47 protein-coding genes and 3 pseudogenes (1 of these 50 running past the window's edge) are annotated in these 57671 nt (G+C 67.0%); 25 read left to right on the top strand and 25 right to left on the bottom strand.

The genetic code is table 11. The features are described from left to right. A protein-coding gene (locus tag AB0I34_RS23120) for a penicillin acylase family protein (protein ID WP_360448140.1) crosses the window boundary here: on the bottom strand, positions 1-138 show its start. The gene continues 2394 nt to the left of window position 1, outside the view; only the first 138 of its 2532 coding nucleotides appear in the window; the start codon lies at positions 136-138; its stop codon lies beyond the left edge, outside the window. 79 nt (positions 139-217) lie between these two features. Between AB0I34_RS23120 and AB0I34_RS23115 the strand changes: the two genes are divergently transcribed. From AB0I34_RS23115 to mscL, 4 genes and pseudogenes are all read left to right on the top strand, one after another. Beyond that, the gene (locus AB0I34_RS23115; protein ID WP_360448138.1) at positions 218-682 is read left to right on the top strand and encodes a DUF1203 domain-containing protein; all 465 of its coding nucleotides are present in this window, start codon (positions 218-220) and stop codon (positions 680-682) included. A gap of 77 nt (positions 683-759) precedes the next feature. Next, a pseudogene (locus AB0I34_RS23110) lies at positions 760-1035 on the top strand (FmdB family zinc ribbon protein); the annotation flags it as partial. Between the two features lie 163 nt (positions 1036-1198). Then, the gene (locus AB0I34_RS23105; RefSeq protein WP_360448136.1) at positions 1199-1816 is read left to right on the top strand and encodes a hypothetical protein; all 618 of its coding nucleotides are present in this window, start codon (positions 1199-1201) and stop codon (positions 1814-1816) included. A 118-nt stretch (positions 1817-1934) separates the two neighbouring features. After that, positions 1935-2324: a large conductance mechanosensitive channel protein MscL gene (gene mscL / locus AB0I34_RS23100; protein WP_360448133.1), complete on the top strand. Its 390-nt coding sequence runs from the start codon at positions 1935-1937 to the stop codon at positions 2322-2324. Positions 2325-2397: 73 nt separating this feature from the next. On the opposite strand, the gene AB0I34_RS23095 is transcribed toward mscL, so the two are convergent. Genes AB0I34_RS23095 through AB0I34_RS23085 form a run of 3 tightly spaced genes read right to left on the bottom strand, consistent with a single transcriptional unit; the run spans position 2398 to position 3663 of the window. Next, positions 2398-2880, bottom strand: coding sequence for a GNAT family N-acetyltransferase (locus AB0I34_RS23095; RefSeq protein WP_360448130.1), 483 nt, complete (start codon positions 2878-2880; stop codon positions 2398-2400). 10 nt (positions 2881-2890) lie between these two features. Further along, entirely contained in the window at positions 2891-3526 is a 636-nt protein-coding gene (locus tag AB0I34_RS23090) for a hypothetical protein (protein WP_360448127.1), read from the bottom strand. Further along, the gene (locus tag AB0I34_RS23085) at positions 3523-3663 is read right to left on the bottom strand and encodes a hypothetical protein (protein ID WP_165554438.1); all 141 of its coding nucleotides are present in this window, start codon (positions 3661-3663) and stop codon (positions 3523-3525) included. The genes AB0I34_RS23090 and AB0I34_RS23085 overlap by 4 nt, the downstream gene beginning before the upstream one ends. A gap of 246 nt (positions 3664-3909) precedes the next feature. Here AB0I34_RS23085 and AB0I34_RS23080 point away from each other — a divergent pair, with 246 nt between their 5' ends. From AB0I34_RS23080 to AB0I34_RS23060, 5 genes are all read left to right on the top strand, one after another. After that, positions 3910-4515, top strand: a complete 606-nt coding sequence (locus AB0I34_RS23080; RefSeq protein ID WP_360448124.1) for a hypothetical protein — start codon at positions 3910-3912, stop codon at positions 4513-4515. A 261-nt stretch (positions 4516-4776) separates the two neighbouring features. Beyond that, the gene (locus AB0I34_RS23075; protein WP_360448122.1) at positions 4777-5985 is read left to right on the top strand and encodes an alpha/beta hydrolase; all 1209 of its coding nucleotides are present in this window, start codon (positions 4777-4779) and stop codon (positions 5983-5985) included. 118 nt (positions 5986-6103) lie between these two features. Then, positions 6104-6598: a SigE family RNA polymerase sigma factor gene (locus tag AB0I34_RS23070; protein ID WP_360448119.1), complete on the top strand. Its 495-nt coding sequence runs from the start codon at positions 6104-6106 to the stop codon at positions 6596-6598. Continuing rightward, positions 6595-7194: an META domain-containing protein gene (locus tag AB0I34_RS23065; protein ID WP_360448116.1), complete on the top strand. Its 600-nt coding sequence runs from the start codon at positions 6595-6597 to the stop codon at positions 7192-7194. The genes AB0I34_RS23070 and AB0I34_RS23065 overlap by 4 nt, the downstream gene beginning before the upstream one ends. A 92-nt stretch (positions 7195-7286) precedes the next feature. Beyond that, the gene (locus AB0I34_RS23060; protein WP_360448113.1) at positions 7287-8579 is read left to right on the top strand and encodes a hypothetical protein; all 1293 of its coding nucleotides are present in this window, start codon (positions 7287-7289) and stop codon (positions 8577-8579) included. Here the strand turns inward: AB0I34_RS23060 and AB0I34_RS23055 are convergent. Next, positions 8553-9440 (bottom strand): hypothetical protein, encoded by an 888-nt coding sequence (locus tag AB0I34_RS23055; RefSeq protein ID WP_360448110.1) that lies wholly within the window; start codon positions 9438-9440, stop codon positions 8553-8555. The genes AB0I34_RS23060 and AB0I34_RS23055 overlap by 27 nt on opposite strands. 175 nt (positions 9441-9615) lie before the next feature. On the opposite strand from AB0I34_RS23055, the gene lysX reads away from it, so the two are divergent. The 11 genes from lysX (at position 9616) to AB0I34_RS23000 (ending at position 24512) form a co-directional block, all read left to right on the top strand. Beyond that, positions 9616-12981, top strand: a complete 3366-nt coding sequence (gene lysX / locus AB0I34_RS23050; RefSeq protein ID WP_360448108.1) for a bifunctional lysylphosphatidylglycerol synthetase/lysine--tRNA ligase LysX — start codon at positions 9616-9618, stop codon at positions 12979-12981. 14 nt (positions 12982-12995) lie between these two features. Further along, positions 12996-14438 carry a basic amino acid/polyamine antiporter gene (locus tag AB0I34_RS23045; protein WP_360448106.1) on the top strand — a complete coding sequence of 481 codons (1443 nt, stop codon included), beginning with the start codon at positions 12996-12998 and terminating at the stop codon, positions 14436-14438. A 12-nt stretch (positions 14439-14450) separates the two neighbouring features. Next, entirely contained in the window at positions 14451-15194 is a 744-nt protein-coding gene (locus tag AB0I34_RS23040; RefSeq protein ID WP_360448103.1) for a hypothetical protein, read from the top strand. Positions 15195-15298: 104 nt separating this feature from the next. Next, positions 15299-15472, top strand: a complete 174-nt coding sequence (locus tag AB0I34_RS23035) for a hypothetical protein (RefSeq protein ID WP_360448101.1) — start codon at positions 15299-15301, stop codon at positions 15470-15472. 156 nt (positions 15473-15628) lie between these two features. Next, the gene (locus AB0I34_RS23030) at positions 15629-16327 is read left to right on the top strand and encodes a class I SAM-dependent methyltransferase (protein WP_360448099.1); all 699 of its coding nucleotides are present in this window, start codon (positions 15629-15631) and stop codon (positions 16325-16327) included. Between the two features lie 935 nt (positions 16328-17262). After that, the gene (locus AB0I34_RS23025; RefSeq protein WP_360448097.1) at positions 17263-17526 is read left to right on the top strand and encodes a hypothetical protein; all 264 of its coding nucleotides are present in this window, start codon (positions 17263-17265) and stop codon (positions 17524-17526) included. Between the two features lie 251 nt (positions 17527-17777). Beyond that, positions 17778-18809, top strand: a complete 1032-nt coding sequence (locus tag AB0I34_RS23020; RefSeq protein WP_360448094.1) for a hypothetical protein — start codon at positions 17778-17780, stop codon at positions 18807-18809. A gap of 302 nt (positions 18810-19111) precedes the next feature. Beyond that, a complete protein-coding gene (locus AB0I34_RS23015; RefSeq protein WP_360448091.1) occupies positions 19112-19612 on the top strand; it encodes a sigma-70 family RNA polymerase sigma factor in 501 nt (166 codons plus the stop codon). Then, positions 19609-20670: a hypothetical protein gene (locus AB0I34_RS23010; RefSeq protein WP_360448088.1), complete on the top strand. Its 1062-nt coding sequence runs from the start codon at positions 19609-19611 to the stop codon at positions 20668-20670. The genes AB0I34_RS23015 and AB0I34_RS23010 overlap by 4 nt, the downstream gene beginning before the upstream one ends. Before the next feature lie 676 nt (positions 20671-21346). Then, the gene (locus tag AB0I34_RS23005; RefSeq protein ID WP_360448085.1) at positions 21347-23605 is read left to right on the top strand and encodes a choice-of-anchor D domain-containing protein; all 2259 of its coding nucleotides are present in this window, start codon (positions 21347-21349) and stop codon (positions 23603-23605) included. A 187-nt stretch (positions 23606-23792) separates the two neighbouring features. Continuing rightward, on the top strand, positions 23793-24512 hold the full coding sequence (locus tag AB0I34_RS23000; protein ID WP_360448083.1) for a class I SAM-dependent methyltransferase: 720 nt from the start codon (positions 23793-23795) through the stop codon (positions 24510-24512). Positions 24513-24879: 367 nt separating this feature from the next. On the opposite strand, the gene AB0I34_RS22995 is transcribed toward AB0I34_RS23000, so the two are convergent. After that, positions 24880-25557 (bottom strand): hypothetical protein, encoded by a 678-nt coding sequence (locus tag AB0I34_RS22995; protein ID WP_360448080.1) that lies wholly within the window; start codon positions 25555-25557, stop codon positions 24880-24882. Between the two features lie 961 nt (positions 25558-26518). Further along, positions 26519-26839 carry a hypothetical protein gene (locus AB0I34_RS22990; RefSeq protein ID WP_360448078.1) on the bottom strand — a complete coding sequence of 107 codons (321 nt, stop codon included), beginning with the start codon at positions 26837-26839 and terminating at the stop codon, positions 26519-26521. A gap of 1137 nt (positions 26840-27976) precedes the next feature. Here AB0I34_RS22990 and AB0I34_RS22985 point away from each other — a divergent pair. Next, the gene (locus AB0I34_RS22985; RefSeq protein ID WP_360448075.1) at positions 27977-28114 is read left to right on the top strand and encodes an isochorismatase family protein; all 138 of its coding nucleotides are present in this window, start codon (positions 27977-27979) and stop codon (positions 28112-28114) included. A 553-nt stretch (positions 28115-28667) separates the two neighbouring features. On the opposite strand, the gene AB0I34_RS22980 is transcribed toward AB0I34_RS22985, so the two are convergent. Then, a complete protein-coding gene (locus AB0I34_RS22980; protein WP_360448072.1) occupies positions 28668-29000 on the bottom strand; it encodes an Lsr2 family protein in 333 nt (110 codons plus the stop codon). 420 nt (positions 29001-29420) lie between these two features. Next, a complete protein-coding gene (locus AB0I34_RS22975) occupies positions 29421-31862 on the bottom strand; it encodes a CHAT domain-containing protein (RefSeq protein WP_360448069.1) in 2442 nt (813 codons plus the stop codon). A gap of 688 nt (positions 31863-32550) precedes the next feature. Between AB0I34_RS22975 and AB0I34_RS22970 the strand changes: the two genes are divergently transcribed. After that, entirely contained in the window at positions 32551-32874 is a 324-nt protein-coding gene (locus AB0I34_RS22970) for a CU044_2847 family protein (protein ID WP_360448067.1), read from the top strand. A gap of 272 nt (positions 32875-33146) precedes the next feature. On the opposite strand, the gene AB0I34_RS22965 is transcribed toward AB0I34_RS22970, so the two are convergent. The 6 genes from AB0I34_RS22965 to AB0I34_RS22940 all read right to left on the bottom strand — a co-directional run bounded on the left by AB0I34_RS22965 (position 33147) and on the right by AB0I34_RS22940 (position 40716). Further along, positions 33147-33614, bottom strand: coding sequence for a hypothetical protein (locus AB0I34_RS22965; RefSeq protein WP_360448065.1), 468 nt, complete (start codon positions 33612-33614; stop codon positions 33147-33149). A 1591-nt stretch (positions 33615-35205) separates the two neighbouring features. Continuing rightward, positions 35206-35970 (bottom strand): hypothetical protein, encoded by a 765-nt coding sequence (locus AB0I34_RS22960; RefSeq protein ID WP_360448063.1) that lies wholly within the window; start codon positions 35968-35970, stop codon positions 35206-35208. Positions 35971-36349: 379 nt separating this feature from the next. Next, positions 36350-36520: a zinc-ribbon domain-containing protein gene (locus AB0I34_RS22955; RefSeq protein ID WP_360448061.1), complete on the bottom strand. Its 171-nt coding sequence runs from the start codon at positions 36518-36520 to the stop codon at positions 36350-36352. Positions 36521-36767: 247 nt separating this feature from the next. Further along, the gene (locus AB0I34_RS22950) at positions 36768-38045 is read right to left on the bottom strand and encodes an adenylate/guanylate cyclase domain-containing protein (protein WP_360448059.1); all 1278 of its coding nucleotides are present in this window, start codon (positions 38043-38045) and stop codon (positions 36768-36770) included. A 605-nt stretch (positions 38046-38650) separates the two neighbouring features. After that, positions 38651-39016 carry a hypothetical protein gene (locus AB0I34_RS22945; RefSeq protein ID WP_360448057.1) on the bottom strand — a complete coding sequence of 122 codons (366 nt, stop codon included), beginning with the start codon at positions 39014-39016 and terminating at the stop codon, positions 38651-38653. An 869-nt stretch (positions 39017-39885) separates the two neighbouring features. Continuing rightward, positions 39886-40716 (bottom strand): alpha/beta hydrolase, encoded by an 831-nt coding sequence (locus AB0I34_RS22940; RefSeq protein WP_360448055.1) that lies wholly within the window; start codon positions 40714-40716, stop codon positions 39886-39888. Between the two features lie 264 nt (positions 40717-40980). Here AB0I34_RS22940 and AB0I34_RS22935 point away from each other — a divergent pair. Then, a pseudogene (locus AB0I34_RS22935) lies at positions 40981-41145 on the top strand (IS1634 family transposase); the annotation flags it as partial. A gap of 125 nt (positions 41146-41270) precedes the next feature. On the opposite strand, the gene AB0I34_RS22930 reads toward AB0I34_RS22935, so the two are convergent. The 10 genes and pseudogenes from AB0I34_RS22930 to AB0I34_RS22885 form a co-directional block, all read right to left on the bottom strand. After that, positions 41271-41417, bottom strand: a complete 147-nt coding sequence (locus tag AB0I34_RS22930) for a hypothetical protein (protein ID WP_360448238.1) — start codon at positions 41415-41417, stop codon at positions 41271-41273. 54 nt (positions 41418-41471) lie between these two features. Next, positions 41472-41804 (bottom strand): Lsr2 family protein, encoded by a 333-nt coding sequence (locus tag AB0I34_RS22925; RefSeq protein WP_360448053.1) that lies wholly within the window; start codon positions 41802-41804, stop codon positions 41472-41474. Positions 41805-42598: 794 nt separating this feature from the next. Then, positions 42599-45325 carry a PQQ-dependent sugar dehydrogenase gene (locus AB0I34_RS22920; RefSeq protein ID WP_360448050.1) on the bottom strand — a complete coding sequence of 909 codons (2727 nt, stop codon included), beginning with the start codon at positions 45323-45325 and terminating at the stop codon, positions 42599-42601. Between the two features lie 187 nt (positions 45326-45512). Next, on the bottom strand, positions 45513-45635 hold the full coding sequence (locus AB0I34_RS22915; protein WP_360448048.1) for a hypothetical protein: 123 nt from the start codon (positions 45633-45635) through the stop codon (positions 45513-45515). Between the two features lie 1291 nt (positions 45636-46926). Then, entirely contained in the window at positions 46927-48003 is a 1077-nt protein-coding gene (locus tag AB0I34_RS22910) for a hypothetical protein (protein ID WP_360448045.1), read from the bottom strand. Between the two features lie 774 nt (positions 48004-48777). Then, positions 48778-49452 carry a response regulator transcription factor gene (locus AB0I34_RS22905; protein ID WP_360448042.1) on the bottom strand — a complete coding sequence of 225 codons (675 nt, stop codon included), beginning with the start codon at positions 49450-49452 and terminating at the stop codon, positions 48778-48780. Further along, on the bottom strand, positions 49449-51515 hold the full coding sequence (locus AB0I34_RS22900) for a histidine kinase (RefSeq protein ID WP_360448039.1): 2067 nt from the start codon (positions 51513-51515) through the stop codon (positions 49449-49451). Before AB0I34_RS22900 ends, AB0I34_RS22905 begins: the two co-directional genes overlap by 4 nt. 10 nt (positions 51516-51525) lie before the next feature. Then, on the bottom strand, positions 51526-52230 hold the full coding sequence (locus AB0I34_RS22895) for a hypothetical protein (protein WP_360448036.1): 705 nt from the start codon (positions 52228-52230) through the stop codon (positions 51526-51528). A gap of 232 nt (positions 52231-52462) precedes the next feature. After that, positions 52463-52606 (bottom strand): annotated as a pseudogene (locus tag AB0I34_RS22890) (leucine zipper domain-containing protein); the annotation flags it as partial. Positions 52607-53008: 402 nt separating this feature from the next. Next, positions 53009-53431: a hypothetical protein gene (locus AB0I34_RS22885; protein ID WP_360448033.1), complete on the bottom strand. Its 423-nt coding sequence runs from the start codon at positions 53429-53431 to the stop codon at positions 53009-53011. A 290-nt stretch (positions 53432-53721) separates the two neighbouring features. Between AB0I34_RS22885 and AB0I34_RS22880 the strand changes: the two genes are divergently transcribed. Together AB0I34_RS22880 and AB0I34_RS22875 are read left to right on the top strand one after the other, a co-directional pair. Continuing rightward, positions 53722-56736 (top strand): AAA family ATPase, encoded by a 3015-nt coding sequence (locus tag AB0I34_RS22880; RefSeq protein WP_360448228.1) that lies wholly within the window; start codon positions 53722-53724, stop codon positions 56734-56736. Between the two features lie 438 nt (positions 56737-57174). Beyond that, positions 57175-57549 (top strand): hypothetical protein, encoded by a 375-nt coding sequence (locus AB0I34_RS22875; protein ID WP_360448030.1) that lies wholly within the window; start codon positions 57175-57177, stop codon positions 57547-57549. Positions 57550-57671 lie beyond the last annotated feature (122 nt).

The following is a 57671-nucleotide window of genomic DNA, read 5'->3' as shown; positions in this document are numbered from 1 at the left end:
GAGACCGTCCAGCTCGATCGTTCCGTCGTAGGTCGGGAAGGAATGGCGCACGACGAAGACGACGGTCCCGGCGATCACCAGGAGGACCGTGGCGAGGGCGATTCCGCTGATGACGAGGACTCGAAGCAGGCGACGCACGGACCCAACCGTAGAGAATGCCGCCGTCCACCCCAAATGGGGTCCCTCACAACTTTGCGTTGCTCTGCGTTCCATCGCCATGAACACAGAGTTGGAATACGTCGCCGTCCCGGCCGCCGACCTGGACCGGATCCGCTGCAACGACCACGACGACTTCGGCAATCCGATCGTTCCGCTGACCTCCGGCGGTGGCGAACCGCTGCGATGCTGCCTCACGATCGCTCCGGCCGGCGACCGGATCGCGCTGGTCTCGCACCGGCCGATGACGGCCGGCGGACCGTACGCCGAGGTCGGACCGGTCTTCGTCCACCTCTCCGACTGCGGGGGCCCCGCGTCCGACGGCTACCCGGCCGACTTCACCGACCGACGGTCGGTACTGCGCCCGTACGACGCCTCGGGGCGGATGCTCGACGGGGTGCTGGCCGCGGCGGGGACCGGTGAGGTCGAGCTCAAAAAGCTGTTCGACGACCCGGCGGTGGACACCGTTCAGGTGCGCAACGTGATCGCCGGCTGCTGGAACTTCACGGTCCGCCGACAGGCCTGAGTTGGAATACTTCGGGCCGCTGGCGCATTATTAGCAGTCGAGTAGTAGGAGTGCCAGCGGCCTGAAGGGAACCGAACGTGCCGACGTATCAGTACCAGTGCACCGACTGTGGTGAGGCGCTCGAGGTGCGACAGAGCTTCACGGACGACGCGCTGACCGTCTGCCCGGCGTGCCAGGGCACGCTGCGGAAGGTCTTCAACGCCGTCGGTGTCGTTTTCAAGGGTTCCGGCTTCTACCGCAACGACAGCCGGTCGTCGGGCAAGACCACCGTGCCGGCCAAGTCCGAGTCCTCGACGGCCTCATCGTCGTCCTCGTCTTCGTCCTCCTCGTCGGAGTCGAGCTCCTCGTCGTCGGGTGGTTCCTCGTCCTCCGGCAGCTCGTCGTCGTCCAACGGCTCGTCTGGTGGTTCCTCGTCCTCTGGTGGTTCCTCGTCTTCGACGAGCACCAGCGCCGCCTGACCTGCTGCCTGTGGATAACTGAAGGGCGGCCGCCGGCGAAACTCGTATTTTCTCCGGCATGAGACTCCCCTCGCTCCTTCGGGACCTGTTGCGTGCCGCTCGGTGGCATCGCCGGCTTCTCGCCGGCGCGGTTGCCGCGGCCGCTGTGTACTTCGGCCTCGTCGCCCTGTCCCCTCCACCACCGCCGACCGTCGCCGTGCTGGCCGCTGCGCGCGATCTCACCGGCGGGGCCGTCCCATCCGACGGTGATCTCCGAACACTCGACCTGCCCGTCGGCGCCGTGCCCGACGGTGCACTCAAACCCGGCACGGATCTGACCGCGCGCGTTCTGAGCGGACCGGTCAGATCCGGTGAGCCGTTGACCGACGCACGCTTCCTCGGTCCTGGTTCCGTTCCACCGGGATCGCTGGCCTACCCGTTCCGCATCGACGACCCCGACATCACCGCACTCCTCCGCGTCGGCGATCGCCTGAACCTGTACGCCGCGACGAGCAGTGCAGCCGAGTCCGCGGATCTGCTCGCTCGAGCTGTGCGAGTGGTCGCGTTGCCGAGTCCGCGGACGACGTCCTCCGGCGCTCTCATCGTCGTCGCCACCACATCCGACGTCGCGAGCAGACTGGCCCAGGCCACAACCAATTCCCGCATCACCGTCGCGCTGACACCCGACACCAGCTGATCACCAATCGGGCAGGTGCCGGCACGAAGCGTGGCTGCCCCGGCGCGCTCCCTCGCCCTCGTGGCTGTGCGGTCCTACCTTGTCTCGGGTACATCACCTGCTTCGTGGAGGCACCCACATGCTCAAGGGCTTCAAGGAATTCGTCATGCGCGGGAACGTCGTCGACCTCGCGGTCGCCGTCGTCATCGGCGCCGCGTTCGGCCTGGTCGTCAGCTCGGTCGTGAACAACCTGATCAACCCCCTGATCGCCGCCATCTTCGGCAAGCCGGACATCAGCGGCGTCTTGACGTTCACCATCAACAACGCGGAGTTCTCGATCGGCGCGATCCTGCAGGCGGGACTCAACTTCCTGTTCGTCGCCGCGGCCGTGTACTTCGTCATCGTCATGCCGCTGAACAAGCTGGCCGAGCGCCGGGCCCGCGGTCAGGAGCCGGAGCCGGACCCGCTCACCACCGACCAGGAGCTGCTGACCGAGATCCGCGACCTGCTGCGTTCCCGTTCGGTCTGATCTCCGCAGGAGCGGGTAGGCGCACAAACCTCAGCCCCTGAGCTCGCCGGCGCCTACCTTCTCCCCGGTTTCGTCAGTCCCCGGCGTAGCGCATCCAGCGGTAGGCCACCGGCTGATCCGCGTTCCACTCGTCCATCAAGCCCGCCGGCACGTCCACGAATCCCGACCGCTGGTAGGTCGCGATCGCGATCGCGTTCTCCGGCCGCACCCGCAGAAACACCTCGGAGTACCCGGCTTTACCAGCCGGTCCGAGCAACGCCCGCACCAGCTCCGCCCCGATCCCCCGACCGCGGACCTCCGGGTCCACGATGATCCGCGCCAGCTCGACCTCGTCCTCCTCCTCGTCGAGCCAGACCTCCCCGTAGCCGACCGGTCGTTCGCCGTCGAACAGCAAGTACGACTCGATATCCGGGTCGTCGACCTTGCGCCAACTCGCCGTCAACTCCGCCGGGAACGGGTACTCGGCCCGCCCGGACAGCAGTCCCACTTCGTTCGCATCCACGGCCCAGCTCGCGACCAGACCGTCGTACCCGCTGGTGAACCCCCGAAGCTCCACGCCCGTCCCCTCAGTTCACGAACTCCACGATCGTTCGCACCAGTTGGTCCAGGTACGGCGGGAAGGTGGGCAGCGGTGGTTCCGCGCTACCGGCCAGCTCACGACTCCCCTGGATCAACCGCAGCAATGCGTCGACCGTCTTGCGCTGATGCGACGGATTCTCCGGCACCGACGGAAGCACCGCCACCGGGATTCGGGCCAGCCCGGTGAGTTCGGCGTCGGTCACACCCCGCAGAGTCTCCCCGGCCAGCAATCCGTCCACGACCTCAGGAGGGCACCCGAACTCGATCAGCCCCGCACGTGTACGCGCATCCACGGCCGCATCACCGCCGGTGGCCGGCCAGGCCAGTAGCAGCCGCTCGACGAGGTCCGGATGTTCCATCGCGAGCCGAGCCGCGACCGGACATCCGTTGGATGCTCCAACGATCGTCAGTCCGCTGTCCCCCGGCGGCAATCGGAGGTTCCGGAGACGTTCACCCAGCGCCGTGACCTCGGCGTCCCATCCACTCGGCCGCTTCAAACGGTCCGGCGCAAGCACGGTCACCCCGTGCGACGCCAGTCCGCCGATGACTCCCGTCGTACCCCAGAAGGCGTTCGCGTCCATGGCATCCCACAGGCCGCCGTGGATCAGCAGGACCGTGCTCATTCGTGGTGGGGCGGGACCTCGCGGAGGATGCGCTCGTCGTCGTCACTGCCGAAGTCGTTGTCGCCCCAGGTGCGCGGGTCGTCATCACGAGTCTGGTCCGGCAGCAGCGGCTCGTCGTCTTCGTACGGGCTCGTCATGCCCCCAAGATTACCGGGCCTGCGCACCGCCGCCCCTGGAATTCCGGGGATCCGTAGCGACAGCGGTTCAGGCCCCCATCGCAGCGCGGGACGGGCGACCAGCGCGTGCACGTTACAGATCTGCCTCGGTTGCCGAACGATCCGGCGGCGTGACCGGAACGACGCGCCGCCGTGATGTTCCGGCACGCATGACGTGACGCCGGTCGACCATCATGGGTGACCTTGCCAACCCGGAAGGACCGAGTCGTGAGTGCATTACGGACACGGGGCCTGATCGGTGCGACGCTTGTCGTGGCTGTACTCGGCATCACCGCCGCCTGCGGTGACGAGAGCTCCACGTCCCCGCCCGCCGCCCAGCCCAGCGATACGCCGACCACCCCCGGCAGCCCAACCCCGTCGCCCACCTCCAGCGGCACACCCAGCACCGACTGCCCCGACACGATCGCAGCCGTCCGCGCGGCCGCCGACAAGGTCGTGTGGGGCAAGGGCGTGGCGACGTCAGTGTTCCAGCCGGTCAGCGTGACGATCTGCCAGTACGACGCGGAGGCGTCCGGGCAGGCGTACGCGACCGGCACCACCCAACGCACAGCCAAGCAGGCGACCGACCTGTTCGCCCTGGTGAACGCACCGAAGCCCGTTGCCAAGAAGCCGGCCTTCTGCACGAAGGAACTCGGCCCGACCTACGTCCTGCGGTTCACCGACAACGACCGCGGCGTCCTGTCCTACACCGTGGAAGCCTTCGGCTGCCGCCGCCTGGTGGCGACCTCCTTGGAGGGCCAGGGCAAGCCGGGCGTGCTGCCGGCTCCACGCCAGGTGACACCCGAGCTGATCAAGTCGCTCGGCCTGCGCTGACCCCGCGCCGGACGTGCACCCCGAAGCCGTCCGGACCGGGGTCAACCCGCGCCTGCCTTGCGGGTCCCTCCCTGGGGCCGACCCGCAAGGCAGGCAGCGGCGGCTTGTCAGCGCTCTCCCGAACCTGCACGCTGTTCGTTCCGGGAGGGGTACATGCGACTGCTACGAATGCTGTGCGCGCTGCTACTCGTGTGCACGGCCTGCTCGTCGGAAACCCCTTCATGCGCAGGGGTTTCCGGCTTCACGTGTACGACGCTCCGCGTGCCTCTCGACCATCAACGGCCGGACGGTCCGTCGCTCGACCTGGCCGTGGCGGCCGCGGACAACGTAGACGCACCGCGCGGCGTGCTCCTGATGCTCACCGGCGGCCCCGGCCAACCGGGTGTCCCACTCCTGGCTCGCGCCCGTGCGTACCTCGCTCCCGAGGTGTTACGCGAGTACAGGCTGGTCATGTTCGACCAGCGCGGCACGGGCACGCCTGGCATCAATTGCCCTTCTCTGCAAAGAGCTGTGGGCGGCTCGGACTTCCTGACACCACCCGCCGAGGCTGTGGACGAGTGCGCGCAGCGGATCGGACCCGGACTCGGGTACTACGGCACGCCGGACACCGTCGAGGACATCGAGCTGCTCCGGCAGCACCTCGACGCCGACCGCCTGACGCTGGACGGTACGTCGTACGGGAGCTTCACGGCGGCGCAGTACGGACTGAAGTACCCGGACCGCGTGCAGTCGCTCGTGCTGGACTCGATCGTCCCGCACAAAGGCTTCGACCCGCTCGCCGTCGACCTGATGGCGACAACCGGTACGGTCCTGAAGGCCGCGTGCCGCCAAGACCCTGCCTGTACGACGGATCCCGTCGCCGACCTCGCCTGGTTGGTGCAGCACGGGGTGAGTGGCACCGACGTGATGGAGAGCTTGTCCGTCTCCAGCCTCAACACAGTGAACCCATCACTGAAGGGCATCCCGGCGATCCTGCACGCCGCCCGCAACGGCGACGATGCCGGCTTGAAGGAGTTCCTCCAGCAGGCGACCAGCAGTGGTCTCTCCTACGACACGTTGTCCGCGGGGCTGCACATGGCCACGCTCTGCTCGGACCTGCGCTTCCCCTGGACCGGCCAGTCCGTCCGCGGCCAGTCCGCGCGCGGCCAAGCACTCGAGACAGCGCTGCGCCGTCTGGATCCGAAGCGGCTGTATCCGTACGACCTGCGCACCGTACGCGAACAGCAGATGATCCAGGGCTGCCTGCGCTGGCCGGCCGCGCGGACGTCGACGTATCCGAAGGCGCAGGAGTTGTTGCCGCGCACACTGATCCTCCAAGGCAGCAACGACCTGTTCTGTCCGGTGGAGTGGGCCCGATGGGAGCAGGCGAATGCACGCTCGGCGCGGCTGGTCGTCGTGCCGGGTAGTGGGCACGGCGTGCAGCGCGATCCGCGCGGGCAGGATGAGGCCCGCAAGTTCCTGCTGGGCTAGGCGGTCTAGTCCAGCAGTCGCGGTGAGATCCAACTGTGTGTGAATGGTTGCAGCACCCTGAGCCACTCGATGCGTCTAATAGGTGTGAGGTGTTGTACGCCCGGCCAGGGAGCGGCGAGTGGAGTTCGAGGAGTACGTGTCCGCCCGCGGACAGGAACTGGTGCGGCTCGGTTTCACCGTTTCCGGCGACTACCAGCGAGCGGAGGATCTGGCGCAGATCGCGCTGATGCAGGCGTTCCGGGCCTGGCGCAAGGTGCGGACGGCGGACGATCCGCACAACTACGTCCGGCGGATCCTGATCAACGCGTACCTGTCGATGACGCGGCGGCGCTCGTTCACCGAGGCGCCGACGGCCGAGATCGACGCAGAGCACACAGTGCCCGACCCCGCCACCGGCATCGTGAACTCCGACGACCTCTGGCGCTCACTGGCCACGTTGTCGGCCCGGGAGAGGGTCGTGCTGGTCCTGCGCTACTACCAGGACCTGGACGACCACACGATCGCCGACCTGCTCGGCATCAAACCGTCCTCCGTCCGCGCGACCGCCAGCCGAGCGCTGGCCACGCTGCGACGGACCAGGCAGTCCCACCGTGTTGATGAGAGGTTGTCGTGAGCAACACCGATCTCGAGGATGACCTGCGGGCAACCCTCGACCGTGCCGCGGCCTCGGTGCCGCCGGTCACCGGCCTGACCGAGCGGGCCACCACCGGCGCCCGGCAGGCCCAGCGCCGTACCTGGATCGCCTCCGGAGCCGCCGCCGTCGCGGTGGCTGCTATCGCTGTCGTCGGATTCAACCTGGCCGGCCGGGAGGCGCCTTCTCAGCTGCCGGTCGCTGCGGACACGGCTGCGGCGACGCCAACCGCGACAGTCCAGCTCTCGCCCCAGACCGTGGCCGGGACCTGGCGACCGGTTGAGATGGACGGACTGAAGACGCTGAAGGCGGCGCGACCCGAGGATCCGGTGCTCGTGCTGCTGCCGGACGGGACCTGGAACGGGTCCGACGGCTGCAACGGCCTCCAGGGGACGTACACGATCGGTCAACGCGGCGAGTTCGCCGCCACGGTCGGTCCGCAGCGCATGGTCGGCTGCGAGAACGTGCCGCACACCGGCGTACTGAAGACGGCCAAGCGGGTCGCCCTGGACGCCGACACGCTCCGGTTCTTCGCCACCGACGGGCGTCAACTTGCGAGTTACGCTCGCGCACGGTAGCGGAACTTGCTTGCGGACGGTGATCGGCTATTGACTGAACGGAGTCCCGGACTGGACGATTTACGGAGGCCGTCCACCGATTGGGGAGCTCTGTGCGACTCACAGCAACCGTCCCGCTGCTCGCGCTTGGCTCCGTTTCACTCCTCGCAGTCGGTCTCACCGCGACAGCCACGCCTGATGCGGTGACTGCAGCGGCAGCCTGCTCGCACGCTCAGCCGAGCGCGAGTTCGGTCCAGTCCAAGCGCTTGGCGCAGCCGACGTCGTCGACCGACGCCCGCCCGCTCGGCGAGGCGCTCGGTGACGGCATCTCAGTCGCCGTGCAGTCCCTGGAGCCTCTGGACGCCACCGGCCGGCCGACGTCAGGGCTGCCGTACGGGCTGAGCGCCGGCGTCATCGGCGTGGTCGGCTCCGCCGCGACCGGCTACAAGGTCGTGGTCGACAGTTCGGTGCTGGACTCGAAGAAATACCAGGCCGCGATCGCCCGCAGCGTCCCCACGGCCAGCCAGGAGATGGTCGGCCTCGAGCGCAGCTGCCGCTCGGTCCGCGCGATCTCCGACGCCTGGAACGCGGTCGGCGCCCGCTCCTGGTCCTCCGATGCGAGCCGTACGACGTTCGCCGCCGACCTGGACCCGGTCACCGAGGACATCGTCGTGGAGTACGACGAGGCCAGCACCTCCCCCGCGTCACTCGACGGCTTGCGCGGACTGAACGGCGTACAGGCCGTCGCCAGCTCGCTGGAGCGGACGACGCGGCTGAGTGACACGCCGAACGGCGGCCACTGGGGCGGTGCCCGGATCACGTCGGCCCTCAAGAACTGCTCGGCCGGTTTCTCCGTCGTACGACGCTCCAACGGGCAGCGCGGCTCGGTCACCGCCGGCCACTGCGGCGGAGTCGGCACGGTCTGGAGGTCAGGCAGCAACTACTACGGCACCACGTCCGTGCGGACGAACTACCCCGACTACGACCAGTCCCTGCTGACCGGCAGCACGTACGGCCCGAAGATCTGGACCGACGGCCCCGGCGACCCGGTCGACACCCGCACTGTCACCGGCGGCGCCGACCCCGGTGTCGGCACGGCCGTCTGCCAGTCCGGCAGCTTCAGTACGTCGCTGTGCGGCCTCAGAGTCATCTCGAAGTCGGCCAAGTACTGCGACGCCGACGGCTGCACGACGTACGTCATCCGCGCCACTCGAGGCGGCCAGATCGCGATCATCGGCGGCGACTCCGGCGGCCCGGTCTACAACGCGCCCGGCCGCACCACCGCCACCATCCGCGGCATCACCTTCGCCGGATCCGGCTGCGTGTCCTCCCGCTGCACCACCCTCTACGCCGAGCGCTACGACTCGATCGCCGGGCACCTAGGCGTCCGCGCCCTCACCGGCTAGCCGCTGGGGCTCGTGCTGGGCGAGGTCTCCGTTTCTCGACAGGCTGATTGCGCCGCCCACGGCGAGGATGAACCCGAGTGTCGCGACCCACCCCCAGCCGGGCCTGGGCATGTCGCCCAACATGAGCAGGCCGACCAGAGCGGGTGCGACCGTCTCACCGACGACCAGCGGCGCCGTTGCCTGCGTCACGCTGCCGCGTTGCAGGGCCGTCGAATACGTGAGGAGCGCGACCCCGCCCGCCAGCAGCAGCGCATAGATCGACGGATCGGTGAACAACGTGCCGAGATCGCTGAAGAACGTGTCGAGATGGAGCGAGCCGGGCAGCACCCGGGCGGCCACCGCAACCGCCCCGAAGGCAAGGCCAGCCAACGCGCCGAGGGCGGCGGCACCCGGGGGGCCCTTGATCTGGGCCAGTGGCACCGCCAGAACTCCGAGTACGACGGCCGCCACCAGCACCCCCCAACGTTCCGCCTCGCTGACCGAGACCGCACGGTCCTCCGCCGCGGACAGGCCGACCAGCACCAGTCCGGTGAGGACAACCAGCAGGGCAATCCAGTCGGAGCGGTTCAGCGGCATGTGCAGGAAGATCGCGCCGAGAACCGCGGTGACCGCCAGGAAGCTCGCCACGATCGACTGCACGACGAACAGCGGCAGAGATCTGAGCGCCGCGATCGACAGCAGGAACGCGAAGGCGTCGAGCCCGGTTCCCAGCAGGTACGGCCAGGAGCGGAACAGCCGGATCGCCAGCCGCGGGTCGAGGCCCTCCACGGTCTCGGTACGGCGCGCGGCGACTGCCTGCAGTACCGATGCCACGCCGTAGCAAACGGCTGCTGCAAAGGCTCCGAGCAGACCGGCGATCATGTGCCGAGGCTACGCCGGAATTCCGCGGGTCAATACGTTCGACTAAAAGCACCGTCACCAAACGTGCTCGGGCGAGGTCGTTCGGGTAGGTATACGTCACCAACGGTCTCGTGTACCGTCGTGACCGGGGAAGCGATGCGCACTGTTGCATTGCTGCGTTGCACAGGGGTGGGCGATGAGCACAACGGTGGATACTGCTGCGCTGCCAGCAGAATCGCGTGCCCGGACTCGCTCGGTTGGTGTTCTCAAACCGCTCGACGACCGCTGGCCGGACCGTTTCGCCGCCGCGATGTTCGTATTCGCCGCGCTGGCCGCAATTGTGGCGCTGGTACCGCCGTGGCGGAATTATTTCGCGCGGGAAGAAGACATCGTTTCGATGCTCACGATTCCCATTGTGCCGAGCCTCGTTTACGCCGCATTACTCACAGCGATGGGTGTCGCACTGAGACGCAGGCTGCGCGCCGCGTGGTGGCTCCTGGTGCTGTGGTGGCTGATCCTCCCGGAGCTCGCGAGGATCGCCTCTCTGCTCGACGGCGGCTCGCTGATCCAGATCGCCGGCTTCGTGCTGATCGCCGGAGTGCTCGTCATCGCGTGGCGCGCCCGGCCCCAATTCGCGGCCAGACGGGTGCCGGGCAGCCTGCTGCTGGCGATCGTCTCGTTTCTGGTGGGCGGCGCGGTCGTGCTGTTCGGCGGCGCCGCCTTGGTCCACCGGTTCGGCGACGCGAGCAACTTCGCGACCGCGGCGCAGTACGTCTTCGTCGAGATGCTGACCGATGTCGGCTGGGCGGCTCCCGACGAGGTGGTGACCTCACCGTTCTGGGTGCACGCGGTGATCGGGATCTCGGGCGCATCCGTCGTACTGATCTCTGCGCAGCTGTTGTTCCGGGCGCCCAAGCAGACCCGGACGCTGGACGTCGCCGACGAGGCCAGGATCCGCACGCTGCTGCGGGACTTCGGCGACACCGACTCCCTCGGGTACTTCGCGACTCGCCGGGACAAGTCGGTCATCTGGGACACCGGCAGTCCGGCCTCGGCCCGGGCGGGTGTGTCGTATCGCGCGATCGGATCTGTCAGTCTCGGCAGCGGGAACCCGGTGGGCGACCCCGAGCACTGGCCGGCGGCCATCGCGCGGTGGCGCGAGGACGCGAGGTCGAACGGCCTGTCGCTGGCGGTGATGGGCGCGGGCGAGGAGGGCGCGGCCGCGTTCGCGGAGGCCGGGCTGACGGCGTACGAGATCGGCGACGAGGCGGTCCTCGACGTGCGGACGTTCTCGCTGAACGGGCCGGGCATGAAGGCGGTTCGGCAGTCGGTGTCTCGTTTGCAGCGTCGCGGCTACACCACGAGGGTCATGCGTCATTCGGCTCTGAGCGCCGACGAGTTCGCGGCCCTCAGTGTCGCGGCCGGCTCGTGGCGCGGCGACGGCGGGGACGAGCGGGGGTTCTCGATGGCGCTCGGCCGTCTGGAGGACTCACTCGACGGTGACTGCGTTCTGGTGCGTGCGGATGACGCGGACGGGAACCTGCGCGGATTCCTCAGCTTCGTTCCGTGGGGCCGGACCGGGCTGTCGCTCGACTTGATGCGTCGCGACCCGTCCGCCGACAACGGCCTGGTGGAACTGATGGTCACAGGCCTCGCCGAGCAGGGCGGCGCGCTCGGTATCGGCCGGCTGTCGCTCAACTTCGCGATGTTCCGGGAGGCGTTCGAGCGAGGCGAGGAGCTCGGAGCCGGCCCGGTTGCCCGGCTGTGGCGTCACGCGCTCCTCCTGGCGAGCCGCAACTGGCAACTGGAGTCGCTGTACCGTTCCAACGCCAAGTACCTCCCGGTGTGGCAGCCACGGTTCATGTGCTTCGAGTACACCTCGGACCTGCCACGGGTGGGGACGGCCGCGGGCAGTGCGGAAGGTTTCCTCACTCGTCCTAGCCTCTCGATGCTGCGGGGCAAGTCCGGGCAGAACGGCGAGACCGCTCTGGACACCGCCGACGCCGACCACGCCGCCGCGGTCACCGCCCTGATCCCCGCCCCGCCGGATCCGCTGGCCGAGGCGATGTCTTTGCAGAAGCTGCCCGAACAGGTGCGGGTACGGCGGGAGAAGCTCGAGCGGATCCGGGCCAGTGGCGTCGATCCCTATCCGGTGACGTACCCGCGGACGCACACGATGGCTGAGGTCAAGGCCGAGGCCGGAGTACTTCCGCCGGGAACGTCAACGGGTACCCGGGTATCGGTGGCGGGTCGAGTCATGCTCAAACGCGACCACGGACGGTTGGGTTTCGCCAAGCTGCGCGACGGAAGCGGCGACCTGCAACTCATGGTCGACCTCGCCGCCGTCGGCCAGGAGACCTTCGACTTCTGGCGTCACGAGATCGACCTCGGAGACCATATCGGCGTCACCGGCGACGTGATCACGACCTTGCGCGGCGAGCTCTCGGTGCGCGCCGAGTCCCTGCAACTGACGAGCAAGGCGGTCCGCCCGCTGCCGGACAAGTTCAAGGGAATGGTCGATCCGGAGGCACGGATCCGGGCTCGCTATGTCGACCTGATCGTTCGTCCGGCCGCTCGCGACATCGCGTACACGCGGGCGACCGTCGTACGGAGTGTGCGTGAATCCCTGCATGCGCGCGGATTCACCGAGGTGGAGACTCCCGTTCTGCAGTCGATCCACGGCGGCGCGAACGCCCGTCCGTTCGAGACCCACATCAATGCCTACGACCTCGATCTGTATCTGCGGATCGCGACGGAACTGCACCTGAAACGACTGCTGGTCGGCGGAATGGAGAAGGTCTTCGAGCTGGGCCGGCAGTTCCGCAACGAGGGCGTGGATTTCAAGCACAATCCGGAGTTCACCTCGATGGAGGTCTACGAGACGTACGGCGACTACAACACGATGCGGATCCTGACCCAGGAGATCATCCAGGAGGCTGCCACCGCCGTGTACGGCTCGCCGCTCGCACGCCGTACCGATGCGAACGGGAAGACGGTCGAGTACGACCTGTCCGGGGACTGGCCGGTCAAGAGCATCTGCGAGGCGGTGTCGGAGGCACTCGGCGAGGAAGTCACCGCGGACACACCGATCGAGGCGCTGCGCGGACACGCGGACAAACTCGGACTGGAGTACGCCGGCGACACCACCTGGGGACCCCTGCTCGAAGAGATCTACGAAGAGCTGTGTGAAAGCACCACGACGACACCTGTGTTCTACAAGGACTTCCCGAAGGAGAACGCGCCACTGACGCGGCCGCACCGGTCGGACCCACGGCTGGCGGAGAAGTGGGATCTGGTGATCTTCGCGGCTGAACAGGGTACGGCGTACTCCGAGCTGGTCGATCCGGTGGACCAGCGCGCGCGACTCGTCGCCCAGTCCTTGCTGGCCGCTGCCGGCGATCCGGAAGCCATGCAGGTCGACGAGGACTTCCTCGAGGCGCTGGAGTACGGCATGCCGCCGACCGGTGGGATGGGGATGGGGATCGACCGCCTCGTCATGAACCTGACCGGGCTCTCGATCCGCGACACCATCCTGTTCCCGCTCGTCCGGCCGAGCGGATAGGGCGTCGGGCCGTTGTGACCACCCGCCACGCAAGCGCAGTCCAGAAGGTCTCGGTCCTCACCCTGACCGGCATGGTCGTCGGTTCGATGGTCGGTGGTGGGGTCTTCACGCTCCCCGGCGAGTTCGGCGAGGCGACCGGCGTACTGGGTGCCGTCATCGCGTGGATCATCGCCGGTACGGGCATGCTCATGCTGGGCCTCGTCTTCCAGTCGCTCGCCGTACGCCGGCCGGACCTGGACAGCGGTGTGTACATCTACGCGAAGACCGGGTTCGGCGCGTACGCCGGGTTCAACGCGGCTTTCGGCTACTGGGCCAGCAACGTGGCGGGCAACGTCTTCTTCATGGTCTTCACGATGACCACGCTCGGCACCTTCTTTCCGGGCCTGGGGCAAGGAAACACCTTCCTCGCCGTCGTACTGGCGTCGGCGCTCGTGTGGTTGTTCCACTTCCTGATCGCGCGCGGCGTACGGCAGGCGACCGTCGTCAACCGGATTGTCACGATCGCCAAGCTCGTGCCGATCCTCACCTTCATCGTGATCGTGGCCGTGGCCTTCGAAGCGGGGACGTTCGCGGACAACTTCTGGGGCGGTGACGAGCGGTCGGTCGGCGCGGTGTTCGACCAGGTCAAACAGACGATGCTGGTCACCACGTTCGTGTTCCTCGGGATCGAGGGGGCGAGCGTCTACTCGCGCTTCGCCCGTCGTCGTGAGGACGTCGGGCGAGCGACGGTGCTGGGGTTTCTCAGCGTGCTGGCCGTGTTCGCGTCGGTGACGCTGCTCTCGTACGGCGTACTGCCGCAAGCCGATCTGGCGAAGGCGAAGCAGCCGTCGATGGGCGGCGTACTCGAATCCGTGGTCGGATCGTGGGGATCGACGTTCATCAGCATCGGCGTGATCATCTCCGTCCAGGGCGCGTACCTGGCGTGGACGTTGATCAACGCGGAGGTTCTCTACATGCCGGCGCGCGGTGGGGTGATGCCGAAGTTTCTGACCCGTGACAACGTGCACGCGACCCCGATCGCCGCCCTGCTCACCACGACCCTCGCCGTTCAATTGGTGCTCGTCCTGGTCCTGTTCGTCAACGATGCACTGGACTTCATGCTGAAGCTCGATACCGCACTGTCGTTGGTGCCCTACCTGCTGGCGGCGGCGTACGCGCTCAAGCTGACCATCACCAGGGAGACCTACACACCGGCCGACGAACCGGAGCGACGCAAACAACGGGCGATCGCAGCCGTCGCGGTCCTCTACTCGATCTTCATGCTGTACGCCGCGGGCCCGAAGTACCTCCTGCTCGCCTCGATCGTGTACGCGCCGGGGACCCTGTTGTACCTCCTGGCTCGCCGCGAGGAAGGCCTGCGTGCCTTCAACCGGGCCGAGGCCGTGGCGTGCGTGGTGCTGATCGTCGCGGCGGTGGTCGGTGTCGTGCTGCTGTTGACCGGCTCCAGCGATGTATGACGGGTGATGTAGGTGCACTGGTATCAGGACCTCGTCGACACTGGCCGGGCGCAGGCCGCCTGGGCGCTGTTCGCCTTCCTCCTCACGTTCACCGTCGCCCGGGCCATTACTCGCCGCATCCGCGCCAAGCAGGCTTCCGCGCAGCCCGGTGATGGTGGCCTGTCCGACGTGCACATCGGTGGCGTCCACATCCACCACCAGGTCTGGGGAATCCTGCTGGTGTTGCTCTCCGGGCTTCTGCAGTTCCGCTACGCCCCGGCGTCTCCCTGGGCTGAGGTGCTCGCAGTGATGTTCGGGGCGGGGGCTGCGCTGACGCTCGACGAGTTCGCGCTGTGGCTCCATCTCGACGACGTCTACTGGGGACCGGAGGGACGCAAGTCCATCGATGCGATCCTGCTCGGCGGGGCGCTGGGCGTGGTGCTCCTGATGCAGACCAGCCCGATCGGAGCCGAGCCCGAACGGGCCGGCGGTGGGCTCGCGCGGTGGGCCTACTTCGCGAGTGTCGGATTCCACCTCGTGATGGCGATCCTGTGCTTCCTCAAAGGCAAACTGGCCACCGGCCTGATCGGCATCGTCGTACCGCTGGTGGCTTTTGTCGGAGCGGTCCGCCTGGCCAAACCCGGCTCGACCTGGGCCGTACGCCGGTACGGCGAACGCAAGACCGAACGAGCCGGCAGGCGCTTCGGCCCCACCTACAACAAACGCTGGAACCGAATCCGCGACGCCCTAGGCGGCCAACCAAGCCGCCGCACCTAACAGCCAGCGCTCGGGATCCAGCCTCCTCGACCTCAAAGCCGCCGCCGAGATTCGCAGCCACGCCGTCGGCCCCGCCGGCGTGGAACACACTGCCGTGCTGGTACTTGCTCGGCACCGAGGACAAGGCCATCCCGCCGGAGCTGCAGCGGTTCATGGCCGAGCGCGCCAACGCGACGATCGTGGAGGTCGCGGCTTCACACGTCTCGTTCGTGTCCCAGCCCGAGGCCGCAACCCAGCTCATCCTGCTGGCCGCCGAAGCGACAGCCGACGCCGGCTGACCAGCGCAGTCATCACGACCTCCGGCCGCGTGATCGAGCCGAGCACACCGCCGCCTGTGCCAGCCACCTGGTGCAGAGTTCGGGGCAGCCCGCACCGACCCGGGCGGGCAGATGCTCGACGTCGCTGCGGCATGACTTGGCTCTATCGTTGCGCGGGTGGACGAAACAATCGCCGAGCAGATCGAGTACTACCGGGCGCGCGCCGGAGAGTACGACGACTGGTGGGTCCGTCGAGGACGGTATGCGCTGCCACCCGAGCTGGAGCGGCAGTGGTTCCACGACGTCGCCCAGGCGGAAACAGCGTTGCGGGATTTCGCTCCGACAGGACGGGTGCTCGAGCTGGCCTGCGGTACCGGGCTGTGGACCCGGCATCTGGTCGGACACGCCCAACACGTCACCGCCGTCGACGCCTCACCGGAGGTCATCGAGCACAACCGCGAACGACTCGCCGGGGCACGACTCAATATCGAATACGTGGTGGCCGATCTGTTCGACTGGCAACCCCCGTCGGCGGCGTATGACGTGGTGATGTTCACCTACTGGCTGTCGCATGTCCCCGATGATCGACTGGCAGAGTTCTGGACCGGGGTCCGGTCAGCGCTGAAACCCGGCGGCCGAGTCTTCGTCATCGACAGCGCTTCACTGTCACCCCAACCGCCCGGCGGGCGACCGGAGCAGCGCCAGCTGGCTGACGGGCGCCAATTCACCGTGCTGAAGCGGTACTGGAGCGACGACGAGCTCGAGTCCGACCTGCGCTCCCGCGGCTGGAGCCCGATGGTGTACACGACCGACAACCAGATGATCCTTGTCGCAACCGCAACCGCCGCCGCCACCGGTCCTGAGCGCGCTGACTGACTGAGTCGCCGTCGCGGCAGACTGCAGCAGCGCGGCTAGTCTCACTTCGGCTCGATACCCGCGACCCGCCCGGCCGCGCGTGCTTTCCGCAACTTCTCCTCCGTCCGCGCGAGCTCACGGTCCACCGATCCAGATAATCCCGGCTCGTGTACGACATGAGTCGCTCACCGCCACGACACCCTCGAGTCGGGGCCAGACCTCGACAGATGGTGCTCCGGGCAACGACCGAACACCCTTCACCCCAACAGAATTGACCTTCACCCAGCCATCTCCGCGGCCCGGCGTGTAGCGGGTGGCGGCGTCCTTGACCACCCAGCCCTTCACGCCCAAGGACCTCGAACCATTCGCGGGCCTCGTCGATGTCGTCGGCAACAGGGGTCAGATGCAGGGGCGGCACCCGGTGGCGTGCGAGCTGCTGCCGCCGGACGGTCCAACGCTGCGTGCGTAGATCCACCCCCCGGCCACGAGCAGGTCGAAGGCCGCGTGCGCCGGGGCCCGTGCCTGCGCCGGACTGGTCACCAGCCGCTGCTGGAGCGCATCGAAGCTCAGGCGGTCGCCCGCGCCGAGGATGAGCAGCTCACTGTTTATCTTTAGCCGGCAGCTGGCGTGTGCTGTACTGCTTGGCCGTGGGCGTCGTGGACATGTCCACGACGGCGTGGTTTCTGTGGTTGTGCCGCAGCTTTCTGCGCTGATCCCTTGGCGAGCGTCAGGTCTGGATCGCGTCGGCGGGTCAGCGACTACCGCAAGGGAAAGGAGTTTCGCGCGGCGACATGGATGGGACTTCTGACCTCTTCCGCTGGGCTCAATTACACGCTGGCGCGGGAGCGCTAACACAGGGCGTCCTACTGTGTCTGGCGTGTGCCCTGACATGGTTCGATCCGCTGGTTCGCCGAGATCGCACGACGGCCGGAATCGCAATCGGCGGATGGGTTTTCATGGCGGTCGTCGGCGGCTGGCGCTCTGCTTTCGTCGAGAACCCGAGCGGCGTAGTCGCTTGGGGAGTCGCCGGACTCTACTCGTTGATTGTCATCGCAACGCTTGGTCGACCGATGCTCATGTTGTCGGATCTGCTTGAGGAAAAAGAGGAGGAAGAGAAGGGATTCCTGCTGCCGAGGAACCTCCGGCGTAGATCTCGAGCGGCTCAAGCCATTGTGATCGCAGGAGTCGTCGGCGGCCTGTTCGCGGCGTTCTACCTATGACCCGTCACCGCAAGGCCTCTCGGTGATCCATTGCCAGCGGGTTGTCTGGGGAGGAATGTGGAGGGATCGGGAGGCTTGCTGCGACGTGGGGGGACCACATGGCAGATCGTCGGACCGGCATGCGCTGGCCGCTGCCGGCCGCAACCGCGCTCCTGGCCGTTAGCGGCTGCGGCATGACTGTCGGAGATGAGTCTGCCGGCCCTGCGGAAGAACCCAGCCCGAGTGTGATTGTCCCTGCGCTGCCCAGCACAATGCCTCGTCCCAGCGGTACTACGCGTCGCGGACCGCAGCCGGTCGAGGTCCAGTACCACCTCCACATCGACAACGCCGCGGACGATAGCCCGCTGGATGCGCGATACAACATCACTACCGACGGCGGCACGAAGGTTCGGCTCAAGATCTCTCTGTACGGGGAACCTGGCATCGTCACGGAGGAGTCCGTGTACACCTGGGACGGCGGCAAGATCCTGGCGTTCTCAGAACAGAACGAGCCGCCGTACCGTGTCTATGAGGCTCCCGACGAGCACCCAGACGAATCCCAACTGGTGACGCACTGGCCGCAGATCCTGTGGTCGGCACCCAAGGGTGCGCAATGCATCGAGCTGAAGTCCACCAAGACGATCATCGGCCGCGCCGCAGTGGGATACCGCTGCGTGACCGCCACTCCGCAGCCGGGAGAGCCCGCGACGGGTCAGCTTTGGCGCGACCAGGCAACCGGGATCCTGCTGACGGACGAGACCATGGTCGCCGAGAAACTGGTACTCGCCCCCACGATCGACGCGACGACGTTCTCCACCAAGCCGCCCGCCGGTGCCAGGTCCATTGTCATCGCGGCCAAAACCCCGTCCCCAGGACAAACGAAGAGAGCCCCTGACTTCACCCTGGACCTGATCAAGGGCGGCCGGATCGGACTGAAGGACCTGGCCGGCAAACCCTTCGTACTCGCGTTCTACATGTCGGACCTGGCCTTCGACGAATCGGGCGAGGTGTGCCCGGGCTGCCGTGAGGCACTGCTCGCCCTGCAGACCCAGACCGGCAACGGCGTCAAACCGAGAGTGGTCGGAGTACAGGTAGGTGACCTCGGGAAGCCCGGTTATCCCCTTGCCGTGCCGGGCGTCACGCTCACCCTCGCCCATGAACAGACCCCGATGGTCCAGAACAGCTTCGGGCTGACCGGAATGGTCAGCTTTGTCTTCATCCGCGCCGACGGCGCAATCGCCGCAGCCTACGACCACGCCCCGACCAACCAGCAGATCACGCAGAGTCTCGCCGCGCTCCACTGACACGAGCCGCGCCAGTGCGGTCGCGGCTCGCTTGGCGAGTTCAGTGAAGGTAGCCGTCCCACTTCACCTCATAGCGCGATCCGCCCGGCAGGGCATGCCGCATTCGGACCTCGCTCGGTTCAGTGCGTCGCCTGCGATCCGGAGCGATGGCGCTGGCGGCCCCCAGGACCCCGGCGATCGCCTTGCGGATCTCGGCGACAGGTCCGAATTTCCACGCGTAGACGCGCGTTACGATCAGGCAACGGTGGCGAACGGTGACCCAACCAGCCGCCCGGTCGGTGGGTAGACCAGGTGTGGCTCCAATGAGCGAGGCAGTGGATCTCGTGCCGGATATGCCGGATCACGAGCAGGGTTTCGCCGCTTGGGTGAGTCCGCACATGCCGGCGATGGCCCGTGTGGCGTCGCGGCTGGCAGCCGGTGCGGATCGCGACGACATCGTGCAGGAGGCGCTGGCCCGGGCTTCGGTGAAACGACGCCAGTTCGACCCGGCCCAGGGCGCGCCATCCGCGTGGCTGCTCGCGATCACGGCCGACCAAGCCCGGAAGGCAACGCGCCGGTCGCGTCGGGTCGCCGAGTTCGTCGAGCGGGCCGAACCGACACCGGACCGCGACAACAGCATCGATGTCGAACGCGCCGTGGCCAGGCTGCCGCGCCGGCAACGGATAGCTGTCGATTGCTTCTACTTCGCGGATCTGTCGATCGCGGAAACCGCGGCGGTGATGGGCTGTTCGGAAGGCACGGTCAAGTCGACACTTTCTGATGCCCGGGCCCGCCTGCGCTCGGAATTGGAGGTTGCAGGATGAGCACATCGGATCGCCGCGACGAGGTCGACAAGCTGCTGCACGCCGCCGGCGCGGCCTGGCGCGCGACACAGCCCGAGCCTCCTGAACCGGACCTGGCCCGGCTTCGGTCGCGTCGGCCACGCAGGCGATGGGCGCCGGTGCTGGCGGCCGCCAGTGTCGCCGCCATCGCGGTCGCAGTCGCAGTCACGGTGCTCCCAAACCGCTCGGGCCCGCCCGGGCCGGTGGCTGGTGGCGGAGGTGAGGCGCAGTACCTGGTCCGCGACGGTGACCGGGTCGAGGTCACCGGCATAGTGATCGCGGCACCCGAGCGACCGGTGGTCTACTGTCCGCCCCTATCGGCGCCCTCCTCTTCCGGCGACGATGCGCCAAACTGCCCCGCCGACTTCGCCGTGACCTTGACCGGCGTCGATCTCAGCCGGTTAGCCGAGCCAGGCACCAAGAACGGCATCCGCTTCGGCTACGCCCGACTGCGCGGGACCTGGCACGACCACACGATCACGGTCGCCGAGCAGTCGACGCCTGCCGCGAATGCGCTGATGGGTCCACCAGATACCGACCCCGTTCCGTGCCCGGAACCAGCCGGCGGGTGGCCGGTGCCAGATCCGACCCGCAACGACCTGCCCAGCACGGCGGCGGTGGAGCGTCTTGTCGAGCAGCAGCCGGAGCGCTTTGGTGCGACCTGGGTCGCGTTCGCGGACGGTACGGTGCGGCCCGCACGGGCCTGGACAGTGCCAGTCGTGCTCGTGGTGAACCTGCTCGACGGCGACGTAGACCAGGCCCGCCGCGACCTCCAGCCCCTGTACGACGGAAACCTGTGCGTCAGCCCAGGAAACGTCACGACTAGCAGGTTGACCGAGGCCGCCCACAAAGGAACCGCACTGGCCCGTGACACCCACAACGGAATCTGGGAGATCTCTGGCGTCGGACCCGACGGGGAGTACAGCGGAGGGCCAGTCAAAGTAGGCCTCGTCGTCGTCGACGAACGACTGTACGGCGAGTTCCAGAAGATCGGCCTCGACCTACTCAACCTGCACCCAGCAGTTCGGCCGATCCGTTAGCCCCGCGGTGAGCAGCGGCAGCGCTTGCCCACGAGCCGCTCACCGGCACACGGCCGCTGAACCAACCAAGCATTAGCAAGGAAAGACCACCGACGATGACCCAGCGACGACGGCGCGCCTGCGGCGCACAATCGACGCTAATGGCATACAAGGCGGCGCTGGAGCACTGGATGTCCCACTCCAGCCTTGGTGGATGCTCGCACGGCAGATAACACGCCGATGGCGACGTTTTGACGCCGATGGCCTGTCTCTGCAGGAGTGTTGGGAAACGATCGTTTCTCGACGCCTCCATCAGCTGGCCGGCCAGGATTTCGACACGCCGCGGACGGATTGTCATAAACGTATTGCAAAGTCGGAGTGTCCGAGAAATCCACGCTCACGCCCTTTTGCACAGTCAGCGGTGAGACGGCTACCGATCTCGACCACCGCGCCGCGACCCTGGACAACGCGGAAGGCCAGGGGTTTGATGGAAGGCGGGCACAGGGGACAGACCGGATCAGCCTGACCTGGCGGCAAACTGCTGGGGTCGGCGAGGTCCAGTCGGCAGGTGCTTGGTACGGCCGGCCCGGCCCGTTGGGGGGACGTCATCGCACAGGGCAAACGGTCCGGCACACCCGGACGAATGGGCAGTGCGTGGCGGCGGGTAGCCGTAGCCGTAGCGGTGGCACTGGTGGCCATGACGGCCATGCTGGCCGGGGCTACGTCCGCGGTGGCCAAGCCGGGCGCCCCGGTGCTGGCGTTCGCCCCCTCGCCGTATGACTACGGGCGGGTCATCCCCGGAGAGAGCGCTTCCCGGGGCTTCACTCTGACCAACACGGGGCGGAAGGCCTCCGGCAAGCTGAAGGTGACGCTGTCTGGCGCGGCCGCGTTCACCGTTACCAGCGACCGGTGCAGCGGAACCCGGCTCCGGCCGGGCAAGTCCTGTGTGGTCATGGTGCGGTTTGCCCCCACCAGCGTGGCCACCGTAACCGCTACCGTGGCCGCGGCCAGCAAGGGCCGCGTGAGCGCCACTGTTGCCCTCAGCGGCACCGGGACCGGTCTCGGCGGGGCGCAGCCCGGCCAGCTCTATTGGTCAGGCGACGACATCTGGGCGGCCGACCTGGACGGCAGCAACCCTCACGACATCCTCTCCGCGTTTGAACCCACGTTGGGGGTGGCGGTCGACAGCAGCCATGTTTACTGGATCAACAGGAACACCGGCGCGGTCCGCCGGGCCAACCCGGATGGCAGCAACGCCCAGGACCTCGTCCCTGGGTCCAACGCCGCTCCCGGCACCGGTGGGCTGGCGGTCGACGCCAACCACGTCTACTGGACGAGTTACGCCGCGGGCTCGGCCCCAGGCACCATCTGGCGGGCCAACGTCGGGGACGGCAGCAACCCCCAGGCCATCGCCACTGCTCAGGCCACTCCCTTCGGGATCGCGGTCGATGGCAGCCACATCTACTGGACCAACAGTGGCGACGGGACCATCTGGCGAGCCAACCTCGACGGCACCAACGCCCAGTCCATCGTCCAGGGCGAGGGCCAGCAGAGCCTCTTTGCGGTAACGGTCGACGCCAACCACCTGTATTGGACCAACCGCAGCCAGAACACGGTCAAGCGGGCCAACCTGGATGGCACCAACCCCCAGACCCTCCTCAGCGGCCAGAACCTCCCGCAGGCGATAGCGGTCGATGCCCTTTACGTGTACTGGTCCAACCTCGGGGACGGAACTGGTGCGATCCGCCGGGCCAACTTGGCGGACGGCACCAACCCGCAAGTCTTCATCGCCAACACCTCCAGCCCCCAACTGATGGCGTTCACCCCGCCCCCAGCGCCGGCGCTGGGGTTCACGCCCTCCTCGCACGACTTCGGGGAGGTGGCGACCAAGCAGGCGGCCTCTCAGAGCTTCACCCTGGCCAACTCGGTCGGGCACGCCACTACCGGCCCACTCACGGTGACGGTGACCGGCGCGGCCGCCTTCACCACCGGCAGCGACACCTGCACCGGTACCAGTCTGGTTCCGGGGGCGTCCTGCACGGTCACGGTGAGCTTTGCGCCCACCAGCCTCGGCATCGTCACCGCCAACCTGACCGCGGCCAGCCAGACCCCCGCCGCCAGCACCACCGCCGCGCTCACCGGTACCGGGGTGGGCCACATCTACTGGGTCAATCAGGGGCAGACCATCGAGGACGGCTCGGTCAACGTGGCCAGTTCCAACGGCAGCAACGCCCAGGTCATCGACGGGTCCGGCCTCCCCAGTTTCCCGGTGGGCGTGGCTGTCGCCAACAGTGCCCTCCTTGTGGCCAGTCTGGGGGACTTGGCCACCGACCCTGACGTAGGGCCCGCCATCCATGACTACAACAGCCAAGCACAATACTGCTATTTTGCGGCCAGCGAAGGTCCGAACAAGTTGGCGATCAACCCCAACAACCCCAATGACATCTACTACCGGGGTCCTGTGACGGCGTCCGACCGACCGACGATCTGGCGAGGCACCTGGCCCGATTGCAGCAGCTTCCACCCCATCGTCACCACCCAAGGCCTCCCGCAGCTGGGTGGGCTGGCGGTCGATGCAGACCACGTGTACTGGAGCAACTACCGCCAACTCGAAGGCGACGGCACGATCATGCGGGCCAACCTGGACGGCACCGACCCCGTGCAACTCGCCCAAGGCCTGGACGCCCCACAAGGGCTGGCGGTCGACGCCAACTACCTGTACTGGACCAACGACGGCACCACGATCGTGCGCGCCAGCCTCAACGACGTTCCCTTCACGCCCGAGCCAATCGTCACCAACCAGACCGGCATCCCGGTGGCGCTGGCGGTCGACGCCACTCACCTCTACTGGACCAACTACAACGGAACGATCTGGCGGGCCGACCTGGACGGCACCAAACCCCAACAAATCATCGCCGGCCAGAACAAGCCGGTCGCCATCACGGCCACCCCGTAATACGTGGCACTGTCGGGGTCGCCCCGGATGATCTGACGAAGCATCTTCTGACCTTTCCTGAGTTTGTGGTGCTGAATTATCTCGTCCCGGCACTGACAAACCGTGACCCGCCCGCCCACGCTGATCCAGGCATCCGCTCGCCCACACGCTGCCAGCCCGGCTAGCATCCGAGAAGTACCCTTGGCCGGTGTTCTCGCCTCGTGGCCCGTCTCTGCGTGAACTGGCGATCCAGGCGCTGTCCTCGGTCGAGCGCGGCTATGACCTGCTCGCTCCGAAGTTCGACCACACGCCTTTTCGCACCCCCGAGAGCATTCTTGACGCGACCGCCGACGCGCTGCGTCCGCTCGGGCCGTTCGGCCGAGGACTGGACGTGTGCTGCGGCACCGGTGCGGGCATGCGGGTCCTGCAACCCCTGTGCCAAGGACGGATCACGGGCGTCGACTTCAGCACTGGCATGCTCGCGCAGGCGCGCAGTGCGCACCCGGACGCCGAGTGGGTACGCGCCGACGTCCGGGCCCTGCCTTTCGCCGAGGCCTTCGACCTGGCGGTCAGCTTCGGAGCGCTCGGGCACCTCCTGCCCGCCGAACGGCCCGCGCTGTTCGCCGGGGTGTACCGCGCGCTACGGCCCGGCGGGCTCTTCGCCTTCCCGATCGGCGCGCCGCCACCCATCACCTCGGGCGGGTACTGGGCGCTGCTCGGATTCGATCTGGCGATGCGAATCCGCAATGCCGTGTGGCGTCCCCGGTTCGTCATGTACTACCGCACATACCCGCTGCACGCGGTCCGCAACGACCTGACAGCAGCCGGATTCATCATGACGACGGTCCCCTTGGCGGCTCTGGGCCGACGCGAGGACGGCAGCCCGCGGTGCCGGCTTGTCCTCGCGCGCAGAACCAGCACGCCCTGACTGATACGCACGCCGCAGAAGCTCGGACCGCAACTCGGCATGCGGGGGCGCGATCTGCGGCTCGTAGACACCGTGACCTAGACGGAATGGATTCTGTGTCGTGCACTGTCGCGCTGAGGGGCTATTCGGCAGGTGTACGAAACTCTCTTGTGCGGTGAGGCACGGTGCTGGCGGTGGCGCTACGTTGGCGCTCATGTCAGATGTTGGCTGGGCCGCGGGAGGTCGGGTGCGAGCGTTTGCGGTCTGGCGCAGGCACGTAGTCCGAGGCTGTCGTCTGCCTCGCCGAGGACGTGCCATCGGCGAGGCAGACGCGGCGGACCTGTCGCCGCGATCAGGGTAGCGGCTCCGGTGTGTGGCGCGCCGGCGGCTACTTGCGGACGGTGGGGCTGGTGGAGCCCCAGATGGTCTTGGTGGTGGCGTCGTAAATGACGACGCGGTAGTCGCGTACCGCGCTAGTGCTGTAGGTGTAGCTGTAGGTGCCGGCCGAGGACGAATAGACGTCCTTGAGGCCGTGCCAGGTGGTCGAACCGGGGGTGCGGTACTGGATCTGGCCGCGGGCCCCGGACCAGCCGATCAGCTTGTTGCCGGCCTGCCACCAGCGGCCCGCGAGTGTCTTGACGTTAACCTTCGTACCGGTACGGGTGGGGGTGACCCGGCTGTAGGAGGCGAGCCGCACATCGGTGGTGGGGGTGTATTGGAAGACCGTGTTGTCGCTGGCGTCGAAGGCGCCCTCGGGCCGCCAGGTCCACACGCCGATCGGGTCGTCACCGAAGATGTCGAACGGCTGCGAGCGGTCGCTGTTCTCGTAGATGATGATGTCGATCGGGCCCTTGGTCGGGTGGGTCGCGCTCCAGGCGGCGTCGACGACGCCGGCGGCCGCGCAGTTCGGACCCTCGTTGATGGTGATGGTCCTGAACGGTGACCCGATCGCGATCCGGCCCGGGGCATACAGGCTGCAGCTACCCGCGGCCGACGCCGGCACCGGTACGGCAACCAGGCCCACGGTCAGCAGACCTGCGGCGGCGAGTAGGGATGAGACACGCATGATTGCTCCTCTGTCGGTTGGCGCGGAGAGGTCGCCGGCACCGTGCCGGCATCGTCCTGGCGCGCCCTGACAGCACAATCGTGGCGACGACCCCGGCCGTTACAACGTCGCACAAGCCAAGCGAGACCGCCGCCCACCGCCAACAGGGTCCGGCAGGCCTTGCGATCCGGCGCAACGTCTACGACAACTCTTACAACAGGCCCGTACGTTGGCGACTAAGTAACGTCAGGGTCGTGCCGAGCGTGCTCGTCTTCGGCGGATGGAAAGGGACTCTGGAGATCGACGGCGACCTCGCGACGATCGACAGCCTCGATCCAAGAAACAGCCAACGCGCGGCCAATGGCGCAGTCGGACAGGCTCGGGAGATCAAGTGTTGCCCGAGGCAACTGGGGCCATATGGGCGCACCTTCATCGTTGCTGCGCCCTACGCGCACCGAGCGGCCGACGGCAGGCTTGGCTCGCCCTGGTCGCCACGGTGACGTTCTCCTCGGTGCCGCGGCCGTGACTTCCGTTGCGATCTGGTGATAGCCGCGTGTCGAGCGACATCGTCGAAGAATCCACAGCCACCAACGCCTGGAGAGCCGCCTTCACTGGTCGCCGCGGCTTCGACCGTCAAGTAGCACCCGCCGATGGGCCAGGTCTGCACGGCTGGCCATCAGCGACACATGTCGCACACGCGAACGTTCGATACGACGAGCCTCTGACCTGGGAAGCTGCGCCCGGCCACCGAAACGGACAGGTCCCGACCCGAGAGAATGCACCTTGACCCAGGCGTCGCGGCGACCGGCGTGTAGCGCGAGGCTGCGCCTTTGACGACGAGTCCTTCGACCCCCATCGCGACGGGTAACACCTCGAACCACTCGGTGGCCTCGTCGAGGTCATCGGTGACAGGTGTCAGCTGCAACGGCGGGACCCAACCCTCGGACAGCTGCTCGAGTCGTTGCCGGCGGACGGTCCAGCGCTACGTGCGCAGGTCGACGCCGCTGACCGTGAGCAAGTCGAATGCGGCGTAGGAGGCGGGCAGCTCGGCCGCTTTGGCGCGGGCCTTCGCGGGGCTGGTGACGAGGCGCTGCTGGAGCGCGTCGAAGCTCAAGCGACCGTCGCCGCCGAGGATTGCCAGCTCACCGTCGAGCACCACGCCGTCGGGGACCTGGCGGGTCGCGGCGGCGGCGATGTCGGGGAAGCTGTCGGTGATGTCGTTGCGGTTGCGGGTCCACAGCCTCGCCTCCTGCCCGCGGCGGACAATCGCGACCCCGGTAACCTGTGACGGCGCGTTGTTCACGGCAAGGCCCCTATCGGGACACGCTCCGCCGGGACCGGTGCCAGCAAGCACCGCCCCAGACCACAGTCGACAGATCCAAGCCAGGACACACCGGTCTGCTCTCATACGGGTCAAACCGCGATCCCGGACGGCACACCATGATCCTCACAGCTCTCATAATCCCCAGCTCACGGGATCGCCCATCGTCGTTTGCCGCGAGTCAATTCAGCCGACGTAGGTCAGCCAGCCGCGGCCACCACATAACCGCATTGGCACGGCACAGTCAGCGAGCTCATCGACAAGCGCCGGATCCTACAGATACGGGCGCTTGCTCATGTCACGACCCCGGCGTCATCCCAGCAGACCGGCGAGACTGACTCCGAAGACAAGGAGACCCATCGCCATGCCGAACCACGCCACTCCGCGAAGTCGAGCCGCTTGAATATCACGATCGAGATCCGTGACCCGACCCGTTCGGACGAAACCGTCCACGATCCGATTAACGACCCAATCGCTCCTGGCCAGCGGTAAGAGGATGATTCAACCACTGAAATGCATACGACTCCGTAAGAGAATTTACCCCAATCGCCCGGATACCTTCGGATCCGGGCCCTCGTTCGATCGTCAGGGTTTCAGTCGCCACAACTTGGCGGCTGGCTGAGCAATCGTCGAGACCGGAAACCCGAAATCACGGAGCGCTCGAAGAATAGTATCGGTCTGGGCAGTCTTGAAGTAATACTCTCGACCGTCGGTGCGCCTGAACCCCACTCCGCGGAAACGTAGCCTCGATCGAATAAGAAACACTTCGGCAAGGTCGGTCGGCCCCACACGCAACGTCTCTGCGCGAGTCAGCCGAACAAGCGGTCCGCGGAGCCGCAACTCAAGCATGCTCGGGTCGAGGAGGAGTTCGGCGAAGAACTCCGTGGCATTGATCCGCCATCCACCCACCGTGGGCAGACTGGCTCCCCCGATCCACCGCCAGTGCGCGGACCGATCTCCAGGCATACTGCCATCACGCATGAGATTCCTAACCACGCTGGGAAGATTCCCGTGCAGGTCCGCCCTCGACGGTGAATGGCAGGACAATCAGGCCGGGAGCCCACCCTCCAGTAGCGACGCCGATTGTGCCACTATTCTGCGGGCGCTGACATCGACACGGTGGCTATCGCCGGCGTGGCCACGAACATAGCGGTGGAAAGCACTGCCCGAGCCGCCGCCGACCTCGGTTATCGCACCCTCGTTGTGTCCGATGCGTGCTCGACCACCTCCCAGGGCGCCCACACAATGCAACGCTAGAGTCCCTGACACTGCTCGCCGAAATTGTATCGGCAGATGATCTTCTAGCCACGCGTGCGGAACGCCTGCCGGGAAAGCTGACGGGGGATCCTCGACCTCGGATCCCTGAAGCCTGGGGAGATTTCGGATGAGCGGACCCGCCTTCGGGTCGCCAGGCGTGTCGCCGCCTGGCGGTCCAAAGTCATGGACCGGGGGTGTGCGGTGGGCATCGGTCAAGGTCGTCGATGTAGACAACGATTCGGTCGATCGCCAGGAGCTCGGTTAGTGACGGCGAAGGCGCCGATCTTGCCAGGGCTGACCTGTACCTCCTGAGCCTCGTCGCGATCCCGCTCCGCTGAGCCGGGCGAGAATGGCAGGGTCCTTGACTACTCGAGCCATCGCTAGTTGTTCGGATGCACAAGAGTTCGGCAGTGGTAACCGAGCGCGCAGCGGCGCAAGGTGCTGTACCGGGGTGCCGCAATCCGTCTCTGAGGCATCACTGGCGTGGGCTGCCCAGGTGCCGACAATCGCTACGCCTCCCGTGGGTTCTGAGCCGACGATCTGCCGTTGTCAGCTAGTTGGCGGCCTCGAAGGCCTCCCGAACCTTGGCCGGCACCCGCCCACGGTCACTGACCTCGTACCCGTTCGCCCGAGCCCACTCCTTGACAGTGCGAGCATCCGCAGCGATCTTGCTGCGGATGACCCGCCGGCCGCGCCCGTTCCTGATCGGGCGGCCCGCAGCGACGTAAGGCCGGAGCGCGGCGCGCAACACTGCCGCGTGCCTGGCGCGGAGGTCGATCTCATACGACCTGCCGTCGAGCGCGAAGGACACCGTCTCACCCTTGCCGGTAGCGATCTTGCCGCCGTCAAGGTCATCCGTCAGCAGGATCTCGACTCGTTGGACCATGGGTCGCCTCCTCGCGGTAGATGCAGGTGTAGACAGCATCGCTCACCACACCCACACCGAAGCGGCTTACCCGCCGAGAGAGTCCCCCGAAGGCGACTACCTGGCCCTGCCAAAGACCTCGAGAGCCGGTGCCGGCGGTGAACGCCGCGGGCTCGCCCCTCCGCCTCGCGGCGATGGCGCGCCTTGCCCCGGAAGAGTCCGATTGGGAAGCTCGCACGGCTGGGCGGCGGGAGGCGCCACTGCATCGGCCGAGGGATCAATCGTGGTGCGAAATGGAGTCGAACACAGTCAACGGGTGGGGGCAGAAGGTCCTCAACCTGAGGGCTCTGACGCCTAGAGAGACTGGCTGCTACGGCATCATTGGCCCTTTTAGTCCACTGGTTGCGAAATGGACTACCCAGTTGGCAAAACGCTGCAAGGTCATCTTGGCGGTTGCTTGACGACAATGGTTCCAGCGAGTTTGTCGTGCCAGCCCTGTCGACCTCCTGTTGAGTCCCAGAATGGAGAGAGGTAGAGAATTATTGAGCCGAATAATAAGCCTGGGATCCAGGCGATGAGTTGCACGACCCAACGCAAGAGGGACGGGCCCCAGCCGACTGGGCCACCGTCGAGACGACGGACGACCTTTAGTCGCAGCAGCCGCTTCCCAACAGTGTTGCCCCAGCGCGCGGTGAGCACGACCTCATACACGGCGAGCGTCAGAAGTGAGCCGAGGAAAAACAGAGTGTCAGCGAAAGTCGTGGGAGCACTCTCACCAGTCGGGGTCGGTTCGCTGGTAGGTACCAGGAAAATCAACGGGAGCAGGATCAGCATCCAGTCGATGAAGCGGGCGAGGAACCTTTCACCCATGCTGGCGACACGTCCGCGAGCGAGAATAGCGCCGACGTCGCGGTAGTCGGGACGTTCTGCGTGTATCGCGGCGAAGGTCTGTGCGGCGCCAACCCAGTCGCCGCGGTCCAGTTGGAGGCGTCCGGTGGTGTAGCGGTCGGCGAGTTCGGCCTCGGCCTTGGCTGCGGTGACCAGCCCGGCCGACGCCGGGTCAAGCTCCGCGAGTTGCTCACCAGCAGCGATGACGGCTGCCCACTCGCCGGCGGCATACAGGCGACGGAGGTTGGCCTGCGCCTCGGCCTGCCATTGCGCGGCGCGTGCCGACTCCAGACGGCGAGCGACGTCGCGGTAGTCGGGACGTTCTGCGTGTATCGCGGCGAAGGTCTGTGCGGCGCCAACCCAGTCGCCGCGGTCCAGTTGGAGGCGTCCGGTGGTGTAGCGGTCGGCGAGTTCGGCCTCGGCTGCGGTGACCAGCCCGGCCGACGCCGGGTCAAGCTCCGCGAGTTGCTCACCAGCAGCGATGACGGCTGCCCACTCGCCGGCGGCATACAGGCGACGGAGGTTGGCCTGCGCCTCGGCCTGCCATTGCGCGGCGCGTGCCGACTCCAGACGGCGAGCGACGTCGCGGTCGTTGGGGTGGGCGGTGAGAAGGTGTTCCAGTGCCGCCACAGCGTCGCTCCAGTGTGCCTGCTCCGCAGCTGCAGATGCGTCGGCGTCCCACTCGGCTTCTTGACGCTGCTGGCGGGCGTGAGCCAGCTGCTGGACGACTTGCGGATGGTTCGGATACCGGGTCGACACCTGTTCCAGCAGGTCGACAGCGGTGATCCAGCGCTGGGTGTAAAACGCGGCGAGCGCCGCGGAGTACTCAGCGTCATTCCACAGATCAGCCGCCGCGTCGGAATCCTCTGGGGTTGGTTGGCTGGGAGCGAGTTCAAAGATTCGCCCGTCATGGGCGCGCAGGTAGAGCACGGGGGTGCCCCACTCGACTGGGTTCGGTTCGTTCCGGACGGCCTTCCGGGCCTCGGCCATTGCAGCGTCGAGCGGGTAGCCGTCGGCGACCGCCTCGTAGAAGTTGTGCGCAAAGGTGATCGCAGCGGTGTCGGTGATTTCGAACTGCATGGCGACGACTGCCGGAATACCCTGACGGACGAGGCTCTGCGCGGTGCCCGAGTACGGATCGGTGCGGCCGCCGCGAGCGCCCTCACACGAGTTCAGCACCGCCAGCCGCAAGGTCCGGTGGTCGTGCAGGAGCATGCCGAGGTCCTCGCCGCTCACCGGCTGGCCCCGCCCCGAAGCGCCCTCGAAGACCAGGACGCCGTCCTCGGCCTGCTGGTCATAGCCGCCGTGCCCGATGTAGTGGAACACGTGATAGTCGGCCCGGCGCAGCTGCCGCTGCAGATCTGCCAGCGTCCCAGTCGAGACTTCATCGACCATCACCCTGCCAGCGCCTTCGAGATCTGCCAGCGCCGAGCGCAGCCTGTCCCGCTCGCCATTGACGTCAAGCGGCGGAAGGTCGGTCGGGCTGGCGATCAGGACCAAGACCCGCAGCGGCGGGCGCACCGAAAGTGGACGAACGCGTCCGGGAAACTGCAGGTAGCGCACGACTGGAGTCCATTCCGACAGAGCCAGGAACCGCCGGTTCTCACGGTCGTACAGGTACTCCCAGGGAAGGTCGACAAGCTCCGGGCAGTCAGACAGCCGCAATCGCACCCGCAGTCCGGCGTCATCGCCCTCGGCCTGATCCAGGCTGGTAGCCAGCGCTACGCGCAACTCGTCGTGAAAGACCGCCTCGAACAGCCGTCCACCGAAATCACGGACAACCGCGGCGTCTCTCGGAGGCTCCCCCCGCGCCGGGCCTCGTCGAGGACGACCGACCCGAAGTAGGAAGTTTTCTACCTCTAGCTCCGAGAACGGAAGTCTGAAGTCGATCGGCGCGGTCTCCCCCGCCGGTGACTCAACCACCCGTGCGCGGTATCCGGCCTGTCCGGCTGATTCGACCAGCAGGTCGAAGTCGAGGTAGCTCAGCTCACGCATCACGATCCAGTTCCAGCGCTATCGAGCTGCCGTTGCCGCGTCCACACCGGTTGGGCCGCCAGACCTTCACAACCGCTGGTTGGCGGGCGCTGGTCGACATAGTTGACGTTCTTGCATCGGCGCTGAGACGGACATCCAAAGCCGCCTGCGCCTCATCAGGCGCATCCGCAAACGCTCTCGACCTGGCCAGCAGCCCCCGCGCCGCGGGCCACACCCGCCCGGCACTCTGCCCAAAATCGAGCTGCTGCACCTCTCCCGTCACCCGCCGATCCCCTCACCCCGGCTGACACCCCACCAACCCGCGGCCAACTCGACTGACACGCTCTCTCGCCGGGCCTTCCTAGGCTCAACCAGTTCCGCACAACCCACCGAACCACTGAATCAGGCCAACGCAGCCGGTTTCTAACGCTTCAGGTTACTCATCTAATCAGATGTCGTCATACAAAGTCACAATCAAGCGAATTCAAGCCTTCATCGTCAGATTCCATTCGGCGCGCTCGCCTGAGCACCCCCACCAACGAACCGCCAGCCACCCGACAAATGCCGCCCGAAGGCCGGGGAGCACCAGGCGGACCGCCGCCCCAACGGGCATCAAACCTTGGACTGCGGAGTATCCAACTAGAGTCGGCAGTGGAAGACTGACTCCAAGCTACCGCCCGACAGCTCCAGGAGTCCCATGCTTGAATTAGTGGAGTACCCGCTCGACAGTGGCGGCAGTGTGCTTGTCGCCGTCGAGAAGACAACCGCGGACGGCGTCGTCACCCGCGGCTGGGGGGAGGATCGGCCTGTCCGGGTTGCCGAGCAGGCGAATCAGACGTTTGAGTCGGCGGTAGCCAAGGTGCGCCCGGCCGCTGACGCCCTGCTGGCTTCGCTCTCAGGACTGCAGTCGAAGCCGAGCGAGATCACCATCGAATTCGCGATCCAACTGACCGCCGAGGCCGGCGTCTGCATCGCAACGCTCGGTGCCTCCGCCAATTTCAAGATCGCTCTGAAATGGACGCCGCCTAAGTGATGCTGGAGACCCCGACGCCCGACCCAAATCGTCTGTGTTGGCGTGGGCGGCCGCCGGTCGAGTGTGCCGGTTCCTGAGCCCGTCGCCGACCGACTGGACGCGGATGTGGCCGCCGATCGCAGCTTTCCCCACGTGCCATCGGATCCGCGCAATCTACCGTCGGCGGTGCCGGCCTTGGCGCTCGGGTGCGTCGGGTCAAGCAGTGGCGCCCTTGGGGAGTATGCCCCCACCGGTCGAAGCCCGGCCAGCGAATCCCGAGGACGTCCGGAGGGTCAACGCCAAGTCGACCACCGGCGACCTTCGTGAAAGAGGCGCCAGTCAGTGGCGTCTTTGATTCCGGTCAGCATATCTGGTCGACGCTCCGACCAGATTCGCTGCAGCTTGGCGTCGTCGCGAGGTTCGCCCTCAGGATGGTTAGCGCGCGCACGGCCAATGGCTTTGAGAGCGTCGTTCACGGGCTGTAGATTTGGAAGATCTCTACTAAATAGCGACATCAACACATCTGCCTCTCGGTAACCATGCGGGTCGCCTATAAGGCGAACCAGATCGCGCAGCAGATCCAGCTCGTATTGGGCCTTTCGCTCGATCATCGCGTCCCGTCGTTGACGCCACAGCGCAAACAGAGCAACAACGATCGCGACCAGCCCAAGAGCAGCTCCGAGGACTTGAGCCCAGTCGACCACCGTCTGGGGTAGGTCCCATTGCACAAAGGTCAGCTTGATCTCAACTCCTTGGAGCATGGCTCGTCTCCTCGCGAAAGATGCGGTGTAGACAGCATTGTTCACGACGCCTACAAGGAGACGGCTGTCCCGCCGGGAGTCGGCCTACAGGCATCTGACCTTGGCCCCCAACGGCGGCGTGGGAACAGTGACACGTCGACGCGGATCGAACTGACCGAGCGGTTGAGCTGATTCGGCATCACGCCTGCAGCTGCAGGCGTCGCGGCTATTCGTCGGGCCATGTGCCGGCCGCCACCAGCGACCCCCAACGGCAACCCGCTCTGCCGCTCGGCCGGGCTCAGCTGGATTAACGAGCGTGCCCTGTACGTGGCCGCGGCCACCTTCGCAGGCACACGGCCTCTCGGACTGCGCGGGACGAGGTGAAGCCACGACGTCAGGCAGGGCCTGCTGCCGAGCCCCTGTCGTGACATCTCTCGTGACGCCAAATCGGGTCAACCAGAGTGGACTAAGCAGGCGGGACGGGGGCAGGATCCGAACCCTTGACGCCTGAAGTTGACCGGTGTGGCAAGTGGCGGGGCTCTCATAATCCCCTGGCCCCGGGTTCGAGTTCTGTCGGCCGGTCCATCAAGCGAGACTGCGTTGGAACCGCCTCAAGATCCCGGGAGAATCCGCCGCCGCAATCGGAGTGTCAGTATCGGTAGAGGCCGTCAAACGAACTGCAGACAGGAACCGCGCGACAGTGCCACACTGCTGGGGCACTACTGCATTTGCGATGCGCAGCGGATAGGGGCTCTTGGCCAGCCGGCCGTGGGTCTCCGACTGCCTTCGGAGGTGAGCCACATGGACGCATTGCCGTTCGTGATGGTAGTTCTGCTGCTGATGCTGATCGTGGTCGGCCGCATGGACCGGTGAGATGCAAGGGGTCGGGTCGTCGTGTTTGACGGCCCGGCCCCCGCTCCGCCGTAGATGGCGTGGGCCGTCCGCAGAGCGCGCTCGCGGGGGTATAGGTTTACGTTGGGCGGGACACTGTGGCTGGGAACGCTAAGGTCCAGACCAGCATCCGAGTTCCACCGCTCGCGCTCACCGCCCTGTCGCGGATCCGGGCTTCACTGGGGGTGTCCCGCGACGAGGCGGTCCGTCGCTTGTTAGCCGACCACGTGTCCGCCCAACTCGCCGTACCCGAGGAGCGGCGGCTCACCCACATCTCAACGGTTCTGAGGTATCCGCCAAGCGGTCACTCCCTCGAGCCCCGGCGCTCCCGGCACCAGCAGCTAGAACGCCGGGAGGAAGCGAGCAGGACCATGTGGCCTGGGAATCCTCCTGGGAATCAGCCCCGGCTACTGGAGTGAACCGGAGTCGACGACAAGCGAACTGAAGTAGGCCAGAGTTTCGCTAGTTCAGGCGTGACAACGGGGTCTGTCCACCTTCTAATCCGTCGGCCGAGTTGGAATCCTCCCGAGCGCGGCAAGCAGTCCCGGCGCTCAGCGGCTGAGCGCCGACCGCCAACTCTGGTGCTGCACGCCCCCGCAACAGAGACAGACAGGCGGGCGACGCCAAGCCGCGGGTCAGCTTCAGTCGTGGCGACTCAGCTGGTCCGAACTAAGCGCCGCCCCGACCGCAACAATCCGGCGAGCGGGAGCGGGAGCGCGACCTACGAGGTTCTGACAAGCGTGAGCTCCTCGTCGGCTAGATGGACGCGGCTGGCCTTCCAACCGGCGTCGACGATGGCGCGAGCGACCGCCGACCCGTCGTAGCTGTGCCAGTGGGGCACATGCTGGCGACACGAGTTCGGCAAGGGGAACCCGAGCACCTCCTCGACCTCGCCGAATGTCAGCGTCAACGTGGACGCGCCCCGTGCGAGCAGCCACCGATACAGCGGCGCGTACTTCCCCGAGTGCCCGCGAGCCGCAGCCGCGGACGACTCTCGTGGGTCAGCGGCAGGCCGCTCCCCCAGTGAGGCCGCCGCGGCCACTGCGGATACTGAGGCGGTCACGTACGCCGATTCGCAACGCTCGGCGAGCGCACGAACATCCTCTGCGGTCCACACCAGCACCGTGGGGCCCGGCCGATCGACGAGCAGCTCGGCGAACCTCCGCAGCCCCTCGTCCTTCGAGTCGGTGCCCGCGAGCACGATGACGCCCAAGCCCACGCCGGCATCGTGCAGATTCAGCAGATCACCCTTCACGTGCTTGCGGGTCCGCCAGCTCGACTCAACCTCGAACCCAACGACCGGCACCGGCCGCTCCAACCCAGGAAACGGCGACGCCGGCGCCCATGTCCACACCACGTCCAGACGGCCACCTCGAACCGGGTACTCCAACACGATCTCGAAGCCGAACCTGCGGCCCGACTCAACCAGCATGCCAGTGAGCTCACGGTTCAGCTCCGACGCGACCCGGTCACCTGCGGTGCTCATGCCGGTGAGTATCGCGCCACCCACCGGCGACCACCAGAGGCGATGGGTCCCTACCTGGACGTTCGCTGGCCGGACGTCCGAGCGCCTAGAGGCGAGTCCCGCAGAGCTTCAGGAAACCGCACCCGGCTAGTCCGAGCTGGAGTCCCCCAGCTAAGGCCGCTTCTCGAGGAGGCGCTCGGCTGGCACCGGCCGCCATCCGTCGCTCACCGTGGGATCATTCGTGGTGCGAAATGGAGTCGAAGAGGGTTGGTTAGCGGGGCCAGAGTCCCTTCGAACACAGACTTCTGACGCTTATAGAGGCTGGTTACTAGGGCATCATTGCCCCTTTTAATCCGTTGGCCGAGGATTCGAACCGCCGTCGACACGGGTCGCGGGCAGTTCAACAGTCGAGCAGGAACGACAGCTTTCCCTGACAACCCGGACACCCAGAGCCGTTCGTCCGGTTGGAAACCAACGCTGCCCAACGGTGGCCGACTGCGCAATGCCAGATGACCACCTCGCCGGAGCGTGGCCTGTATCGAATGGGCTCAGCGAGTTTTGCCCATCCCACTCCCCCACCAGATGCGGATGTAGGTCACCGAGCGAGCGACCGGGTTCAGGCACTGACTGCTTGCATCGGCTCGCAGAGCCCTTTCCGAACAGCGCAGCTGGCTTGCTCGTTCTCCCAACGTTATCGGGCCGAGTCCTCCGGGTACAGGTGTCGACACCTCCCGCGACAACCCGGGCAGCCCGTGCCTTTCACCCTGTTGCCGATAGTTGCCACCCCCGCTCCATGAGTGCTGTTCCGTCTGCGGGCGCTAGGGCCGGTCGAGGAGGAAGGTCTGCATCGGGCCCTTTCCCTTGACCTCGATGGTGCCGCGTGGACGTACGGCGAACTCCGGGCCGAGGGCGGCGGCCACCCGTCCCGTGACCTGGATCTCGCCCGGTGGGCCGTGGGACTCCATCCGGCTCGCGGTGTTCACGGTGTCGCCCCAGAGGTCGTAGATGAACTTGCGCCGGCCGATCACGCCGGCCACCACCGGTCCGGAGTCGATTCCTATTCGGACCGCGAGCCAGTCCCGCCCGGGCAGGGCTGCGATCCGGGCGACCTCGTCGCGCAGCGCGAGCGCAGTACGGGCGACCGCTGCGAGGTGATCCGGCCGCGGCTTCGGTAGGCCGCCGACCAGCATGTACGCGTCACCGATCGTCTTGATCTTCTCGACCCCCTCGGCGTCGGCGATCCGGTCGAACGCGGAGAACACCTGGTCCAGCAGCTTCACGACGTCCGTCGCCGCCATCACCGCCGATCGCGCCGTGAAGCCGACGATGTCGGCGAAGAGCACGCTTACCGCGTCGTAGTGTTCCGCGATCACCCCTGGCTCTGACTTGAGGCGCTCGGCGATCGGCTCCGGCAGCACGTTAAGCAGGAGCCGCTCCGAACGCTCCCGCTCGGTCCGGAGGTCTCGATGGGCTCGCTCCCGCTGCTCGACGAAGTAGCTGAGCATCACGTACGCGCTCACCATGACGCCCGCGATGTTCAGCACCAGGAACGTGACCACGAATCCGGGTGGCAGCGCCGCCGGGGATTGTGCGAGCCGGGAATCGACCAGGGCGAGCGCGGCCAACTCAACGAAGAACGCCACCAGCCACGGCACGGAGCGCCGGATACCGACCAACGCGAGCGCCGCCAGCGGTGTGAACACCGCCCAGAGGATCATCGCGCTCGAGGCCACGAATCCGCCGAGCGAGACCTGCAGCAAAGCTGGCAGCACCAGGAACGCCAGCAGCTGCATGGTGCGGAACGTGGCGAAACGCCGCGTCCGGGCCAGGACGGCCAGCCCGATGACGGTGATCACCTGGTAGAAGCCTGGGATGGCCGCCGAGACCGGGTCGCCGTAGGCGAGGTACGTGGTCACCCAGATCGTGGAGATCGCCGTGATCAGCAGCGACGAGAATATGAGCGTGCCCTGTCGGAGCCGCTCGTCGTGGGTATCCTCCGGCCGAGCGCCGACATCGGCCAGCCGCTCCAACCAGTGGACGACAGCCCGCCCCGGGCCACGCCCGCGGTCGCGAGCCTGGAGCCAGGACCCGGTCACCTGAAGATCGTATGCGCGCAATCCCCTTGCGACATCCTCCGAACAGGCCCTTCGGCGCCGACGCGAGCGCGGCGCGCTGCCCTTTCAGCCCCGGTATGGCGTTCGCTCGCCTTCTCCCACGCGGGGTCGTTGGCCTGGGTGACATGCTCCTGAGGTGACGGTGGCGCTGGGCCCCGTGATGACTGCAAACCCAGGTCATCGCGGCGCGCGTCCATCAGTCCGTGGGCCAACTCAATGCCGCCACTCAGCACTGCAGTTCGGCGGGGGAATCAATGGCCGGCGTGGGGCCACTCGTGGGGCCGAGTGGAGTCAAATAGCGTTGGCAGAGTGGTCAGATCGGGTCGAGACACGAACTCCCGGAGCCTGAAGTAGGTCTCTGTGGCAACGGCTCATAATCCCCGGGCCGGGACTCGAGTTCTGCTCTCGACCGTGTGGCCGTGGGACCGCGCCGGCTGCTCGACCAGTAGCCAGTTTGGAAACCCCGGCCGACAGCCCGCCTAGACAGAATTCCCTACGCCTGAAACCCAACCCCGCAATACCCCCTGGATGCCCGGCAGAGACCACCCGTGAGGCACGTAGAGGGCAAGAATGTCAGCCAGCCCCATTCACTCAGAGCTGGCGCTCGGCCCGGACGCTAGGACCACGGCCTCCACCGGGTCGAGCACTTGGATGCTCACCTCGTCGCGCAGCGCCTCCCGATTCTTGAGCATGTTCTTGTCGTTGGTGACGAATGCATCGTTTCCAGCCATTAGGTGCGCGGTCAGGTGGTGCACATCGTGCATCCTCCTACCGGCCGCAACTTGGCCCTTCGCGAGTGGCTCGGGCAGAAGGATTGCTTTGATCTTCTCGTCGGCATCCGCCGTCGCGGCGTCCCCGAGGACGTCCTGACCGCCGAGCGGCGAGAGATCGAGCCGAAACGGCCCGGGCACCGCTCCGATGCATGGCCGGTCGGCGAGCCACTGGAGATTCACGTTGTACTTGTCAGCGGGCGCAGTCTCTTGATCGTAGGTAAAGGCCGATGTGAGCCACAGCTCGACATGGCCAGCTCGGGCCAGGTCAACCAGTCGGTCAACCTCCGCGCGGTGATCCCGATTCTGTGCGGCGACGATGACGCAGTACGTGTCGAGAGGAGTCGGAGCATGGGGCCATTGGAACGCGCCTTTGACCGCCCCACAATCCGCGGGCGTGGCAAGAAGACTTCCACTCCTGCCCGGTCCCCCTAGAGCTGCCGTCCGATCGATCGGCCAGGCGGACGGGTCAACCCAGGGTCAGACGCCAGAACGGCGGCTCGGGCCGGTTGGGCGCAGGGGTCAGGAAGCATGCTGCGCCTGGGCTCCGGCGAGGACGCCGCCCCAGCGCCGCCCGCAGCCAGGGCCGCGCGCCGAAGGCGCGCCCTTGATCCATAAAAGCCCGACGCGGCGGCCGGACTACCCATGGCCAGACTTGGGATGCACCGCCTAGTTGTACCTAGTCGAGTGACGTCCGGCGCGCCGGGACCCAGGACTCGAGACGCGAAGGCGGTCGGGTGCCAGGGCACGGGCCCTACTCTCACACTGCTGGCTGGTCATTTCAGCGGGGAACCGCCTGGGAACGAAAAGGTGTCAACCAGAGTCCAAACCGCCCGGATTGGTGGTGTCACGTGACGCTTGGAGTGGCGCATGTCGTCGGGACGCGTCGGTTTCCTAAACCGAGCATCATTCGCTGAACTGCGGGCCGCGCTGCCCGATCAGCCTCTGCGCTGTAGCAGCCGGCCAGAGTGAGATCATCGGTAGTCCACACGGCTCCGGATCATCAAAAGGTCGCCGCGCCACGTCCACGACCGCCACACCACGGCCTGCGGCTAGGTTCGCGCGTTGCGCACGGCCCAATCGAGCGAGTAGTCCGCCACCTCTTCCCAGCCGTCCTGGGAGAATGTGGAATGGGAGCGGTCGGGGTACTCCTTGAGCTCGGTGAGTGCGCCCGTCTTCTTCTGGATCTTGTAGGCGGCGCGGGTCGACACCGCGGGCACGGTGTGGTCCTTGCCGTTGGCCAGGAACAGCAGCGGCGCGCGGCTCGAGTTGTGCCGGTTAACCCTGGTCACCGCGTGGGGTGTGAAGTTGGCGAGCGCCGCCTGAAAAAGCGGGCGCCCCGGCCCCGGAACCGCGAGCCTGTCGTAGATCGGTCTCGACTCCTCGAGTGTGCGCGTGTTGGTGAAGCCGTAGTGGAACTCCTCCGGTGTGAGCATCTGAGTCCTGTGGCGGTTGGCCGGGTTCTTCAGCGCCACCGACGCGACCTTGGCCTGGGCGAGGGGCAGGGTGTATACGCCGTGGATCTGCGCCGGGCTGATCGCCACGGCCGAGGCGCCAAGGCCGCGGTCCAGCAGGAGCTGCGTGATGAGGCCGCCGAACGAGTGGCCCATGATGATGGGCGGGGCGTCGAGGCCGCGGATGATCCGGTCGTAGTGGTCGGTGATCTCCTTGATCCCGAGCCGCTCGTACTTGGAGGTGTTTTGGCGGACCTCCTCCACCGTTCCCTCGAGTCCCGGCCAGGCCGGTGCTAGCACGGTGTGGCCCTTCGACTCGAAGCGCTGCTTCCAGCCTTCCCAGCTGAGCGGCGTGAGCCAAAGACCGTGAATGAGGACGACGGTCGGCTTCTGCGCCGCCGGGGTGGCCTCGGGTGTGTTCGTGGTCATGAGGCTCCGATCCAGGGAAGGGGTGCGGGTACTGACGCGGGATCACAACACCTCGCGCTGACCTTCAGCATTCATTCGTGTTCCCTTGTTCACTGTGGGCGCTTCTCGTACCCCGCCGCAGCGCCCGGGTACGCCCAACCAGACTGGTCCGGTCCGCCAGGGCAGGCATCATCCGGTGCGGGTGAAGCGCCGCGCAACCCACGACCGTGACCACTGTCGGGTACATGAGGGCTACTTCCGCCCGATCGTTCGAATCAACAATCGATGTTCGCCGCCCTCGCGGTCTCACGCTGGATCGAGGACACCACCGGATGGTCGATCAAGAGGTTCGTCCCCACCACCCGCCGATACCACACCATCGAAATCCAGGCCGGCGCCCACATCATCACCGCCGCCGACCCACTACCCGACGACCTGCGCGAAATCCTGCGAACGATCCACGGCCGCGACGGTCGGCGTCGTCGAGCTGATCGCCCCGCTGGTCCGACACTTGACAACAAGGACCCCCGGAGTGCGGTTCCGGAGTCTTTGAGTATGCGGATGTGTTTCCGGACTTACCGCTTACGCGCCTGGTTGCGTTGGGCTTGGGCGATGGCTCGCTGCGTTTCGCGGATGCCGAACATGACGAGCTTGGCCATGATCTGCATCATTGCGATGGTCAGTTTCACCACGCCGCTGATGATGGCTACGACGATGTCCACCTGATGATTCCCCCCTTCTTCAGGTGATCGCGATTGGTGGGCCCGGCGTTACAGCTAGTTGGCGGCGTCGAAGGCATCCCGAATCTTGGTCGGCACCCGCCCGCGGTCATTGACCTCGTACCCGTTCGCCCGAGCCCACTCCTTGACAGTGCGAGCATCCGCAGCGATTTTGCTGCGGGTGACCCGCCGGCCGCGCCCGTTCCTGATCGGGCGGCCTGCATCGACGTAGGGCCGGAGTGCGGCGCGCAAAACTGCCGCGTGCCTGGTGCGGAGGTCGATCTCATACGACCTGCCGTCGAGCGCGAAGGACACCGTCTCACCCTTGCCGGAAGGGATCTTGCCGCCGTCAAGGTCATCCGTCAGCAGGATCTCGACTCGTTGGACCATGGGTCGCCCCCTCGCGGTAGATGCAGGTGTAGACAGCATCGCTCACCACCCCCACACCGAAGCGGCTTACCCGCCGAGAGAGTCCCCGGAGGCGACGACTTGGCTCTGCCACAGACCTCGAGCGCGAGTGCGGGCGGTGCATGCCGTGGGCCGGCGGCGATGGCGCGCCTTGACCCGGAAGAGTCCGATCGGGAAGCTCGCACGGCTGGGCGGCGGGAGGCGCTACTGCATCGGCCGTGGGATCAATCGTGGTGCGAAATCGCGTCAGAGAGAGTCAACTGGCGGGGCCAGAGTCCCCTAGAATGCAGGCTCCTGACGCCTAGAGAGGCTGTTTACGAGGGGATCATTGCCCCTTTTAAACCGCGCGTCGGTCGCTGAGTTGCGTTGCTCGCTCGGCTTGTGAACGCCGAGCGCACACAGTTTCAGCGTCCGCCAGCTCCGGATTCAGCGTGGGTGCGTTGGACGACGTTGAGGCCCGGGCCACGCTGCTCGTAAGACGGCCCGGCGCTGAATATAAGGCTTCGTCGGACGTCAAGTCGGGTGATTGCTTGGACAGTCGAAGTATGTCGAATGTGGTCGCGTTGTAGTGAAGCCCGGGGCGCTGGTCGTCTCGTCGTCGAGCACCCGGACGCCGGCGCCGAGGATCCGGCCGAAAGACGTGTCCGCTTGGATCAACTGAATCACTTCCCCTCGTCGTGATTCAGTCTAGAGAGCCCAGCACCTGACAACTCCGTCTGCCCACACACAGCTCCGCCGCCGCCCCGCCGGAAGCAGTTCAGGCGGGGCGGAGAGGGCTACCTGGCGCCAAGGGGGCGGGGTAGCGGGCGGTCGCCGGGTTCGCCCCAGCGGAATGCGGGGGTGCCGTTGATCCACCAGACGCCGGTCGAGGGGCGCCAGACGGCCAGGTCGGTTCGGGCGTCGCCGTTGAAGTCGCCGGTGAGGGGGATGTCGCCGTTGACTCCCCAGTTCTGGCTCGGGCGGCCGTTGATCCACCAGCCGCCGGTCGATGGACGCCAGACGGCCAGGTCGGTTCGGCCGTCACCGTTGTAGTCGGCCTGGACCGGGATGTCGCCGGCCTGACCCCAATGGATGGCTGCTCGGCCACGAATCCACCACATGCCGGTCGATGGGCGCCAGATCGCGAGTTCCATCTTGCCGTCACCGTTGTAGTCGCCCGGTACCGGCACGTCGCTCGGCCCACCCCAATCAATCTGTAGGACGTTACGCACGTACCAGATACCTGTACTGGGTCGCCAGATCGCGAGGTCGGTACGGCCGTTGACGCTGTAGTCACCCGGGACCGGGACGTCCCCGTTCCCGCCCCAACGGATGTCGAAGAGTCCGCGCGCCTGCCACATCCCGTCCGACGGACGCCAGCTCACCACGTCGGTCCGCCCGTCGGAGTTGACGTCCGCGGGGACCGGCAGGTCGGTGGCACCGCCGTACCGGGTGTTGAACAACCCAGGGTCGAACCAGGTCGCCGTGGACGGCCGGAAGACCGTCCGATCGGTGCGCCCGTCACCGTTGTAGTCGCCGTACCGACCGGGTACGAACTTGGCGTAGTGCGCCGTCAGGGTCCGGTCGCCCGCGGGCATGTTCAGCGTGTGCGTCTGCAGCCCGCTGTCGGACCAGCCCGTGAACACGGTGCTGCCGGCCACGCCGGGAGCGGACACCTCGTTGCTCGAGTTCACCGCGACCTTGACGCTCACCCGCTGGGCGCCGTTGATGAGCACCGGCGCCGGGGCCAGCACGGTGAGCGTGCGCAGGTCCGGCTCGGCGGAGTACACCTTCTCGGTCCGCACGCCGGCCTGGTCCACCACCGAAGCGGTGATCTGCATGCGTGTCTCGTCGCCATGGTCGTCGAACAGATCCGAGTAGGTCGGCCCCGTGCTGGTCTGGCCGGGATGGAGATGGCACCCGCCGCCTGTGTCGCAATGGATCAGGTCGGTTCGCCAGGACACCGGGAGTGCGCCATCCTCGATGTCATTCGCGGAGGCGCTCAAGGAGACGGTGTTCCCGACGGCGTACTTCTTGTCCGGCCCGGTCAGCGTGAGCACCGGCGAGTGGTTGTCCGGCACGACGGTGACAGTGGTGGTCGCCGCGGCACCGAGAGGATCCTTGACAGTGAGCGTCGCGCTGACCTTGCCCGGGGCCGCGTAGGTGTGAGCTGCGACCGCACCCGTTCCCTGGCTCCCGTCGCCGAAGTCCCAGGTGTACGTGAGGTCGTCGCCGTCCAGGTCGTACGAGGCCGAGCCGTCGAAGGTGACCGTCAAGGTGTCCGGGTTCACGGTGGTGCCGGCGCGCGGAACAGGCGCTCGGTTCCCGGCCGAGTAGCGCAGCCGGACCAGGTTGGACGAGAGGATGTCCGCGTAGTACACGTCGCCGTTCGGACCGGTCTTCAGCGCGACCGGCCCGCCGATACCGGTGGCGAAGGCCGCGGCTTCGGGGGTCCTTGTGACCCTGCCCTGTGCGTCGATCATCATGGTCCAGATCTTCTGCTGCGAGTAGTCCGCGAAGAAGTACGCGTCCCGGTATGCAGCCGGGTAGGACGTTCCCGTGTACCACGTACCGCCGGTGATCGACGACTGGGTGGTGGGCGACGCGTAGTTCCACAGCGGTCCCTGGACCGATTGCGTGTAGACCTGCTGGCACTGCGCGGTGTTGGCGTACCCCGGGTGCCGCCCGGGTCCCTCGTAGCAGGGCCAGCCGTAGTTCTTACCGGCGGCCAGCAGATTGATCTCCTCGTACTGCGTCCAGCCGACGTCGCCGACGAGTACCCGCCCGTTCCGCGGGTCCACCGACATCCGGAACGGGTTGCGCAGGCCGTAAGCGTAGACCCTGCTTCGCCACGACGACGCGGATGCCGCGTTGTAGTAGGGGTTGCCCGGTACTCCGGCGCCGGTGACCGGATCGATTCTGAGGATCTTGCCGTAGGGGCCGTCCAGGCTCTGCGCCCGCAAGGCCTCGGGGTTCGGGGAGGCGAGCGGCGCGGCGTTGTCGCCGATGCTGATCAGCAGCTTGCCGTCCGGTGCGACCAGAACCGTCCCACCGGCGTGGTAGACGCTGGTGAGCGGCGCCTCCAGCAGGACCTGTTCGGCGCCGAGCGTGGTCGGGTTGTCGACCGGCGCGGCCGTCCAGCGCGAGACGCGCATCACGCGGCTCCCGGTCGCGGTGGTCCGGGCGTACTGCAGGTAGAGCTGCCCCGTCGTGGCGTAGTTCGGAGCCAGCGTGAGACCGAGGGCACCGAGGTCACCCGTATGCGCAACGTTCGGAATCGTCAGGAGCGTCCTCGGCGGCGCATCGTCCGACACCACAGTCAGGCGGCCGTCCCGCCCGACCGTCAGCACCCGCTCGCCCTGCAGGAACTCGAAGTTCGTCAGGTTCGCGGCCGGCTGCCCGGTCGCGATCGGCACCGGCGTGAAACCCGCCGGAATCACCACCGCGGTCTCGGCAGCGTCCGCCGGGGGGAGGCTGACCACAACACCGGCGATCAGCAGGGGGACAACCAGAAGAGCCGTCATCACCTTCCGCCCCCCGCTGACCATGGGCGCGCCAAAACACGGCAACTCGAGCTTCATAACCGTTCCCCCACCACACATCGCCGGAAAGGCACCTACTGAGATGATGCGCGCTCAACCCCAAATGATGCGAATGGACTGCCCGGTCGAGCGTTTTGCTTGGCCGGCTGCTCCACCCGGCCCGGCCTTCTCAGTCCGTCCAGTCCAGTTGCGGTTCGGGAATGCCCAGCTCGCGGCCGTGGGCCTGCGCTTCCGCACGGCCGTGCCCGTTCAGGCGGTCCTGGCGGATGTCGTCGGCCAGATGCTGCTCCACGAAATCTGCGAGCGTCGTGTCTCACTGCGCACGGCGCTGCGGTCCGCCATAGGAACCGCCGCTGCAAAGGGCAACTACTTCCCACTGATGTACGCAATCTATGGGCCAAGCAATGTGCAGTTCCGCGCCCTGACTGACGACCGAGAGACCTGAGCCGAAGCTCGGATTGACTGCAGCAGGCTTGGCAGCTGACCAGGGACGGCCGTCGGCCCGTGTACCTGCCGGCCGATTCGACCACCGGATCGTCCCCGGCGCCGCGAGGTTGGCTGCCCGCTGACGCCAGCCGGTTCGAACCGTGATGGTGTCCTGCCACGGATTGGGCAGCCGGGGAATCTCAAGCCAGCCAGTACTTCGCCCGAGTCGACCCACGACTGATCCAGCGGAGAACGTCAAAGAGCGGGCTCCGGCGGGACACGCGGCCGAGGTCGTTTTCGAGGACACGAGCTGGCGTACGGCCTCCCAGTCGGCCGGATATAGAGGTCAACTCCACCTCTCCAAGCTATCCGCCACCACAGACAAGGAAGGAGCGACTTCGTGCTGTATCCACTGCAGGCAACACGAGTCGCCTCGACTTCGGCCCCACGTTTGGCCCCACGATCTCCGGTCCTTCATGGGCCTCTCTGCGCCCAATCATCCCCCCTGACCTGCAGGTTTGGTGGGTGCCCCCGGCAGGATTCGAACCTGCGGCACATGGTTTAGGAAGCCGTTGGACTGCTTAAACTGCGCTTATCTGAGCCATCGTTGGGCAACTCTGCTGCGCTCGGAGATTACTCTGGTTGCCTCTACTGGCCCCGAGTTCATCCCCAGATGCATCCCCAGCGGCGGGTCTTGCAGCGAACTTGCCGGGGCTCGACTGAAGATACGCCGAAGCCCAGCCATAGGGCATCTCGCACTCCCAGCGAAGCGATCTCTCCGGGCGGGAAATCAGGCCCACCATCACCCAGGCCGTGGCGCCAGGCAACCTTCTGATCCGTAGTCGAGTTCAGACCGTCCACGGCTGACCACTGTGTGCCTGGACGCGGTTGCCGTTCCAACGAAATGTCCAGGGTCGTCCGAGCCGATCCGAGGACGCTGTCGTTGCCATCGCTGATGCGGATGAAGTCATCTCCACCCATGTGGTCGCGGCCCTCGACGAACGATGTCCAAGGTGCTGGGCTAGCTGCTGCAGCACGCTGCTCGATCTCGTCGAGGTCGCCATCTGTCATCGGCGCCGAGGTGTTGTCGTGGCGTACCGGTCCCACGCCCGAGTGGGCGTGGGACCAGTGTCGCCTTTACTCAGGCGTGCGCCCGATCAGTGGTGCGACCGCATGCAGATCGAGGCCGGGGTGCTGGTCTTGCAGGAGTTGTCACGGAACACGATGTTCTTGCCAGACCCGTCCCAGAGGATGTCCAGGTCGTTCTTCTTGAAGAAGTTGCGCACGACCGCGACGTTCTCCGGGGCGTCTGAGCCGGCCAGCGCACCGTTGAGGACCGCGACGCCCGCTGACGGGATGTCGCCCGGCTTGGACGCGTTGTTGCCGATGATCTTGTTGCCCTTCACCAGCACGTGGTCGGCACCGAGCACGACGACGCCGTTGCCGGATAGAGCCGGTACCTCGGGTGGCTCGGCCGGGCAGAACCGGTCGTTGTCGGTGAGCAGGTTGCCGATCAGGGACCATGCGCCGCCCGGACGGTTGACCCCCTCCGGAGTGGTGCCGTTTGGTCCGGTGTCGAGAACCAGGGCACCGATGCAGTTGGCCCGCATCACGTTGTGGGTCACCAGGCCATGCCGGGAGTCGCGCATGAACATGCCGAACGCCCAGCCTTTCAGCAGGTTGTGCGCCACGTACGCCTTCGCATTGTCGGTGTCGCCGACATACAGGCCTGCCTCGCCGCCGTTGCCGAGCTCGGTGTTGTGGGTGAAGACGATGCCCGTGGACTCGAAGGCTGCCGCGCCGTACTCACCGTGCCTGAGCCCGGTGTGATGCGAGACCTCGATCCCGCGCTTGGCTTCGAACGCCACCACGCCGATGCCCGGGTGGCCGTTCGTGGTGAGGTTGCTGACCTTGGACTTGCGGTCCGGGCCCGCGAAGGCGAAGCCCGAGACCTCGGCCGGTGTCTCCCAGCAGTCGGTCTTCGTGAACTTCTTGGGTGGTTTGACGACCGTACGGCCCTGGCCGGCACCGATGATCGTGAGTCCCTTGCCGACGACGCAGACTGCGTCGTAGTACACGCCCTTCTTCAGCTTGATGGTGTCGCCTGAGCGGGCCTTGTCGACCACCTTCTGGATCGAGTGGCCCGGTTTCACCACCCAGGTGCGCGAGTGGTGCTTCCCGGTGGCTGACGCCGTCCCCGCGCTCGCGACGATCAGCCCGAGGATGGCGACCAACGTGACGATCAGGCGCCGACCTGCTCGTCCCGCTCGGACGCTACCGCGCGAGCTGCGACCTGTTCCTGCTGAAGATTTCGACCAAGGCTGAATGCGCATGGTCCCTCCCTGTGCCTCGATGGGCATGGTGGCCGACCAGGCCCGTGCCCGGTGACCGCAGACGGATAGCCGCATGCGAACAGGTGGCGACCCCCGCCATCGCCCGGCCATCGAGGCCGGGCGGAAGGGCGGGCACGGCCTACGCGTAGAAAGGCTGCAGTGTGCAGCCGAACAGTCTGACCCCCATCACCGCGCAACAGCTATCCGCCCCACCGGGGACATTACGCAGGGAGGGCGCAAAGTCAAGCCCTGAAGGGGTTCCGGCCCCGATGCGGTCGATGCGCACTGGGCGTGAGTGACTCTGTGCTGGCGCTGGTCCGGCAGGCAGTCACCCAGCCCGGGGCGCCGAGGCCGACTTCACCCGAGTTCGGCGGGCAGCTGTGGCTCATTCGCGCCGACTGGGGCAGTATCGGACGCTGGCTAAGCTAAGGCAGCGAAGGGTTGTAGTCGCCAACGCGCAAGCCGGGGCGGCCCGCAGCGAAGCGAGGAAACGCGCAAGCCGGGGCGAAGCTCGGCCGTTGAACCACAAGAGCCGGACGGGCAGGCCGTCCGCGCAGAGCAATCGCGCTTGCGCCGTAACACACCAGCCGGCTCGGCCGCAGATCATCTGCCCGGGGAGGGTGTGGATCACTTTGTGGAACGGGGGTCGGCTCCTGAGGTTCATGTCATGCCCTGTCAACACGATGTGGCGCGTGGGTTGTCGGCTTGGCCGAGGCCGGCGCGGCGGGCGCGTTCGATCGCCTCGCTGCGGTCGCGAACCTGGAGCTTGGTGAAGACGTTGCTCAGGTGGTTGCGGACGGTCTTGGGGGCGATGACCAGCGTGTGGGCGATCTGGCTGTTCGACAGTCCGCGGGCCAGCAGCTCGAGCACTTCGCGCTCACGGTCGGACAGTTCGGGGAACAGGATGGGGTCGCGTGCAGAGAGCGGCCGGGTGAGGTAGGCCAGTACGCGGCTCGCGATCGCGGGCCCGAACACCGCGTCGCCGCGGGCCACCGACTCCAGCGCCCGGAGTACGTCCTCGGTGTCGGCGCCCTTCACGACGTAGCCGCGGGCACCGGCACGCATCGCGGCGAACACCGACTCGTCCTCGTCCAGCATGGTCAGCACCAGGACCGCGATGTCCGGGTTCGCGCTGAGGATCCGGCGGGTTGCCTCGACGCCGTTGACGCCCGGCATGTTGAGATCCATGACGACGACATCGGGTACGAGCTGTGCGGCGAGGGCGACGGCGGCCTCGCCGTCCGCTGCCTCTCCGACCAGCTCGACGTTCTCGAGGCTGTCGAACAGCGCCCCTAGGCCTCGGCGGAACGTTGGGTGGTCGTCGGCCACGATCACCCGGGTCGGGGTCATGGCGCGCTCCGCAAGGGAAGTTCCGCTGTGACCGCAGTGCCGCCACCGGGCCGGTGCCCGACCGAGCAGGTTCCGCCCAGCTCGGCGGCCCGCTCGGCCATCGCGGACATCCCGAGTCCGTTGCCGCGGTACGCGCGGTCCGGTACGCCGTCGCCGTCGTCGTCGACTTGGAGCCGAAGGGTCGAGTCGTCGATCTCGAACGAGACGCTGGAGGTGCGCGCACGGGAGTGCCGGGCCGCGTTGGTGAGCGCCTCGACGGCGATCCGGTACGCCGCCACCTCCACCGCGGCGGGCAACGCAGGTAGGGCGGGCGCCGACACGGTCACCAAGAGGGCGCCGCGTTCGACCAGCCGGGCACCGTATTCCTCGATGGCCGGCACCAGCCCGAGTTGGTCGAGGGCCGGCGGCCGTAGGTCGTAGACGAGCCGACGTACGTCGGCGACGGACGTCTGGACCTCGGCCTTCAGTCCTGCCAGCGCGGCATCGGCCGCGGCCGGGTCGCGGGTCAGATTGTTGCGCGCAGCATCGATGCCGAAGGCGATCCCGGCCAGAGCGGGCCCGAGTCCGTCGTGCAGATCACGACGGATCCGGCGGCGTTCCTCCTCCCGCGCGATCACCAGCGACTCGCGCGAGTGCAGCAGGTCGCGAGTCAGCGCGGCCGCGTGTGCCGCGACCGCGATGTGGCGCGACAGGTCGGACACCAGCGCGAGGTCGCGCTCGCCGTACCGTTCACGTGGGCCGCGTGGGCCGACATGCAATGAGCCGACGTCGGTCCCGCGCACGGACAAGGGCACGATGATCTCGTCTCCGGTGGGCGTTCCCATCGCTGCGGCAGGCACGGTGTCGCCAGTGAGGATGACAGCGGCATACGGTGCGCGGAGCGCATGCGCAACCGAAAGCACCGCCTCGTTGAGCAACTGGTCGGGACTCGAGGTAAGTCGGCGGCCGAGATCGGACAGCGCCTCGTAGGGGTCGCCTCTGTCGCCGTACACGAGTCGGTCGACGGCGTGCTGGAGCCTGGTTCGCAGCGGGGCGAAGGCCACCGCGACCACACCTGCGGCGACGACGCCGGCCACACCTTCGGCACGCGCACCGAACAGCGCCTCTGCCACGCCGACGACGATCAAGAAGGCGATGAGCAGGACCACCGAGAGCAGGCCGTACACGAGCACCCGCGGAAGGAGGAGGCCGTCGCGGCGGGTGAGTGCCACGCCGAGTGCCACCGGGAGCAGGAGCGTGGCGACCGCGTTCAGCACCACAGCTGCTCCCGCGAGGCCGTTGGGAACGGGAAGCGCGATCGTCAGTGCGATGGCCCCGACCGTGACGACCAGCCAACGCAGCTGGGCTCGTACTGCGGCGTCACCGCGCCGGAACCGCCACACGACCGCGGCCACGGTGCCGATCGCGGCACACGCCAGCGCCACCATGCCGACAGACCCGACCACGCGAAGGGCGTCCGCCGCGGACTCCCAACCGAGCGGGTTCGCATGGTCGCCGGCGAAGTCGGTCATCGGCCCGGGCGCCAGCGCGACGCTGACCCACAGCGCGACATAGGCAACTCCCACCAACACTGCGACCACCCGCCACCGCGGTCCGGGCAGCTCGCCGGTCGGGAACAGCAACAGAATGAGGAGCAGCCCGGCCGGGACTCCGATCCACAACCAGCTGGAAACCCACGCGCTCGGAACGGCCAAGGGCGATCCGTTCCGCAGTGCGTAGTCGGCGTAGATGTGCAGCACGATGGTGGCGGCGCACAGCACCCCGAAGCCCAGGAAGAGCCAGGCGAGCCGATCCTGGTGCGGCGGCCGGTCCTGCTCGCCCCGGCGCAGGACCAGGGCCGCCAGCAACGGGAACACCGGCCCGGCGACGAGGTTGATCCACGACCCGGTGCCGACGATGTCGAGCTGGAGGTCGTTTGCGACCGCGACGCAGAGCGCGACCGCCACAGCGATCGTGTCGAGGACGGCGACCAGGACCGCGACCCGGACCCAGGTCGCGGAACGTTGCTCGGCGGTATCGGTCAGCACCGCTTCATCGTCCCGCGACCCGGCCCGGTTGGCCATGAGGTCTTCTTCAGGCGCCGGCGAGCGCCGGATCGGTCGACCGCCGCGCGGATCCCCGACGTACGCCGGGCCGCACCGCGAGCCGGACCGCCACGACCAGCAGCCACAGCATGCCCGCCAGGAACGCCAGCGGGTTCGCGCCCAGCGGATCCTTGAAACCGAGCACCGCGAGACCCACACCGACAACGCCCACGACCAGACCGACGTACGCCGTCGGTCGGCCCACCAGCCCGGCGACGTGCAGAGCCACGGCCAGTGACCCGACGAACACGGCGAACGGCAGCCAACTGACGATGAAAGCCGAACCGTTGATGTCGTTGAGGACCTGCGCGAGCTCCGGGGACAGATGGTCGCGATCCACCGAGAGCGCGATGATCGGGGCCGCCGAACCCAGCTTGATCGCAAGCATCGTGATCGCCGCAACCAAGCTCGTACCGGCGGCGATGTCCCTTCCGCCGCCTGTGTCCGGGCGCAGCACCCCCCACAGATAGCCGACAAAGATCATGAACAGCACGAAGCCGGCGATCTCCAGCACGAAGCCGACCGTCGCCGACGTACTCGCTGCGGCCCGCGCCGCGTCGCTGAGCACTTCCTGACCACTCGGGTGGCTCGACTGGGATTGCGCGGCGGTTGCCAGGCTGTTGCCGATGAAGATCGCGGCGACGAACGCCGCACCGGTCGCGGCCCCCACCCTCGCGCGGTACGTGGTGAGCATTTCAGGTCCCCTCCAACACCGGCGCGTTCGGCCGGCCTGACCCCAACCTCCTCGCCCCCGCGTCCCAACGTCATGGGCCCCCGGTCCCGACTTGTCCCGTCGACGCTTCGAACGCCCCCTGCGGGTCGACCCGCCGCCCTTCTCCTAGCTGGAGAGCTCTCCAAGCCCGCCGGGCACAACCAAGGCGACGGGCTCGCGGCCTGCACGGTTCACGCCACTAACTCGCGTCTACCCGCTCGGCCCACTTGCGCGCCGTCTTGGCAGCGACCATGAACATCTTCTTCGCCGCCGCCGCACAGGTCCAACCCTGATCGACCACCAGACGCGCCAGCCGCAGCCGCGTGCGTGGAGTCAGGGTCGCGTTAACGTGGGACACGAAGGCCTCCTGGTTCGTGAAGCGGTTCCTTAGACAGCTCCACTTCACAACCGGAGGCCTTCACCTGTCAGACCGACTGACCGCCACAACGCGGGACACCTCCCTGGACATCACATCTAGGCCGTTTCGGCGGTGCGGCCTGATGCGGGGACGTCGCTGTCGACGACGCCGTGCTCGACGCCTGGCGCCCGGTCCGGACTACTGCCACCGGACCGGTACGACGGCGATCAACTCAGCGCGAGCGGCTCCAGCAGCTCCGGGCCGTTGTTGCGGACCGAATTCACCGCCTTGGACACCGCGTAGATCTCCAGCTCGTCGACCGGCGGCGCCATCAGGCCGGTCCCCGCAGCTCGTCGACGTGCTGCTCGTCGACGACGAACCGCTCCAACAGGTTCGCCCGGATCAGGGCCGGGGGACCGAGTCCCAGGCCAGCTCGGTCACGGTGCCGTCTGAGGCGACGTTGTTCAGGCTGACCCGCACAGAGGTGGCACCGCCTACCACGTCGGCATTCACATACAGGTGGACCTCCTCACTCTTGCTGTAGCAGGTCACTTGGCTGTAGGTGGTGTCGAGGAGCGTCGAACCGCTATAGCTCTTGGCGATGGTCTGGCGGCAGCCGCTCGTCTCCAACGCCCGCTGTACGCCGTCCACCATCGCCGCACGGTTGTAGAACGTGATGGTCCCCTTGGTGTAGGTGGCGCCGTAGGGTGCCTCGTACGGGGCGGTCGGGTAGGCCGTCGAAGCCGCCTGGGCCGCCGAGGCGGTTCCAGCGACAGTCGTGAGGATCGCGAGCAATCCGGTACCAGCGGCGAGAGACTTACGCATCGAGTCCTGCTCCTTCGAGTCGTCCAGCACATCGTCGGGACGATTCTGCCCCGGCAAGCCCTGCCTAAGAACCCTTTTGCAGCTTGTGGCAGGGCGATCAGCTGGGTGGAGCTACTCCCAGGTGAAGCCGTCGGGGTCGATGAACTGCACGGCTCGGGCCTACCGCGCCGTTCTTGATTCGAGTTCCGTCCGCCGAGCACCGCAAGCCTGCAGATCAGACTGCATTTGCACAATCTCAGCTCGCGCTCCTGCCCGGCCGGAGGGATCGTCAGCGCGCCTCCTGCCGTCTGGTGACAGGAGTGTGTTCGGGGGATGGTCGGCTGGACGAGCGGGTGGACACTGGTGGGGTGGGGATCGCCCGTGTACGGCCAGCTTCTCTGCTCGCCGGTCGACCGATGGAGCAACAGTTGCTCGGGACTGCTCTGGAGCAGGCCGCGAGTGGTCATCCCCGCGCGGTCGTTGTGCACGGGGAGGCTGGCGTGGGCAAGACCCTGCTGGTCCGCACAGCATGCGACGGTCTGGGCGACGGAGCGCAGGTGCTGTGGGGAACCTGTGTGCACTTCGGCGAGGCGACAGTCCCGTTCGGGCCTGTGGCCGGTGCTTTGCAGGCCTGGCGAGCGCAGGCGGACGAGAAGTTCCGCATGGAGGTGTTGTCCGGCGCGGGTGATGTGGGCACTCTTTTGCCTGCACTGAGTGAGGCTGGAATTGCGAAGCCGGGACAACTGCTGCCTTTGATCGACACGGTTCTCAACCGTCTCGCAGATCGTGCACCGACCGTGCTGGTGATCGACGACCTGCAATGGGCAGACACCGCATCGCTCGACCTACTGGCCTATCTGATCACGGGTTTCCGCCAGCAGCGCCTGACGCTGCTGGCGACCTGCCGCGACGAGCATCGTGGCGACGGACATCCGCTGCACGGCTGGCTCGCGGACATGCGGCGAATGCCGCTGTTCACCGAGGTTCACCTCGACCGGATCGGTCTGGCGGCGACTGAGACGCAGATCAAGGCCTTGTTGGGTCGTGTGGTGGACATCGATTTGGCGGTCCAGGTGTACGAGCGTTCAGGCGGCAATCCTTATCTGACCGAACTTCTCGTCCGTGGCCTTGCCGGTACCGAGGCAGAGCTTCCGCCGACCGCACCGGCGGCGTTGAAGGACGCGCTGCTGGCCACCTGGCACGGCCTGTCCACCATGGCGCGGCACGTCACTCGCTTGCTTGCTGTCGGCGGTCGCCCGTCAGAGCTTGCGGTGCTTGCTGCGGTGGCGAGCGAACACGGCATCTCTCCAGTGCTGCTGTCCGGGTGCCTGACCGAGGCCCGCGATCACGGCGTGGTGCAGTCGGACGGCGAGGGTCGCTCGTGGTTCCGTCACCCGCTGCTCGCCGAAGTCCTGAACGACGGGCTTCCGCCTGGTGAGGCCGCGGTCATGGCGGCTACCTATGTCCGCGTCTTGGAGGCCCAGTCGGATACCGCGTCCGGAATCGCCGCCGACCTAGCTGCGCACAACCACAGAGCCGGAAGGTCCGACGAGACGTATTCCTGGTCGCTGGCCGCGGCGGACGAAGCCGCAGTACTGCATGCAGCGGCTGTGGAGGCCATCCACCTGGAGCGTGCCTGCTTCTTGTGGGACGAGGTGTCGCCGGACGTTCGCGGCTCGGCCGCCAGTCACGTGGACCTACTCCGCCGCACGAGCCGAGTCTGCGGCCGGGCCGGCCGGCTGGAAACGGCTGTCAGCCTGGCACAGGAAGCGCTGGACCTCGTCGATCCAGATTCCGCGCCGCTTCTCGCCAGCACGTTGATGCTTGCATTCTGGGAAGCGAAGTATCGCGACTCGGCTACCGAGAAGGTGCCACTCGCCGAGCTCGTCGAGGCTGTTCGCCTCACGCGTGCTGACCCGGATAGTGCCGAGCGTGCGCTGGCCTTGGCCGGCTTGGCGACTGGGGAGCAGTGGGAGGGTTTACACGACGAGGCCGTAGCCCACGCCGACGACGCCGTACGCGTCGGTCGGAAGTCAGGGTCTGAGCTCGCGTTGGCCGGCGCCTTGAGCACCCGCGCGTTCGTCCGTCCTCACGACTCTGCGCCGAAGGCTCTGGCCGACGCGCAGGACGCCATGCGGCTGGCGCGATCGTGCGGGTCCATGGAGTGGTTGGAGAACGCCGCGAGGTGGCAGTGGATCGCCTTGAGGTACCTAGGCAGAACAGATGAGGCCACGACCGAAGCGCGAGAAGTGTTCGAAGAAGTGCTCGGGGCCGGCTCAATATGGGCCTATGTTCTGGCCTCCAACGCCGCGGAGGGACTTCTTTGGCTAGGTCGTTGGAACGAATGTCGTGAGTTGCTTCGGACAGCATTGGCAGCACGCTGTGCCGGCATACCGGGAGCGTCGGTTCGAGTGACGGCGGCACAGTTGGCTGCCCGGTGTGGACGTGTTGCAGAGGCCCAGTCACACCTGGACCGGGCCCTGGAGCTGGTCTCTGAGGACTTCGCCGGACTCCACACAGACCTCAGCACAGCCGGTGCGGACGTCTTCCTGGCGGCGGGGCAACCAGAGAAGGCGCTGCGATGGCTCCACAGCCGGATCGCGGTGCCGGCGAAACCCAGCCGGACTGAGGATCTCCTCGTCGATTTTGCCCATGCTGCCGCTGAGACAGCGCGAGCTGCCAGGGATGCTGACGATGCCAACGGCGAGACGCAGGCCCAAGCCACACTTGATGACCTGATTGCCAGATGGCCATCGGAGCCATTCACGTCCGAGCGGACGGACTTGGTGGACATGGCGATGGCCAAGGCGCTCTACCGCGCCGAGGTGGCGCGCTGCCGAGGAGAGGCGGGGCAGGTTGAACTCTGGCGGCAGGCGATCGACAGCTGCCACGCGGCCGGGTCACCGTGGCCAGAAGCCACCTCGCGTCTGCGGTGCGCAGAGGCCATGCTGGCGGCCAGATCGCGCGCGTCCACGGTGAGCGAACTGTTACGGCAGGCCCACGCGACGGCTGCCGAACTCGGCGCACAACCACTGCAGGACGAGGTCGAATCGCTCGCGCGGATGACACGCATCATCCTTCGCGAGCCTGCCCCGATCGCGGACACGCCCCGAGCTCAGGGTGCACTGGCCGGCCTCACCGCGCGGGAACGGGAGATCCTCAGCTTCCTGGTCGCCGGCCGCTCAAACCACGAGATCGCCAGCGACCTTGTCATCAGCAGCAAGACCGTCAGCGTCCACGTGTCCAACATCCTGCGCAAGACCGGCACCTCGACCCGCGTGGAGGCAGCCGCACTCGCCAACCGGCTGACCCATCGCGACAGGTGAGACCCAGTTTCCTTAGCGAACGACGCCACGTTCACCAGCATCCGCGGGACCTAGTCTCAGTCGCGGCGTGGCCAAGCCATCCGGACGCCGACGACACCGCCGTAGGTCCGAACCGTCATCACTGCCGCCTGATCTGTCGATCGTCGCGCTGACTGTTTCGGCTGGACTAGGCAAGCCCGGCATGTCGCCGCCGCTACATCCAGACCGGCCATGTCACGCACCTGGGCGAGACGTGACGCGGCCCGGCGTTCTGGCAAAGCATCATGGCACCGGACCAAAGTTCCAGATTCTCGCCGCACACAGATACGGCGGCACTTACGAAATCTAAGGCCGCACAAGCCACTTCTAAGGCCCGGCACCCGATGTGACCCCATGGCCTTCGAAGCCACCGTGAAATCGGGCGGCCATCCGCGCCGCCCAAGTCCACACGGAGGAATCATGAATCGCACGTGCTCAGCCCTCGCACTGTCCGCACTGGCGACGGGCGCCGTCGTCCTCACCGCGACCGAAGCGTCGGCCGCGCTGAAAGACCCCGACTCCACCTCGACGTCTCAAAGCGTGCCCGCACCCCAGCCCGAGTGGCCGGACGAAGGGACCGGCTATCCGGGCAACGAGGCGAAGAGCCCCGAATACAACTACCCAAACTACGAACCTCAGTACGAGGTACCCCGCGTCGAGGACGCAACGATCAGCACCGCACCAAACGACAACGGGCTCGACGTCGTGCAAGCTGGAACGTCTGCGATCGGCGGCGCGGCAGTTGCCTTCGGTGCGATGTGGCTCTACCGGCGTCATCACGTGCCGACTACGTAAAGCCCCCACTCCATTTGGGACATCTGCAGGAGCCACCGGCCGATGCAGGCGACCGCTGGGCTGACTGGCGAGGTGGATCTGCTGCCCCGATCAGCCAGCCCCGCAGGGACGATGACGGGATC

The organism is Kribbella sp. NPDC050281 (assembly GCF_040655855.1).
Taxonomy (GTDB): domain Bacteria; phylum Actinomycetota; class Actinomycetes; order Propionibacteriales; family Kribbellaceae; genus Kribbella.
Note: the sequence above shows the minus strand (reverse complement) of the source record. Positions and strands in the feature narration are given on the sequence as shown.

What these genes read in the sequence shown, in the direction of transcription:
- AB0I34_RS23115 (WP_360448138.1), top strand. Translation starts at nt 218, where the DNA reads ATGAACACAGAGTTGGAATACGTCGCCGTCCCGGCCGCCGACCTGGAC.
- AB0I34_RS23105 (WP_360448136.1), top strand. Translation starts at nt 1,199, where the DNA reads ATGAGACTCCCCTCGCTCCTTCGGGACCTGTTGCGTGCCGCTCGGTGG.
- mscL (WP_360448133.1), top strand. Translation starts at nt 1,935, where the DNA reads ATGCTCAAGGGCTTCAAGGAATTCGTCATGCGCGGGAACGTCGTCGAC.
- AB0I34_RS23090 (WP_360448127.1), bottom strand. Translation starts at nt 3,526, where the DNA reads ATGAGCACGGTCCTGCTGATCCACGGCGGCCTGTGGGATGCCATGGAC.
- AB0I34_RS23085 (WP_165554438.1), bottom strand. Translation starts at nt 3,663, where the DNA reads ATGACGAGCCCGTACGAAGACGACGAGCCGCTGCTGCCGGACCAGACT.
- AB0I34_RS23055 (WP_360448110.1), bottom strand. Translation starts at nt 9,440, where the DNA reads ATGATCGCCGGTCTGCTCGGAGCCTTTGCAGCAGCCGTTTGCTACGGC.
- lysX (WP_360448108.1), top strand. Translation starts at nt 9,616, where the DNA reads ATGAGCACAACGGTGGATACTGCTGCGCTGCCAGCAGAATCGCGTGCC.
- AB0I34_RS23025 (WP_360448097.1), top strand. Translation starts at nt 17,263, where the DNA reads ATGGCGGTCGTCGGCGGCTGGCGCTCTGCTTTCGTCGAGAACCCGAGC.
- AB0I34_RS23020 (WP_360448094.1), top strand. Translation starts at nt 17,778, where the DNA reads ATGCCTCGTCCCAGCGGTACTACGCGTCGCGGACCGCAGCCGGTCGAG.
- AB0I34_RS23015 (WP_360448091.1), top strand. Translation starts at nt 19,112, where the DNA reads ATGAGCGAGGCAGTGGATCTCGTGCCGGATATGCCGGATCACGAGCAG.
- AB0I34_RS23010 (WP_360448088.1), top strand. Translation starts at nt 19,609, where the DNA reads ATGAGCACATCGGATCGCCGCGACGAGGTCGACAAGCTGCTGCACGCC.
- AB0I34_RS23005 (WP_360448085.1), top strand. Translation starts at nt 21,347, where the DNA reads ATGACGGCCATGCTGGCCGGGGCTACGTCCGCGGTGGCCAAGCCGGGC.
- AB0I34_RS22995 (WP_360448080.1), bottom strand. Translation starts at nt 25,557, where the DNA reads ATGCGTGTCTCATCCCTACTCGCCGCCGCAGGTCTGCTGACCGTGGGC.
- AB0I34_RS22980 (WP_360448072.1), bottom strand. Translation starts at nt 29,000, where the DNA reads ATGGTCCAACGAGTCGAGATCCTGCTGACGGATGACCTTGACGGCGGC.
- AB0I34_RS22975 (WP_360448069.1), bottom strand. Translation starts at nt 31,862, where the DNA reads ATGCGTGAGCTGAGCTACCTCGACTTCGACCTGCTGGTCGAATCAGCC.
- AB0I34_RS22965 (WP_360448065.1), bottom strand. Translation starts at nt 33,614, where the DNA reads ATGCTCCAAGGAGTTGAGATCAAGCTGACCTTTGTGCAATGGGACCTA.
- AB0I34_RS22960 (WP_360448063.1), bottom strand. Translation starts at nt 35,970, where the DNA reads ATGAGCACCGCAGGTGACCGGGTCGCGTCGGAGCTGAACCGTGAGCTC.
- AB0I34_RS22940 (WP_360448055.1), bottom strand. Translation starts at nt 40,716, where the DNA reads ATGACCACGAACACACCCGAGGCCACCCCGGCGGCGCAGAAGCCGACC.
- AB0I34_RS22925 (WP_360448053.1), bottom strand. Translation starts at nt 41,804, where the DNA reads ATGGTCCAACGAGTCGAGATCCTGCTGACGGATGACCTTGACGGCGGC.
- AB0I34_RS22920 (WP_360448050.1), bottom strand. Translation starts at nt 45,325, where the DNA reads ATGACGGCTCTTCTGGTTGTCCCCCTGCTGATCGCCGGTGTTGTGGTC.
- AB0I34_RS22905 (WP_360448042.1), bottom strand. Translation starts at nt 49,452, where the DNA reads ATGACCCCGACCCGGGTGATCGTGGCCGACGACCACCCAACGTTCCGC.
- AB0I34_RS22900 (WP_360448039.1), bottom strand. Translation starts at nt 51,515, where the DNA reads ATGGCCAACCGGGCCGGGTCGCGGGACGATGAAGCGGTGCTGACCGAT.
- AB0I34_RS22895 (WP_360448036.1), bottom strand. Translation starts at nt 52,230, where the DNA reads ATGCTCACCACGTACCGCGCGAGGGTGGGGGCCGCGACCGGTGCGGCG.
- AB0I34_RS22885 (WP_360448033.1), bottom strand. Translation starts at nt 53,431, where the DNA reads ATGCGTAAGTCTCTCGCCGCTGGTACCGGATTGCTCGCGATCCTCACG.
- AB0I34_RS22875 (WP_360448030.1), top strand. Translation starts at nt 57,175, where the DNA reads ATGAATCGCACGTGCTCAGCCCTCGCACTGTCCGCACTGGCGACGGGC.